Below are 55,663 nucleotides of genomic sequence, written 5' to 3' on the forward strand. Positions count from 1 at the left end.
GTCGCCTCCACGACGGCGCGCAGGGTGATCGCCTCCGCCGGCTTGCGCAGTCGGATGCCGCCGTTGCGGCCGCGCACCGTCTCGACGAAGCCGGCCTCGACGAGCGGTTGGAGGATCTTGAACAGGAACAGTTCCGAGACGGAATAGGCGAGCGCGATCTCGGCGACTCGACTGAGCTTCTCGCCGCGCATCGCGCAATACATCAGCATGCGGATGGCATGATTGGTCTGGCGCGTCAGCCGCATCACTCGTCTCCAGGATGCCGGAATCGACCGGCATCTCCACCTTAGAAAGATTCCAAGGAAATTGAAGGCGAAATTAAGTCGGCTATCGAGCGATTCCGCCGATCGGCCTCAGCCGGCGGCCTCCGGTTCGAAATTCATCGCCACGCCGTTGATGCAGTAGCGCAGGCCGGTCGGCGGGGGACCGTCCTCGAAGACATGGCCGAGATGGCTGCCGCAACGGCTGCAATGGACCTCGGTGCGCACCATGCCGTAGCTGCGATCGACGGAGACCTCGACCGAGCCGTCCACCGGATCGTTGAAGCTCGGCCAGCCGGTGCCGCTCTCGAACTTGCGACGCGACACGAAGAGGTCCTGGCCGCAGCCGGCGCAGGAGAAGGTGCCGTCCCGCTTCTCGTAGTTCAGGGCGCAGCTGCCCGGCCGTTCCGTGCCGTGCTGGCGCATGACCGCATATTGCTCCGGCGTCAGCAGCCGGCGCCATTCGTCGTCCGTATGGGTCACGGGAAACTTCGCGACATCCATGGTTTCACCTCATCGATCGTTTCGAACCATAGGTAGTCGCTCGGCCCCCGAATGCAAAAGCCCTCCGCCGGCGGGCGGCGGAGGGCGAAGGCGGAAGGACCGTCGATCAGCGCGCCGGCGGCGGGGGCGGCAGCGGCAGGGACTTCGCCTGGTCGAGCATCTTCGCCGCGATGTCGGCGCAGGCCTGCATCGGCTCGTCGTCGGCGCATTTCACGTCGAAGCGGAACGGACCGTTCTGGATGCGGAAATGGGCGGCCTTCGACGGCGGGGGCGGCGGCGGCATCATGCCGCGCGGGCCCATGCCGTGGCGCGGGCCCTTCGGCCCCGGACCGTGATCGCGCGGACCGCCGGGCGGCGGCGGGGGCGGCATGTCGGCCATGTCCTCATCGCCCGCAGGGCCCATCTGATCGTCGTCGCCGGCATCGGGCGCCGCCATGCGGGCGTCGTCCTTGGGAGCGGCGGCGGGAGGCGCCGGCGGCGGAGGCGGCGTCTGGCTCTGGGCGAGCGCGGCGCCGCCGAAGAGACAGAGGCTCATCGCGGAGGCGAGGAGAAGCTTCGTGTTCATACTCGATTTTCCTAGATTGGAGCCGGTAGGCGCTCAGTAAGCGCACTACGGGCCGAAAGGTTGCTCAAGTTTTGTGCGTCAACGCTGAGCAAGTTTGCGTCAGCGTTGGGCGAGTTCGGCCGGCCCGTGGGGATGCGGTCCCCTCGGCGGCTTCGGGGGCCCAAGATCGACCACCTTGCCGCTGGCCTCGACCAGCATCTCGGCGCGCAGCACGCCATGGTCGAAGCGGCCCTGCGCGGTGATCGTCTCGCCCTTGGCGGCAAGGCTGCGGCCCTCGCCTTCCGGCCCGGTCTCGACCAGCGCCCGGCCGGAGCCGTCGTCCACCACCAGCTTGTTGCCGAAGATCTCGGCGACCTGCCCCTTGATCGCTGCCGGGCTGTCGTTTTCCAGCGACGCGATGGCGGCGGGTTGCAGGACGAGTGTCGCATGGCGGTGCACGCCGATCAGCGCCGTGCTGGCCCCGCCGGCGACGAGGCCGAGAACGAGGGCGCCCGCCGTCGCGAGTCCGATCCGGCGCCGGCCCGTGGTCCCGAAGATGGAACGTCTCGGCCGTTCCGGCTCCGGTCGCGGCGCCGCCGGCTCGCCCGCTTCGTTGTCGATCACCATCACGGTTCCTCCTTTGCGGTTCGTGATGACGCCCTTGTCGCAGAGCCGCGTCCAATCCCGCCTGAACCGTGCCGTTCAGAATCGGTTCAGCCGCGTGGACTAGCGCTGCCCGCCCGTTATCTCCCCGTCTCTTCAGCCCGTCCGGAGGTTCCCGTTGAAGATCCTGCTCGTCGAGGACGATGCCTCGCTCGGCGCGAAGATCGCTGAGCAGTTGAAGCGCGAAAACTTCACCGTCGACCACGCGGCGAACGGCGAGGACGGGCAGCATCTCGGCGACACCGGGACTTATGACGCGGCGGTGCTCGATCTCGGCCTGCCGCTCGTGCCCGGCATCGAGGTGCTGCGGGCCTGGCGCAAGGCGGGGCGGACGCTGCCGGTGCTGATCCTCACCGCGCGCGACGGCTGGTCGGAAAAGGTCGAGGGCTTCAAGGCGGGCGCCGACGACTATCTGATGAAGCCGTTCCGGATCGAGGAACTTATCATGCGCCTGCGCGCCCTGGTGCGTCGCGCCAATGGCCATGCCGAGACCCGCATCGTCTGCGGCCCCCTCGCCTATGACGCGCAGCTCGGCAGTTTCGAACTCGACGGGTTGCCGCTGCGGCTCACCGGTCTCGAATGGCGCGTTCTGTCCTGCCTCGCGTTGCGCAAGGAGCATGTCGTCGCCCGCGCCGATCTCTTCGAACGCGTTTACGACGGCGATGCCGAAGTCGATTCCAATTCGGTCGAGGTCATCGTCGCGCGGTTGAGGCGCAAGATCGGCGCCGAACGGATCGAGACCGTGCGCGGCCACGGCTATCGGCTGACGGCCGGAACCCCATGAGACTGCCCCGACCGCAATCGCTGCGCGGCCGGCTGATGCTGATCGCCGCCGTCGCGACGCTCGTCGCGACGCTCCTGGCCGCCGTCGCCATGGGCCTCGCGCTGCAGGGCTTCGTCACCCGGCAGATCGACCAGCGACTCGACAGTCAGGCCGCCGCGATCCTCGGCGGGTTGGAGCGCGGCCCGGACGACAGCCTGCGCCTCGCCTATCCCGTGGACGGGCCGCCCTTCGACCGGCGCAATCCCGGCTGGTTCTGGCAGGTGGAGGCCGGCGGCGAGGCGCGGCTCCTGTCAGGCTCGCTGCTCGGCGCCGAGCCACTGCACCCTCTGCCCGACGAGGCCGAGCCGCCCCGCCGGCGGCCCCCCGGTCCGCCGCTCCGGTCCCGGCCCGTCGCGATCGCCGACGACGAGCGGCTTCATGCGCGCCGGCTCGCCGGCAATGTCGGCGGCCTGCCGGTCGAGATCGTCGTCACCGCCCCGCGTCAGGCGATCGCCGGCCCCATGGGCGAAGCCTTGACGCCGGTGCTTCTGTCCATGCTGGCGCTCGGCATCGGTCTCGTCGCCGCGATCTGGGTGCAGGTGCGCTACGGGCTGCGGCCGCTGGAGGCGCTCCGGCAGGACCTCGCCGCCGTGCGCGACGGCAGGGCCGAGGCCATTCCGGTGGATCAGCCGAGCGAGATCCGCCCGCTGGCGGCCGAGCTGAACGCGCTGCTGCGCGAGAACGAGGCCGGCCTGGAACGCGCCCGCCGTCACGTCGCCAATCTCGCCCATGGGCTGAAGACGCCGCTCGCCGATCTCGCTCTGTCGCTCGCGGCGGCGGAGCGCGACCCCGACGGCACGGCCCGGCATCTCGTGGAGGACATGGATCGGCGCGTGCGCCATCACCTCGCCCGTGCGCGGGCGGCGGCGCTCGGCGGCTCGGCCCGGGCCGCCGTGCCGCTGCGCGAACGCGCCGCCGATCTTCTATCCGTCCTGTCGCGCATCCATCGCGAGCGCGACCATGCCGTGTCGATCGAGATCGCGCCGGAGCTCCGCGTCGCCTGCGAGACGCAGGATCTCGACGAGATGCTCGGCAATCTTCTCGACAACGCCTTCAAATGGGCCCGTTCGCGGGTGTGCGTCGCCGCCGAGCCGGCGGGAAGCGAGCTGATCGTCCGGGTCGAGGACGACGGGGCGGGCCTCGCGGCGGACGAGGTGCCGGAAGCCCTGGTGCCTGGGCGGCGCCTCGACGAGATGCAGCCGGGCCATGGCTTCGGCCTGTCGATCACCCGCGAACTGGCCGAGCTCTATGGCGGCTCGCTGGCGATCACCCGATCCGGCCTCGGCGGCCTTTCGGCGACGCTGCGCCTGCCGGCCGCGCGCGGCTGATGCCCGTCAGCGCCGGAGCGCGACCGGCTCCGGCACCGCTTTCGCCCGGCGCCCAAGCAGCCCCTGCACGACGAAGACCAGGAGGGTCGCGACGCCGAGGCAGGCGGCCAGGAACAGCATCGGCGCCAGATCGCTGCCCGTCCAGTCGCGGATCGCCGGTACGACGGTCTGCGCGACGAAGCCGCCGAGATTGCCGACCGAATTGATCGCCGCGATGCCGGCCGCCGCCGTCGCGCCGGACAGGAAGGTCGGCGGGAGCGACCAGAAGACCGGCTGGCCGGCGAAGATCGCCGCGGCGGCGATGCAGAGACAGGAGAATTTCAGCGCCGCTCCGGGCACGATCGTGCTGGCGACCAGCATCGCCGCCGCGAGCAGGGCCGAGCCAGCGATGTGCCAGGTCGTCTCCCCCGTCTTCGCCGAATGGCGCGGCACCCACCAAAGGGCGAAGGCGACGACGATCCAGGGAATGATGTTGAGGAAGCCGTTCACCGTGTTCGAGACGCCGAAGCCCTTCACCACCGTCGGCAGCCAGTAGCTGAGGCCATAGGCGGCGAGCGGAAAGGCGACATAGAGCAGCGCCAGCAGCACCACCCGGCGATCGAGCAGCACCTTCAGGGGATTTTCGTGCGGCACGCCCGGCTGGCTCGCCCGCTCGCGCGCCAAAGTCTCGTCCAGCCAGCGCTTTTCCTCTTCCGGCAGCCAGGCGGCCTTCTGCGGCCGATCCGGCAGGATCAGAAACACGACGACGGCGAGAAGAAGAGCCGGAACGCCGGTCGCCAGGAACACCCATTCCCAGCCCCGGAACCCGAGCAGCCCGTCGAGATCGAGAAGCACGCCGCCGATCGCCGCCCCGACGGCATTGGCGATGGCGCTGGCGATCATGAACCAGCCGATCATCCGGCCGCGATGGCTCTGCGGAAACCAGAGCGTCAGCGCATAGAGCACGCCCGGAAAGAAGCCGGCCTCGGCGACGCCGAGCAGGAAGCGCAGGATGTAGAACATCACCGGCCCGCTGGTGAAGCCGAGGAGAATGGTGATGAGGCCCCAGGTCGCCATGATCCGGGTGAACCAGATGCGGCTGCCGACCTTTTCCAGGATGAGGTTCGAGGGCACCTCGAACAGGAAATAGCCGATGAAGAACAGGCCGGCGCCGAGGCCGAAGGCCGCCTCGCTCAGCCCGAGATCGCCCACCATCTGCAGCTTGGCGAAGGAGATGTTCTGACGATCGATATAGGCGATGAGATACATCAGCATCAGCAGCGGCATCAGCCTGAGGCTGATGCGCCGGATCGTGCGCTCGCCGATCGCGCCCTCGCTTGGCTCCATCGCGGTCCTCCCTCCCCGTCCCCATAGGCGTTTCCGCCTATCTGGCGCGGGCCGGGCCGCTTAGAAGGCGGCGAATTCCTCCGCCGTCGGATAGGATTTCTGCGTGCCGCGCTTCAGCGTCGATTGCGCGGCATAGCGGGCCGCGAGCTTCAACGAGGCCTCGACATTGCCGGTCGAGACGTAGAAATGCGCGAAGGAGCCGATGAAGGCGTCGCCGGCGCCCGTCGTATCCACCGGCTCCACCGGAAAGGCGCGGATCGGCACCGCCTTCTCGCCTTCGACCAGCAGCGCGCCCTTCGCGCCCATCGTGACGATCACGCAGCGCGTGCCGGCCGCGATCAGCTTGCGCGCCGCCGCCTCGCAGCTCGCTTCGTCCGTCACGGCCATGCCGGTGAGCAGCGCGAGTTCGGTCTCGTTCGGCACGAGGAAGGTCGCGTCGCGGATGCGCGCCGGGTCGAGATCGGCGGCGGCCGGCGCCGGGTTCAGCAGCACCTCGATGCCGTGGCGATGCCCGAACTCGATCGCGTGATAGACGACGTCCAGCGAGGTCTCGAGCTGAAGCAGAATCAGGCGGCAAGTGGCGAGCTCGGCTTCCGCCGCATCGACATCGGCGGGCGAGAGTTCGGCATTCGCGCCCTTCACGATGATGATGCGGTTCTCGCCGTTCGGCTCGACCATGATCGGCGCGACGCCGGAGGACATGTTCGCGACCCGCCCGACATGGCGGGTGTCGATGCCGTTCGCCTCGAAATTGCGGATCTGCTCCGCGCCGAAACTGTCGTCGCCGACCTTGGTGATCATCAGGACCGAAGCGCCGAGCCGCCCGGCCGCGACCGCCTGATTGGCCCCCTTGCCGCCGAAGCCGATCTCGAAGGACGGCGCCTCGATCGTCTCGCCCGCCTCCGGCACCCGCGTGACATAGGTCACGAGATCCATGTTGTTCGAGCCGATCACGGCGATGCGTGGCGTCATCTCATCTCCTCCGCGCGAACGGGTCGCGCCGGTACGATTTTCCATGATCGCGCCCGGCAGAACAAGGGTCGGGGCGCCTCAGCCGAGTAGGCCGCGCGCCTTCAGATTGCGCATCAGCGCGCGCCCGCCCATCCACCAGCCTTCGACGGCATCGGTCGGCCGGACGCAGTTCACGAGGGCGCCGAGCGCCGGCGTGGCGATGGTGACGACGTCGCCCGCCTTGTGGGTGAAGCCGCGCCCCGGCTCGTCGCGGTCCTGGATCGGCGCGAACATCGTGCCGAGAAACAGCGCGAGCCCGTCCGGATAGGCATGATGGGCGTTGATCGCCTGCGCCGCGAGATCGGCCGGATCGCGGCTGATCTCGGCCATGGAGGACCGGCCTTCCAGCCGGTAGCCTTCCGGCCCGTCGACGGTCAGCGACAGTTCCGCGCCGCGCACGTCGTCGAGCGAGAAGCGCTCGTCGAACAGGCGGATGAACGGGCCGATTGCCGCCGCGCCATTGTTGTCCTTCGCCTTGCCGAGGAGCAGCGCCGAGCGCCCTTCGACATCGCGCAGATTGACGTCGTTGCCGAGGCTGGCGCCGACGACCGTGCCCTCGGACGAGACGACGAGCACGATTTCCGGCTCGGGATTGTTCCAGGTGGAGGCGGGATGGACGCCGATATCGGCGCCGCAGCCGACCGCCGACAGCGGCTGGCCCTTGGTGAAGATCTCGGCATCGGGGCCGATGCCGACTTCCAGATACTGGCTCCAGGCCCCCGCCTCGATCAGCGCCGCCTTGAGGCGCGCCGCCTCTGGCGAGCCGGGCCGCAGGCGTCGCAGATCGTTGCCGATGAGGTCCTCGATCGTCCGGCGCACGCCTTTCGCGGCCTCGGCATCGCCGCGGATCTTCTCCTCGATCACGCGCTCCAGCATGGAGACGACGAAGGTGACGCCAGCCGCCTTCAGCGCCTGGAAATCCACCGGCGCGAGGAGATGCGGTCGGCCGGCGTCGCGCGCGTCCGGCGGCGTGTTGGCGAGGATAGGCGCGATCGGCCCGAGATCCCGGCCGGCGGCTTCGCGCAGCGCGGCGGCGGGATCGGTCGTCTCGCAGAGATCGGCGACGGTCGGAAAGGCGGCGCTGATGTCGCTGGCCCGCCCGCCCGAGACGCGCACCACCGCCGGACCGCCCGCATCCGGCAGAAAGACGCGGCCGACGAGACTGACGCCCTCCGCCTCCGCCAGCTGCCCCGTCGCCGCGAGTGCCGCCTCCACGGCCTGCCTCGTCCTGTCGCCCGCCATGCCAACCTCCCTGCCCTTGCCGAGCGAGGCAATAAGCCCGTCGCTGCGAAGCGCAACCGCCTCCGGCGTGTTTCCGGGCTCCCCTCATACGATTTTCGTGCTATTTCGCTTCGCGACGCCGGTTTAGCTCAGCGGTAGAGCAGCGGTTTTGTAAACCGAAGGTCGGGGGTTCAATCCCCTCAACCGGCACCGTCCACTCCTGCAACGATTCCAGCCGCTTAGCATCTCATGATGCGGCGCTTGGCAGCGCACTTCATGTCGCACCATGTTGCCGTCTGTTACCCTTGATTTCCAACGGTTTCCCGGCACACTCGGCTACTCCATGCGACATGGAATGCGACATGGAATGCGACATGGCCGACGGAACAGTGAAGTGGTTCAACACCGAGAAGGGCTATGGCTTCATCAAGCCCAACGACGGTAGCCCCGACGTCTTCGTGCATATCTCGGCCTTGCAGCAGGCCGGCCTTTCCAGCTTGGCGGACGGCCAAGCTATCTCCTACGACCTGATCGATGATAAGCGCCGGAACAAGACGTCGGCTGGCAATCTGCGGCTTGGATGACCGAGCGTTTCCGCGACCTCACGCCCCGCCAGATCCTCATGCTTGACCGGCTCGACGATGGCTGGGCGCACAAAGACAGCATCGGTCAGCCGATGCGCACCCTGTCGGATGCGATGCTGGCTACGGCGTTCGGGCTGATCGATCTCGACTTGGCAACGGTCTCGTTCGGATGGCACGGCATCGGCGGGGTGCGGCTGACCCAGGACGGGCGGCGGATGAGGGATAAGGGTTGAACGGATGTCCGATGACAATCGAAGGTTTCGGCACTCTCCAGAACGCGAAGCAGAGGAATTCAAGCGAGCGAACGATATCGAGGCCCGCATCATGGCGCGACAAAAACCCGGTCGCAAAGGATGTCCGTTTTGCGGACACCATGAAATGCAAACGATCGTCCGTCCTGCTATCCTCGATCAGCCTCAACAACCAATGCTGCTGACAGGCCCAACCCAGGGGTTTGGATGGCCTGTAACACTCCTCCAGTGCTCCAATTGCAGCCTCGTTCTTACGTTCATGGAAGACGAGAGGACGCTGGAAGACTGACATGGCAAGACAGAGTCCGCAGCTCGCAATCGACAACACAGGAGGAGCTCGAGGCGGCGGCCACTTGCCGCCTGCGGGCGGAGGAGGCAACTATGACGACATGGAGCCACGCGTAGCCAAACTCGAAAACGACATGACCGATATCAAGGTCTTGCTCGGAAAGATCGAGACACGGTTGGACAGCATTGATCGCAACATGGCTACAAAGTTGGATCTGTCCGAGAGCGAACGACGCATCAACGAGAGAATTGGGACAGTTGATGGTCGAGTCAGCAAACTCGAAGGTTCGCTTGAGAGCAAGCTTGGATACTGGCAGTTTGTGGGGACAGGCTTGGTCATGGCAAGCCTGACTGTCGGCGCCTTAGGATTGCTGATAAGGTGGTTCGGCGTTGCAGCGGGCACTTCGCCCTGACAGATCCGCTGCCTGACACGAATTGGCCCCGCTTCGGCGGGGGTTTCGTTTCTACAGCTACTCCACCTCAACGCGGATGTAGTCGCCGGTGTTGCCATAGCCCCAGATCTGAACGCGCACGAAGGCTCCTCCAGCGACAATTGCTGAGGCAGCCTCGCGCGACATACGGCCGGCGGCGAGCATTCCTTCCAGTATCGGGCGGTTCCCCTTGGACTCGAAGAACGAGTCGCTCATGTCGCCGCGTTGGCGGATGCCGTAGAGGTGAAAGTTCGCTCGATCCTGTCGGAGGACCTGGCCCGCCTTCGTCAGGCGCTCTCCATTAGAACTATAGAGGTCGTCGCGGCCAATGAACGCCGTGTACTCGTCGAGAAGCGCCGGGCGTCGGCTGTTCGGTGACATCACAACATCGGCCTGACCAAAGGCCGAAGTCGCGGTTGCGAGCATGACCGCGGAAGTCAGAATCAACTTGCTGAACATCGAAAGCCCCAGGCACTTACGGTCTACTATAGGTGATTCCGCGGAGCATAGCACGGTCATTGGACCGTCACTGCACCTCGACATTGGATAGCCTTCGAGTGTCCTTTCTGTTTCTGCCAGAGGACACAGTGGACGTCGACTGGGACGACGATTCCGTCTGACCTCGCGCGAGATCGTCAGACGAAGGCACATTCCCAGCACCCGAAATAGCTACCTGACTGCCGGTGCGCAGCGAGAACCCTCTTACGGAGAGCTGTACCTAAGGCTGCGTCTACGTCCGTTCCGTCAGCCAAAGCTCAGGGGAATTCTCGAAACGGCCGATACTGCCAAGATAGATGGCGATGTTGAAGCGTCGTTGGCCTTCTACGAGGATGAAGGGTGCAGGCAGTGAACGATCGCCTGATAGATCCCGCCGTGCTGCAGAAGGATGTCGCGCAGGTTCGCCCCGGCATGGGTATCACCCGGCCGCCGCCGACGCGAGGTCGGCACCACGACGCTCTCTGACTCGGCGACGATGGTCCGCAGGTTCTCCGGCATGGCCGGCGCCCGGCGGCGCGGCTTCGGAAGGACGAACCGGCCCGAGCGCCGCTCCCTGCATCCGTTTTCCGGCGGGACGGCATTCCAGACCTCGATGCGGCCGCCGATTCGAGAGAGCGCGCGGTTCGGCCCGATTCCTGTGCGCTCACTTTGATAGTGCTTGCCGTAAGGAAAGAAGCGAACCTATAAATTGATCGAGCCCCTTCCAGAGTTTCGATCTCCGGCTATTCGTAAGGCGATACAATGAATACACGCTTTCGGAGCATTTCGATCGTCCTTGCGTGTTTGATCGGCCTGGTCGTACTTGCGGTGCCTTTGCCGACGCGGGCGCAGAGCCTCGACAACGTGCTCGGCCTCATCCTGGAGGGCGCCCGCAACCAGGGCCATGGGACACGTCGTTATATCGACCCGCCGGTGCGCGAACGCCGCTATATCGATCCGCCGGTCCGGCGGGACGGCCCGGCCGCGCGGCGCGACGCGGCCGCGGCCGGCGAACCGGCGATGGATCTGCGGACGCGCCGCGGCGTCCAGGCGGCGATGCGGTCGCTCGGCCTCTATGACGGTCCGATCGACGGCGCGCTGGGGCGCGGCAGCCGGGAGGCGATCAAGCGCTATCAGGCGAGCGTCGGCGCGCCCGCGACGGGCTTCGTGACCGAGGGCCAGCTCGCCAGCCTGCAGGCGGGGGTGCCCAACGACGCCGTCGCCGACGATATGGATGGCCCGGCGGCGGAGGGGAAGGGCTTCGACGCGACCGGCGACGGAGCCTCCACCGCCGGCTGGGACGATGCGACATGGCCGGGCGCCGCCCCGCCAGGTGCCGGGCGCGCCGGGCCCGAAGATGCCGGCGACGCGACGACCATCGTCTACGATTTCGACGACAACCGAGTGCATCCGGTGACAGCGGGCGAGCCGTCGCTGATGCATGAGATCGTCCGCCGCATCGTCAAGCAGGCGCCGCAGGTGCTCGACGACAAGGACCTGTTGCGCTTCTGGCTGGACGGCTATCGCTACGCCAACTTTCGTCAGACCGAGATGGCCGCCCTGCTCGATCAGGTGTCGCGAGGCGACGAGTTCGAGAAGGGGGAGGCGCTCGAACGGTTCAAGACAATCCTCGCGGCCGAGGCGACGGATGCGCCGCTCACCGTCGTCCGCGTCCGCTATCTGCTGCTCGGCTCCTATGCCTTCGGAAAGGGCTATTTCCCGCTCGGCGAGACCGCTTCGCGATCGGCCGTCTCGGGTCTGGCGCCCGAGATGGAGGTCGTGTCCAGCGGCCGCCATGCAGCGCTGACCGTCGAGGCCGACGGCTGGTATCCGATCGACCGGCTGCCCTATGCCGAGGCCGAGGCGAAGAGCTTTGTGAAGGGACTGGAAGGCAACCGGCTGATCGCCGTCGCCATGCGTCTCAAGCTGACGGATTTCAGCGCGAGCGACGCGGAGAGCGGCGTCTTCATTCCGCCGATGCGCCGCCTGCCCAATGTCAAGGCCACGGCGGCCATCGAACGGCTCTCCGTCCACTATCCGAACCCGAAGCCCGGCGAGCGCATCGGCGCCCTGATCGCCGATCTGCCCGTGGCGAAAGACGCCGCCCCGGCCGCGCCTCGGCCGAGTTCGGCCTTGCAGAGCTGGACGCTGCTCGGCGTTCCGGCGGCCGACGGCGAGTTGCTTCTTCCCAATATGGGCTCCGATTATCGCGGTCAGTTCCGCGAGAGCGGAACCACGCCGGAGGCGAGTGCCGGCCTGATGCGGGCGCTGATGCTGCGCGGCCTCCGGCAGAACCCGAAGCTCGCCGAAGAGCCGGCGATGATCCACCTCTATTCCTGGTGCTTCCTCGAACCGGCGCAGTACAAGCAGCTCTTTCCGCACGGTCATCCAGGTTTCGGCCTCGCCGACACGCTCGACAGCATCTCGCCCGGCCAGATGGACGTCTTCGCGCGCCGCGAACTGGTAAACGGGTTCCGGGACACCTATCTGCCGCGGCTCGTCGCGATGGCGCCGGAACTGCCGGTGCGCTTCCGCTTCACCGTTCCCTTCCGCATGGGAACCTACGACTTCGACAAAGGCGCCTTCCCGCTCCGCCTCGAAGAGAGCTATGCCGAGACGAAGGATGCCGGCACCGGCGGCCCAGTCGTTCTCCTGCCCTCCGAAGGCGGCAGCGGCGCGGCCTCCTATGCAAGGGCGAAGGGCCGGCTCGCCTTCCGGACGGATCTCGCCGCCCTGCCGGACAAGGTGGCAATGGCGGAGAAGCCGGCGCGCGACTTCCTGGCCGCCGTGCGCCGGCAGGCCGGCGACCGGCAGCCGACGCTCTTCGCCGCGATCACCTTCGAGGCCGCCAGCGGCGACGTGCCGGCGGTGGCCAGCCCGATCGAATCCTATGTCAACTCCCTGGCGGAGGCTCAGAAGCTGCCCCAGGCCCTGCGCCACGGCTATGCCGACGCGCGCTTCTCCGGCAAGGTCGTCCGGCTGGCCCTCTATCTCGACCCGCAACTGCGGCGGCTGGTGCGGGAGATCGACCTCACCCCCTTGCGCCAGGCGGCGCCCAAGGCCCCGGCCCTGCCGGACGACGGCATCGACCCCGCGGACAGGGTCGGCGACCGCCAGCCTTTGAATCGCTGGAATCTCCTGGCGCTCGGCGCACGGCAGAGCGGCGCCGAGGCGGAGATCGAGTCGATCCTGCAGGACACGCGCGACTATCGGGAGGCCAACGAATTCGACCGGAACGGCGTCATGCAGACGCTGCGGGGCAAGCTCGGCGTCTCGCTGCCGCGACCGGGAAGGGATCTCTATCTTTCCGGCGTCGCGACCCTCGGCGAATATGACGAGACGCGGCAGGGCTTCGCGATCCGCGACTTCGCTCTCACGACGCGGGAAGATACGCGCGCGCCGATGCTCGACGCCCAGCGCTTCGATGTACGCATCGCCAATAACGGCTTCCTGCAATTCCTGCCGATGGCGCCCGACGCGGCGAGGAGGCTCGTCGCCGGCAGCGCGAACCGTGTCTTCCCCGCCCTCCTGAAGGTGCGGCCGGCGGAGGTCGCCACCCTGTCCCGGCCGAATGGCTCGCCGTCTCAGCTGCGCTTCGCGATGATCGCCGAGGAAATGCTGCTCGTCGATGTCAAGACCGAGCGGCGTGTGCTGGCGCGCCGCGCCACGGATGCGGATCGCGCTCTCGCGACCATCCCGTCGCTGGCGACGCCGGAGACGGTGCGGCTCGCCGTCTCGCCGCCGATCATGCCGCTGAACGACGAGACCATGGCGCTCGTCACCTTGCGTGAGACCGGGCGCGACCTCGACGACGCAACGCTTCGCTGGCTGTTCGCGGCCCGCATCGAGGCCGAGCGCCAGGGGTCGAACGATCCGGTGGAGCGGCTCGACCTTTCCCCCTACGGCCGCTTCTTCTCGGCGGCGACGGGCGAACTCGACGAGGCCGCGATCAACCGCCTTTTGCCGGTATTCAAGGCTTGGACCGTCCAGCGGATCGCTGCCCTGCCGAACCGCTTCCGTATGGTGTTCACGCGCTCGCAGGCGGCTTCGGTCAGCTTCACGACCGACATCGCCGGAATGTCGTCCGATTACGATCCGGTGCTCGAAACGCTCGGCATCACCCGGCAGGCGTTCCAGGCCGCCCAGACCGCAGCCTATGCAAAAGCCAATGGCGGCGAACCACCACGCTCGATCGGCGGCTCGGTCATCGCCCTGCGCGGCCCCTTTCGCAAGGATCGGACCGCCGCGCTGATGCCCCTGCCGGAGATCGCCGTGCCGGATGCCGCGCGCGCGCAGTTCTCCGGCTTCGTCCTCGATTTCGTCCTCCGCCGCGTCGAGAAGGGCGAGGTGCGGGACGGCGACGGCGCTCTTCTCGCCTTCGATGCCGCGCCGGATGAGGTGCGTTGGTACAAGGACCCGAAATCGGCCGGCAAGCCCTGGCCGCAGCTTGCGATCTCGAAGGTGGAGCCGGTGCCCGAACGCCAGCCCGTCCCGTCGGCCCGGCTGGACATCGTCGGCCTGACGCTGGGGCTGGCCCAGGACGAGGCGGAAAGGCTCATCGAGCAGCACATGACGGTGGGCCAGGTGCTGGAGATCAAAGGCGAGTCGCGGGGGCCGACCGATGTCGGCGAAGCGGCGCGTCTCTATATCAGCGCGGACGGGACGGATTTTATCAGCGTCCTCTATGGTCCGACGCTGCTGCCGGCCAAGGTCTACGGCATCGCCCGCACCCTCCACATGCCGGCGGGCTCGGTGGCGGAAGGGCCGCTCTGGAACGCTTTGACGAAGAAATACGGCGAGCCCTCCGTCGCCGGCCGGCACGAATGGGGCCGGAGCGCCGATCTCTCCAACTGCACGAGCGGCGGCGCGCCCGATTTTCTCGACTGGCGCCAGATGCCGCTCTTGAAAGGCCCGCCCATCCTCCAGACGATCGGCGGCGAGGAGCTTGGCTCTTCGCCGGAGACGATCCGGCAAGCGCTCATCGCCCGGCGCATCTACAGGCTCGCCTTCGATCTCGGCCTTCCCGCATCCACCGACTTCAATGCCTGCGGTCCGGTTCTGGCGGCTCGCGTCGACATGCTCGGCATCGCCAAGTTCGGCGGCGAGCCGGAACTTCCCGGCGGGGCGACGACGACCCTCTCAACGCGCCTGATTGACCATCTCGCGCATCGCCGCGCGATGGAGGAAGCGGCGAAGACGGCGGCGACGCAACCGCTTCCGACGGCCGACGTGAAGCTGTGAGGCCGTGCGCCGGCCGCCGGTCGTTCCCACCACCGGCGGCCTTGGCGACGATGCGACGGTCAGACGCCTATGAGCCGACACCGCTTCGGATCGGCGATGCGAGCGGGCCTCAGTCCTTACCGCGGAGCATCTTTGCCGGACGTCACCCCAAGCGAAAATGGCAAGCGGCGGGCGAGCGCCAGCCTGGGCAGTCAGCAGCGGCGCTGCTCGTCGGCGTGATCCACGTCCATGAGCGCGCCAATCGGCACCATCTTCCCGTCGGCGAGGTCGCGAACGATGTCGGCGATTTCCTTGCGCAGGATCTTCTCGACCTTGGCCGCGGTGGCGACCGCGACAGAGGGCGCGGCTTCGACATGAAGGGCGAGCGTCTTCGTCCGGACGGCTGAGAAGCGCTTGGTCATGCTGACCGCGATATCGGCGATGTCCAGCACGACGCCTTTCTTGCGGTCCTGCTGCACGTGGATCTTGAGCGTCTGATAGGTCGCCGTGGATCAAGAGCTGCAAGGCAGCAAGGCTGAAAGAGTCCACAATCGCGAGCTACGAGAGCCACGTTCGGTTGCACATCGTACAGTATCTTGGCGCGGTGAAGCTGTCCGCTCTCACCATGCCGCTCATCCGGGGTTTCGAGGATGAACTCCGGAAGGCTGGCCGATCGCAAGCCATGACGCGGCGAGTATTGGTCAGCCTCGGGACTCTCCTTGCCGACGCGCAGGAACGTGGCCTCACGGCCCGAAATGTCGTGCGCGATATCCGGGGTCGAAGGAAGGGCAAGGACGAACGCCAGGAGAAGCGCCATAAGGGCCGTCTGAAGGTTGGGGTGGACAATCCCTATCCGTGATAAGGTGAAAGCGATCGTAGGGGCTCTGGAGGGGCGCTGGCGCCCTCTCCTACTCACGGCGATATTCACCGGCCTGCGCGCCTCTGAGCGTCGCGGCCTGCGCTGGACCGATATCGACTTCGCCAAGCACGAGTTGAAGGTTCACCAGCGCGCAGATCGCTTCAAGGTCATCGGAGCACCGAAGTCCACGTCGGGCGAGCGCACGGTACCGATCCCGCCCATCGTCGTGAACGCGCTGAAGGAATGGAAGCTGGCTTGCCTTAAGGGTGAACTTGGCCTCGCCTCCCCGAACAGTGCCGGCAAGGTGGAGGAGCACGGCAACATCCTGAAGCGCGGACTCCAGCCGACGCTAATCCGGGCGGGCGTCACGATGGACAGCGGCGAGAAGGACGCGGACGGCAACCCGATGCTGGTGGCGAAATATCCGGGCCTGCACTCACTCCGGCACTTCTTCGCGTCCTGGTGCATCAACCGCAAGGAAGATGGCGGGCTCGGCCTGCCGCCGCAGACGGTCCAGGATCGCATGGGCCACTCGACGATCGCGCTCACGATGGACCGCTACAGCCACCTCTTTCCGAAGGGTGACGACCGCGACGAAATGGCTGCTGCCGAGGCCGCTCTGCTGGGCTGACGCGACATGGATGCGACATGGGACGCTGAAACGCCTATGCGGCAGGGTATGGCATTCTATTTGTAAACCGAAGGTCGGGGTTCAGTCCCCCTCAACCGGCACCGTCCAAGTCTTGCTCGGTCGTCGAATTCCGGTTCTTTCGGCGACGCAGCGGAATCGATCCCTGAGCGTGTTCGGATCGCATGGGTTGCACGGCCGTGCGATCCCTTTGTCCAGCCATCAAACAAACCGCGTCTCGAAGCTATTCACCCGGGAAGCGCGGTTGTCGAATCGGCGTGACCTCCGCTGATATGCCGTAGCGGAATGTCCCGCCATTCGAGATGAGAAATCCCCGATGATCCGTCGCGCCCTAGCACTTGTCGCCGCAGGCCTCCTGGTTTCGGCCTGCAACACCACGTCCGGAACTTCTTCCGGAGCCACGGCGGCGACCGCCGCGCCGAGCGCCCAGTCGGCTTTCGTCGGCGATTGGTCCGGCAAGTTCGCGACCGGCAATTCGGTGCGCGTGACGATCTCGGGGAGCGGCTCGCCGACCTATTACTACAACGGCCGGATGAACGCCGTTTCCAGCTTCAAGGTCAGTGGCGATACCATGTCGTTCCGCGTCGGTCGCGGCACGGGTCTGGTGACGCTCAAGGCGCCGGCCGGAGGCAAGATGGCCTATATCTATCAGGAAGGCGGCGAGACCCATCCGCTGACGCTTTCGAAGAGCTGAACCCGTCGGCATGCGGCGCGGTCGCGCCGCGCATGCCATCCCGGCGACCGGCGGCTGCGGGGCGGCAACGGCGGGTTGTCCCGGCCGGGCCCCGATGGCGTTGCCGCGACCGCGTGGGTCGAGGCGCGGCCATCGGCCGTTCAGGCCGGTTCGGGATAGAGCCGGTCGAGCGCCAGCATGGAGACATAGGGCGAGAAGCCGTCCTGCCGTTCGAGCGCATAGAGGTCGCGCACGGTGGCGGTGTCGCCCATGTCCCAATAGTCGAGCGTCGCGAGACGCAGCGCCGGATGGACAGCGCGGGCGGCGCGCAGGCGCTCGGCCTGCCAGGTCCAGTCGCTCTCGCTCATCCGCTCGTAGCGCCGGTCGCGAAAGCTCCAGCGGGCGGCCATCGCCTCGGCGAGAAGGATGTCGATCTCCCCGGCCACCTCCGGCAGGAGCGCATAGCCCCGGTTCAGCATCAGAAGCACTGACGGAAAGCGCCGGCGGATGTCGCGGACGAGCGAGATCGCGGCGGCGACCATGCCGGCGGCGCCGATCGGGTCGGCGCGCTCCATGGCCTCGGCATTGTCGAGCGTGTCGAAGAAGAGGCCGTCATAGCCGAGGTCGAGCAGGGCCGGGACGAGGCGATCGAGTACCATCGCCGTCCAGCGCGGATCGCGCAGGTCGATGTAGCGGGCGTCCGGCCAATGCACGTTGCGGATGCCGAGGAGGCCGAGGCGCCGCAGGTCCTCGGCATAGGGCCGTTGGTCGGCGACCTCGCCGAGGCTGAGATAGGCGAGGACCCGGCGCCCCTCGCCTCGCAGCCGCGTCAGATCGTGCCCGTGATCGGCCTCGAGGACGAGAAGATCGAAGCGCGGGGCAAGATCCGGGTCCGGCGCCGGCCCGTAGTCCACCGCCCAGCGGAGCATGGCAGGCAGCGCCGGCCGGACCGTCGCCGCTTTGGCGCCGGCCCGGCCGAAGACGGCGCCGAGGCCGAGCGCTGCGGTGAATCGGCGTCGCGTGATGCTCACACTCCTCGAACTCCGGCACATCGGATGGCGGGCGCCCGGTCCGGACGCCCGACCTGCGCTCCGCTCAGAGAACGAAGTCGGAGGCGGTGAGCACATGATGGCCCTGCAGGGCGATCTGGAATTCCGGCAGGGTGACGAGACCCGTATTGCCGGCGATCACCGTATATTCCACGCCCTTCACCGTCTCGTAATGATAGTTGAGCTGGGCCGGGCCGGTGATCGCCTGTCCGGCCGTCGCGAGGAAGGTGAAGGCCTGATCGCCCTTCGTGTAGATATTGGCGTCGATCGCCGAGACGTCGATCCGATCGACGCCGTGCACGAAATCGGTGATCACGTCGCGGGTCGAGGCGGTGATACCGCTGTCGAGCGTGCTGGTGAAGACGAAGGTGTCGCGCCCGGCGCCGCCGGTCATCGTGTCGGCGCCGGTGCCGCCGTTGAGGATGTCGTCGCCGGCAAGGCCGTTCAGCACATCCTTGCCACCGAGGCCGGTGATCGTGTCCTGCTCGTTCGTGCCGGTCAGGACGTCGTTGGTGCCCTTGCCGGTCAGCGTTATGCCCTTCACGTCGCCGACGGTGATCGCCAGGGCCTGGCTGCCCTGCGCGCCGCGCGAATCGACGGCGCCGACGATCACATCGTAGACATTGTCCTTGCCGGCATCGAGCGGCGTCTCGTAGTCCGGCGCGGCGCGGAAGGCGACGGCGCCGGTCTTCGCGTCGATCGAGAACAGGGCGGCATCGGCGCCGCCGAGGATCTTGTAGACGAAGCTGTCGCCGGCCCCGGCATTCGCGTCGCTCGCGTGCAGCGTGGTGACGGCCGTCTGGTTCTCCAGGATCTTCAGCGCGACGCGCGCGCCGCCGCCATTGCTGTCGATCACCGGAGCGACATTGGCGGAATAGCTGATCTTGACGTCGTGCCGGCCGATCGCACCGAGATCGAGCGTCGCGAGCTCGCCCTGTTTCGAGGCGACCGTCGCGCCGGTGACCGAGACCCAATCGGTGCCCTCGGCCCGCAGGTCGACCACCACCTTGCCCTCGCCCTGGGCGGAGAAGGACAGGTTGCTGCCGTCGCCCGAAACCGAAAGCAGTTCCGCCCGCATCGGCAGCGCGGTGATATGGGTGACGTCGTCGGCCTTGGCGCCGAGCGTGATCGTATAGGAGCCGCCCGCGCTCGGCAGGAAGACGCTGTTGTCGTCGAAGGCATACCAGTTGCCGACATTCTTCACGACCTTAGCGCCCTGCCCGCCGACATCCAGCGTGAAGGTGCCGATGCCGGAGCCGCTCACCGTGGCGGTGATCACGTCGCCGCTGACCGTCGAGGTGACATTGGCCTTGGAGAAGGCCTGGATGCGATGCGCGAGATCGGCCACGGTGACGAATTCCGCCCCGCTCGCCGCCGCCCGGGCGATCCAGGTCTCGAACATCTCCTTGGTGTAGGGCGAGGCGACGCCCTGATCGAGCGACCAGGTGGTCGGGCCGTAGTCGTGCCAGGGCCAGACGACGATGGGCGTCTGGCCCTTGGCGGTCAGCGCCTGCCATTCCTGGTCCCAGATCGCGGCGGCCTCGGCCGGCGTATGCTTCTGGAACTCGACCAGCGTGAAATCGAAGGACGTGTTTGGGGCGATATAGGGCTTGTCGGCCTGGGCGGGCGTCAGGAAGCCCATGGCGTTCGGATAGCCGGCGCCGACGCCGGAATAGCCGCCGGTGAGATAGGAGACGTATTTCAGGATCTCGGTCGAGGTCGGCAGCTTTTCCGGTGCGCCCGGCACGGCCGCGCCGTCGATGGTGAAGGGGCGGCCGAGATAGGCCGACATCTGCTTCTCGATCTCTGCCTTGCTCTGCCCGAACTCGAAGGCGATCTGCTCGGTCGTCAGGAGATTGGTGTTCTCGGGATGGGTATAGCTATGCGTGCCGATCTCGTTGCCGGCGGCCAGCAGATGGGCGAAGTACTTGTAGGAGACGGACCAGTCCGTCGCCATGCCGTTCGCCGCGTCGTTGCCGACATTGACGTAATAGCTGCCGACGAAGCCGTATTTCGCCTTCCAGGCGTCTAGGATCGGCAGCAGCCTGTCATAGATGCCGGCGCTGCCGTCCTCGGGCTTCACCTCGTCCTTGAACTGACTCTGATCCATGTCGGTGCGCGAGGCGACGATCGAGCGTTCGCGCGTCATGTGCAGGCCGACCGAGATGCCGGAGCCATGCACGCTGTGGTCGATCGCCTGCCAGAGGACATTGCTGTCCGACATCTTGGCCGGAGTGGAGAAGAGGATGTTGTGGCCGTCCGGCCCGCCCGTCTGCACCGCATTGTAGGTGACGCCGTCCACGATCTGCGTCGCCACCACCTTGCCGCTGCCCGACAGGCTGGCGAAGGCGTTCCAGCCGACATTGGCATAGTGGCGGACGAGCTCGCCATCGGCGAAGTTCTTCAGGACGTCGTGATTGGCATCGTTGGCGATGAAGTCGATGCTCTTGCCGGTGCCGCCGCCGACGCGCGTCGCATCGAAGAGCAGCTTCATGCGCGCGTAGGAGTCGCCCGGCAGCGCCGCGCCCTTCTCGTCGTTCGTCATGAACTCGCCGCCCGAGATCAGGCTGACGCCATATTGCTTGGTCACCTGTTCCAGCGTGTTGGCGATCTTGGTGACGAGGCTGGCCTCGACATTGCGGAAGGACGGGAAGACGATCGCCTTGTACTGAGCGAGCTTGGCGACATCCGTCAGATCCTTCTCGCTGATCACGTCGAAGGGCACGCCCGCCTGCATCGCCTGGTTCTGCGCGGCCATGAAGAGCTGCGAATAGGCGGTCTTGTCGAAATAGTTGTTGGCGGTCGATTCCGAATAGAGGATCGCGACTCGCGTCGGCTGGTCGGTCGGCAGTGTCGGCGCGTCGAAGACCGTATAGGGCGTCGCCGAGTAGCTGCCGGGCAGGAAGACGGAATCGTTCACGTCGTAGAGCGTGTCGATCGCCTGCGGATGGCCGATATCCGCCTTGTCCACCTTGAACTCGACCGTCATGTGATCGGCGCTGAAGGCGGCCGTCAGCCCGGACTTCACCAGGGTCTCGCCGACCCCGCCCTTGTAGAGATTGACCGTGCCGTCGGCGAGGAAGTTGACGTTGTATTCCGCGCCACCGGCGAAGCCGAAGATCTTGTAGCCTGTCGTCGCGTCGCGATCGGTATTCAGCCAGGCGGTCGTGTTGGCGCCGATCGCGAGCGGCGCGTGGATCGCGAAGACGAAGCTGTCGCCCTGGGCGCGCCCATAGACCGAATAGCCGGTGACATCACCGCGATCGATGCGATTCGCTTCCTTCCAGTCCGACAGATTGCCGTCGATGTTGATCAGCGGAAGTGCCGATGCCGAAGCATTGGACATGACAGACTCCTACCCGAATGTCGCAAGTCGAAAGTGCTTAACAAACCGTTAGGCACGCATGAATGAAGTCTTGACGAAAATCAACGGATGCAACGCGATAAAAATCTGACGCGAATATCATCGTTAATATTCGGCTTTTGTCTTGATTTTTAAATACGTTATCGTTGTGGGCCAAGGCGCTCCAGCGCCGGTTCCAGCACTTACACGAGGATCGAATCGAACGATCGGCATGCTGATCGCGCCGGAAGGCAGCGAACCGGAAATACTTGGCGCTTCAGGGCGTTGTCAGATCGGCGGCCGTAAGGGCACCGGCGGCCGAGGCCGGGACGAGGCGCACCACGTCGCCGGGGCGCAGCAGCGTCGCCGAATCACCTTTGAAGGTGCGCACGCCCTCCGCCGACATGCGGACGATCTCGACCGGATAGGCCGCCGGATCGTCGCGCGCCGGATCGCCGCCGAGCACGAGAGCGAGGCCGGAGGCGCTGGCCGCCACCTGGCGCAGCCGGGCGATCTCGCTGGTCAGGCGCAGCAGTTCCTGCGCGGCTTCGGCCCGGGCGCCGAGCTCGACGCGCTCCATCCGGGCCTTGAGCTCCGTCAGGCCGCGCTCGCCGTCGCGAAACTCGGCGCGCAGCTGCGTGCGTTCCTGTTCGAGGCTGGCGATCTCGGCGCTGCGCGCCGCGATGATGCCGGTCTTGCTGAGGCGGGGGTCCGGCTCCGTCGCCTTGGCGATGGCGGCGCGACGCTCACCGATGTCGCGCTCCGTTCCCACGATCGCCGCTCCGAGATCGTCCTGCTTGGCGCGGGCACTGGCGAGCGCGTCGGCGAGCTTCTCCCGCTCGTGCCGCCGCAGGGTCCGCGCGTCGCCCTCCGCGAGGGTCTCGGCGCGCAGAAGGTCCGCCGCGCCGGCCGCGCCGACGAGGCGCACGAGTTCGGCCGGCGCCACGGCATCGCCGCCGAAGCGGACGGCTTCCAGCCGCGCGCGGCGGGCGAGAAGCTGGGCGAGTTCCTGCGCCGCCGTCTGCGAGCGCTCTTCCTCGCGTCCGACTTCCGCCAGCGGCGCGGCGGCGGCCGATCGGCGCTCCATGCCGCCCGCCAGCGCGATCGCCTTCAGCGCCAGCATGCCATCGGCATAGGGATAGGCGCCGGGCGTGCGCACCGGCCCGAGCACATAGACCGGCTGGCGCTCGACGATGGCGACATGAGCATCGCCTGCCCGATCCATGGCGTCCTCATAGGCCTTGCGGATATCGGCCTCCACCGCCTGCGGCTCGCGCCCCTCCGCCGCGATGCGGCCGAGACGCGGGATGTTCAGCATCCCGTCGGCGCCGATGTCGTAGTCGGCCGTGAGGTCGGCGCGTTGATAGAATCCGCCGCTCGGCGCGTCCGCATCCTCGCCGGCCGGCATTTCCAGGGCCTCGAAGAAGGTGATGCGCAATCGGTCGCCGATCGCATAGGCGCCGGGCGCGACGGCGGGCGCCGCGAGCCCCTGCCGTTCGGTCTGTTGCGGGGCCGGGCTGCCGGCGGCGAGCGCCGCGAAGCCGCTCGCGAGGAGGAGGGCCGCCGCGAGCGCGGCGGTGCTGCGTCTTCTCATGTCGGAGCCTTTCCTGATCGGGGGAGATGATGCGCCAGTCCGGCGAGCCGTGCCCGCAGCGCGGCGAGGACCGGCGGCCAGCGCGACGGCGCGCGGACGGCGGCGGGCTTCGGCCGCCGCGCCCCGTCGAGCGCGCGTTCGAAGGTGTGGAGGGTGACGCGTTCCAGCGCGTCGTGCAGCAGCGCGACGGCGAGGACGGCGGCGACGGCCGCCGCCGCGAGCGCGCCGAAGCCGTAATAGATCTCGCCGAGACGCAAGGTGACGACCGCGCCGGCCGCGTTCGCCGCGAGAAACGAGACCTGCGCGAGAAGGAAGCGCTTCTCCTGCCCGAGCAGCAGCAGAAGGGTCGTCGCGGCGAAGAAGACGGTGGTGAAGAAGGCGCCGAGCGCGCCGTAGCGTAGAAGCGCCACCTGCTGGAAGAGAAGGCCGGCCGGCGCGACGAGCGCCGGTGCGAGCATGACGACGATGGCCGAGACGAGGGCCTGGACGAGAATGAGGCGCAGCAGCAGGCGGTTCGTCGCCTCGGTCAGCGCCCGGCGCTCGGCCTCGATCCGCGCCAGCGTGCCGTGGCCCTCGATGGTTTCGAGAAAGCGGCGCATGGCGGCGAAGACGCCGGTATCGACTGCTCCGACGAAGAGCACGAGGCCGGGCAGCATGGTCAGGCGGGCGACGAACATCGCGCTGTCGTAGAAGGGCGCCGTCGGCAGGCCGCTCGCCGAGACATGGCCGGCGGGACCGAGCCAGAAGATCCAGGAATCGATCCAGAGCGCCACGACGGATGCCAGGGCGCCGAGGACCACCGCCCTGCGGGCGGCGAAGGTGCCGAGAAGGAGGCGGAGCGGCGCGGCAAGGCTCGTCATGGGCGCGGGAAAGGTCGCGAGGATCCGTGCCGTGAGGAGCAGTCCCGCCAGCCAGAGACCGGCGGCGAAGGCAAGCGCCTGGACGTCCGCCCCGAGCCCGTGCTCCGCGGCGAGAAGGGTCGCGGCGACCGAGAGGCCGAGCCCGGCGACGAAGGCGCGCGTGATCGCGCCGAGTTCGCGGATGGCGTTGCCGAAGGCGGCGGCCGGCCAGACGCCGGCGGTCGCGGCCGTCGCCGCGCAGCCGGCGAGCAGCCCCTCGCCGCGCCAGCCGAAGACGAGACCGAGGACGACGAAGGCCAGCGCGGCGCCCGCGAGCGTCGCGACGAGCTGCGTCGCGAGATAGACGGCGCGGATGCGGCCCGGCCGGCCGAGATAGAGATCGTCGGCGCAAAGCCGCAGGCCGGCCGTCACCACCGGCCCGGTGGCGAGCAGCGACAGGCAGAAGACATGGATGATCAAGCTCTGCAGGTCGTAGGCCGCCGCCTTCGAGGCCGGCAGATAGGCCTGGACGAGCTTCAGCGCGAGAATGGTCAGCAGCCACGGCCCGGCGGCGACGAAGGCGCCATGCCCGGCCGAGGCGACCGGCCGCAACAGCCCCTCCTCCCGCGCCATCCTGCGAAGCTCGAATCCGATGCCGGCCATGGGTCAGGCCGCCTTCGGCACGAGCGTGCCGTCGTAGAGCCGGCGATAGCGGTCGGCCGATTGCTGCGAGGCGTAGTCGCGGTGCACGCGGCGCCGGAGATTGGCGCCCAGCCGCTCGCGCAAGCCCGCGTCCGTCAGGAGCCGGGCGACCGCCTCGCCGATCTCGTCGGCGGCGAGGATGTTCGTCACATAGCCGCCGCGCTCGGACTCCGGATCCTCGTCCGGCGAGCCCTCGATCATCTCGCGGCAGGCGCCGACATCGGTGGTGACGCAGGGGCGTCCGGCCGCCCCGGCTTCGAGCACGGTCAACGGCTGCGCCTCGCTGAGGCTGGTCAGCACCACGACATGGGTGGAGGCGAGAAGCTGGCGCACGTCGACGCGGCCGAGGAACTTCACCGTGTCGCCGAGGCCGAGACGCTGCACCAGCTCCCGGCATTCCGCCGCATAGGCGGGGTCCTCGTCCTCCGGCCCGGCGACGAGCACCTGCGCGTCCGGCACGGCGCGGCGGACATGGGCCGCCGCCTCGATATAGGTCTTGATGTCCTTGATCGGCACGACGCGGCCGACCAAAGCCGCCGTCGGCGGCGCCTCGGGCGGTGCCGGCGGAATGGTGCCGAAGCGGTCGAGCTCGATGCCGTTCGGAATGACGACGAGCCGCGCTTCCGCCGCGCCGAGCGCCCGCTGCATCGGCTGGTTCTCGCCGAACAGGGTCGTGATGCCGTCGCAGGCGGCGTAGCAGCAGCGGGCATAGCTTTCGAAGGCCATGATCCAGAGATCGCGCAGGTCGGTGCGCCGGCCGGCGATGGCGAGGCCCTGGTCGACCGTGTCGACCATCCAATCCGCCATCAGGATCTCGATGCGCCGCTCGTTGGTATAGATGCCGTGCTCGGTGATCAGCACCCGTTCCGCGCCCTCGATCGCGGCGCGCGCGGCGAAAAGGCCGGCATAGCCGGTGGAGATCGTGTGATAGGTCCGCGCCGCCGGCAGCGGCGCCTTCAGGACGGCGAAGAGCCCGCCCATCAGCGCCTGCCAGGCCCAGAAGAAATCCTTGAACGAGCCATGTGGCATGATCTGCCGATAGGCCTCGCGGCAGACGGCGAAGGCATGGTCGCCGCGATCGAGGACGGCGAGCGGGATCGGCTGGCGCTCGTCGTTGACGAGCCGCAGGATCGCCGCCAGCGTCGCGAGCTCCCCCCGCCGCACGAATTCGACGAGAAGCGTCGCGAGGCGCTCCGGCGCCGGATAGCGGCGGGCGCGCCAGCGGGCGGCGGCCGGCGGCGCGTCGCCCATCACGATCTCTTGGAAGCGCACGAGATTGGGGCCGAACTTGTAGCGCGCCGTCCGCCCCTCGCCGGGCGTCACCAGCGAGACCGCGCCGAAGCGGGTTTCGGGGATCGAGCGGATCAGCCAGTCGATCCAGGTCGAGACGCCGCCCGCGACATGCGGATAGCAGCCCTCGACGATGAGGCAGACATCGGCGCTTTCGCCGGGAATGCGGTCGAAGGCGGGAATGCCGCTCATCGCGCGCCCTCCGCTTCGCCCGCCTTGGCCGCGTCGAGTTCGCGCAGCCTTGCGACGGCGGCGGCGGCGGAGGCGCGCACCGCCACGTCGCGGCTGCGCAGCGCCGTCTGCATCACGGCCTCGGGCGCGGGCCTGCCCTGCTTCACGAGAAGGCCGAGCACGGTCTGCCGATCGTCGACGCTGCGCCCCGCCATGACGGCGGCGAAATTCGCCGGGGGCGAGCCGGGGCGATAGGCCCGGCCCTCGACGATGTCGCGATAAAGGATCTCGGCCGGATCGGCCTCGATCCGACCGGAGAGCTGCCGATACCAGTTCCCCCGCGCTTCGGCGTCGTCCGGCGCGGCGCGATCGGCGAGGCAGATCACGAGCGAGGCGAGACAGCCGAAGGGGCCGAGCACCAGGAGCCCGAGGCCGAGAATGAGCGCCGTGCCGCGATCGCCCGTCACCCGCGCGGGCAGCGCGACCAGAGCCGCGCCGAGCGCCAGATGAAGCGCCAGGAACGCTCCGGCGCCGAGGATGCCGGAGCCGAGGGCGGCGAGGAGCAGCGCGTCGAGCCCGCTCGCCGCCAGGGCGACGAGCGCCAGCGCAACGACGGGCGGCCGCGACCGGACCTCGGACGCCATGGCGATCTCGGGCGTCATTCGGCCGGGCCCGCGACGAGATAGGCGGGCCGACCGTCCTTCGCCCGGCCGACGACGAGCTGCGGACCAGTCTCGGAGTTGGCGGCGGACAGCGTGCCGATGCGGATCTCGATCGGTTCGGCGTGGGACAGGCGGAGGCCGGTCGCCGACCGCCGCGATTCGTTCGCCGCCAATGGCCCGTCCTGCGGCGCCGCGAAGGCGATCTCCTGTTCCAGAAGATCGATCTGGTCGCGCAGGCTGCGCGCATAGTCGGCGATCACCGCCCGCTGCTTTTCGGCCCGCTCGGTGCGCTCGGCGAGTTCGATCCGCAGCGCGGCCTGTCGGTCGCGATAGGCGCCGATGGCGAGCGACGCGGCGAGCCAGAGCACCGGCTCCTTCCAGAAGCGCAGGGCGGCGACATAGGTATCGACATCCGCCGGCGACAGGCTCGGCTCGAAGACCCAGAGCATCACGGCGCCGAGGATCGAGGCACTGACGGCCGGCACCGTGCCGTGCAGCACCGCCATGGCGAGCACCGGAATCCAGATCGCGCTCGGCGAGAACCGGAGCAGCGCCGCGTCGGGCGGGAGGAGGAGTTCGATCGCGAGGAGGCCGGCGAAGAGCACCGCGAGTTCGACGGCCCAGGCGGCCGGGGCGAGCGCCCGGCGGACGGCGCCGACCGGCACGGCATCGCTTCGGGTCACGGATTCGACGCTCATGACTTCGCTTCCTCGTCGGGATCGGCAGCGCGGATCAAAGATGGATGTTTCGGCGGGTCGGAAGGCCGTGGGGTCCGCCGCATCTCGGTGCCGGTCTTCGCTTCGACCGGATCGAGGGCTTCGAAGGCTGCCTGCCGCGCCGCGGGCTCGTCCTCGTCCTCGCCGGCCTGCAGGAGAAAGCGCCGCGCGGCCGCCGGGTCGTGCTCCAACCGCGCGAGGCGCGCCGCGAAAAGCGGCTCCTCGCGAAGGATCGACGGCGTCAGCCAGGGGCGGACCGGCGCGATGACGCCATAGCCGCGCCGCTCGAACAGGGCGGCGGCCAGCGCCGCCGCGCGCTGCGGCGACGCGGCGCTTCCCGAGGCGAGACGGCGGACCTCCGCCACCGCGCAGCCGAGGTGGTTCGTGGCAAGGGCGAGATCGGCATAGAGCCGCATGGCCTTGCGCAGGCCTCGGCGGTCGGCGTCGCCGAGCCCGGCCTCGAGGAGGCGCGTAGCGAGGTCGAAGCGTCCCCTTTCGCCCAGCATCCAGGCGATGGCGGACGCATCGCCGCCGTCGGGCCGGGGCGCCGTGGCGAGCCGCAGCGCCTCGGCATCGGCCCCGGCCAGCGCCAGCGCCAGCACGAACTGCGCCTGTTCGCCGACGCTAAGACCGTCCGCCACGCGATCCACCCCGATCACCGCCGCCTTCGCCGCCTGCCCGCTCGCGACGAGCGCGCGCATGTAGAGCGACAGGGCCTCGCCCTCCGCCTCGATCGAGGTTTCCGGCGATCCTTCCAGCATCCGGGCGGCCTCGGCATCCTGGCCGTCCGCCGAAAGAAGATGGGCGGCCCGCAATCGGAGGGCCGGCGACAGCGCGGAGGCCGGCGCGGTGAGGAGCACGCGCCGTTCGTCGGCGAAGCGTCCGTCCAGGCGATAGAGCCGGGCGAGCGTCTCGAAATCGCTGCCGGTGCCGTCGATCGCCGTCAGGCGCTCCAGCATGTCCCGTTGACGCGGGAAGTTGCGGCTGTCGCCGAAGAAGGCGGCGGCCTTGCGCAGCATGGCGGTATCGTCCGGCCGCTCCCGCAGGAAGTCGAGCAGCCGGGCTTCCGCGCGCGCGGGATCGCCCTCGCTCCGATCGAGCTCGAACAGACGCGCCAGCACCGGCGGCTCCGCGCCCCCCGCATTCGACGCCGCCTCGCCGAGCGCCGCCGCGCTCGCCACGCGCCCGTCGCGCGCCAGCATCGTCAGACGCTCCGCCGTGCCGGGCACGAGCAGCAGGCCGGCGCCGAGCGACAGAAGGGCGAGGCCGGCGATCACGAGACGCGGCGACGGCCTCATTGCACGGCCTCCGTGGCGTCGCGGCGCGTGATCGCGATCTCCAGCGGCGAACGCGCGTCCGCCGAAAGCGACACCGAAGCCACGCCATCGGCATCGGCGAGCATCTCCGCTTGCGCCACGACACGGCCGTCGCGGCGCGCGGTGACATGCCAGGCGCCGGCAGGCATGCCCGCCCAGAGGAAGTCGCCTTGGCCGAACCCTTCCGCCGTGAAGGCCAAGCGGTCCCGACCCCGCACCAGGCGGCTGATCTGCCAGCGGCTTTCCGTCAGCGCCGCGTTCGCAAGATCGGCGGGCTCCTGCGGCATGCTCCGATCCCTCAGCGCCAGCGTCGCGACCGGCACGTCGGGATCGAGAGAGACGTAGAGCCGGTCGCCGACGCGGTTCGAGCCGAGAACACCGTGGCTGCGCGGGAGATCGACGGTCTGGTCCGGCAGGGCATCGAAGCGGAGCGTGCGCAACGCGCCGCGATGCTCGATCCGCCATGTCGCGACATCGAGCGCGACGATCCGGGTCGTGAAGAAGCCCTCGACCATCGCGGCATAGAGCGAGCTGCGGATCGGCGCGAGCGGCGCGGTCTCCGCCCAGGACAGAAGCTCCTTCACGGCGCCGAGCGAGGCGGCGCGCGAGGCCGAATAGGCATGGAAGCCGAGGCCGACGCCCTTCAGCCGGCGCGGCTCCTCGGTGCGCCGGAAGAAATCGGCGAGACGCCTATAGGCGCCGAACTGGTCCGTCCAGGATTTCGTATAGCTGTTCTCGCTGCCGGCCAGCGCATAGACCTGCCGCTCGGCCCCGACTTTCCGCGCCAGCGGCGCAACATCGGCGACGGACGACCGGCTCGGGTCGAAGCGCATTTCGCCGCCGCTCAGATTGCCGATGCCGGCCTCGCGCGTCGCCCGGATCGCCGCTTCGCCGGGCAGCGCGTCGCCGCTCCAGAGATAGAGCGCCGGCGCCTTACCGGGAGGCGCGAGCGTCGCGGTCTCCCGCAAGGCGCCGGCGATTTCCGAATCGAGGTCGAAGGCGGTTTGCAAATAGGCGCGGGGCAGATCCCGCCCATCGGCGACGAGACGGTTGCGGGACCCCGAGCCGGTGACCGCCGCGCCGATCCGGCCGAAGACGCCCCGCGAAGCGCCATCCGCCGCCGCGACGAGCCGCAATTCCTCCGCCCGGTCGTAATGATCGAAGAAGCTCCAGCGCAGCGGCCGGGTCGCGGTGGCGCTGGCAACCTCCACCTGCGGCAGGGCGAACAGCGCCCGCGCCGCGTCCCGTGCCCGCTTGCCGCCGCCGAGCCCGTCTTCCAAATCTCCGAGCGTCACGCCGACCGTGATCGGCAGATCGGGAAAGGCCGCCACGAGTTCCCTTGTGGCAACTTCGGCGGCGATCGGCCGTCCGGCCTCGTCCGCGCCGATGGCGGAACCATCGTTCCAGCCATCGCCCGCCATCTGCGCGACATAGATGCGCCGGCCGGAAACGGTCGTCACGTCCGGGATCGGAAAGCGCGGCACGCCGAGCGCGCGGTGGACGAACTCGAAAGGATCGACAATCCAGCGGGTTTCCCGAAGAACGGGATCGACGCTCGCCAGAACGCCGCTCGCGGCATAGGCGCCGCGCGGACCGGTGGCGAGAACGGTGCTGCGCACCCTTCGGCCGAGAAGCTCCGTCTCGTATTCGAGCGCCACCTCGGCCCCGCCGCCCCGCCGCCGCGTCACCAACGGATGGCCGGGCGCGATCGGATTGACCTCGCTCTCGAAGCCGACCAGCCGCCGGTCCAGGGTAACGATCCGCGACGGCGCGTCGGCGCCGACATAATCCGAGGTCAGGCGCAGGCCGAGTCCATCGAGAACCGGAGCCAGCGAGCGGCGATTCGCCTCCGTCAGCGGCCCGCCGAATTGGCCGAGGACGAGAATGCGCGGCACCGTTCGCGCCTGCCGGCCGAGCCAGGCGAGATAGCGCGAGGAGTCGCGGACATCGTAGGTCAGCATCGTCAGGATCGCGGCGGTGCCCTCCAGCCGGTCCGGCTGCGGCAGACCCGTCGCGAGATCATGGTATTCCACGACATAGCCAAGATGATCGAGGATCGATTCCGCAAGGGCATGAACCTGCGTATCTGTCGGCGTCGGCTCGACGGCCCCGTCATAGAGCGCGAGAATCCGGCGCGGCACGACCGCCTCGACGCCCTGCGCGCCCGCCGACAGGGTGATCGATAGCTGCGCAAGCACAAAGAAGAGGCAGCCGGCGACGACCCGCATTCACGCACCCCGATGGAATTTTGGGCAGGCTTTACCCAAAATTAACCGCACTGCCTATGCGCATCGACTCAGATTTTCTTAGAACTTGAATATAGTTAGCGATTTCTCGTGTTTTTCCTTTATGTTGCGGGATGTTCTATACGTTAACCCTCGATTGCAAAGAGCGACCCAAGGTTGACGTAGCGTCCGCCAAGCCGCCCGGAAGCGCTCCACCGACCGGCCGAATCGGCCGAACGCCACCCGCCGCCTCGCTCGGGACGCGAAGGCGCAGCCTCGGGCACGGCGGAAGCGCGGCTCCTCGCCCTCCGCCGATTGATCACATCCGGCGAGCAGCTATAATCCGGGGCGTGCCGGCGGACCGGATGCCCTCCCTCGATGCTTGAGGGATCCCGCCAATCCGGCACGTCGAACCCTGCCCTTCCGCGTCGGCGCAGGGGCCAAGCCGCGCCGGAGCCGATGCAGCGATCCCTGTCTTCGATTTGCTTCGTGGCGAGCGATGCGCCCGCCGCCCGCGAGGCACGCCAGCGCCTCGTCGCCCTTTATGGCAATGTCGAGCCGGCCGAGGCCGACGTGGTCGTCGCGCTCGGCGGCGACGGCTTCATGCTTCAGACGCTGCACCGCTTCATGGATACCGGCATCCCGATCTACGGGATGAACCAGGGCACGATCGGCTTCCTGATGAACGAGTTCCGCGAGGCCGACCTGCCGCAGCGCCTCGCGGCGGCCTCGGAACATTTCATCCGGCCGCTGGAAATGGTCGCCACCGATCGCGACGGCAACGAGCATCGCGCGCCGGCGATCAACGAGGTGTCGATCTTCCGCCAGTCCTATCAGGCGGCGCGGCTGCGCATCATGATCGACGGGCGGGTGCGGCTGGAGGAACTCGTCTGCGACGGGATCATGGTCGCGACCCCGACCGGCTCCACCGCCTATAATCTTTCGGCCCAGGGCCCGATCATCCCGATGGACGCGCCGCTCCTCGCGCTGACCCCGGTCAGCGCCTTCCGCCCGCGCCGCTGGCATGGCGCTCTCCTGTCGAGCCGGCAGGTGGTCGAGATCGAGACGCTGGAGGTCGAGAAGCGGCCGGTCAATGCCGTCGCCGACCATGTCGAGGTGAAGTCGGTGATCCGCATCGTGGTGCGCGAATCGACGACGCTGTCCGCCCAGATCCTGTTCGACGGCGACCATTCCTGGGACGAACGGATCATCAACGAGCAGTTCCGCTTCTGATCCGATGCCTCCGGCTCAGGCGGCGAGCAGCCGCCCGGCCCGCAGCCGCATGCCCTCGCGCGCCGCTTCGCGCTGAATGCGCCTGAGGAGCGCCAGCGCCTTCTCGTCCTCGGCCGAGCGGGGCTTGGCGCCGAAGCCCTGGATCACATAGGCGAGCACGAAGTCCGGCGCCTCTTCCGGCCCGAGTTCGACCCGGCCCGTCGCGATGCCCTTCCAGCAGCGGAGGGCAAGGCGGATGATCTCGCCGACCGAGGGCGAGAGGCCCGAACGCGTCGCGAGCGTCTGGAACGCCGCCTCGCGGCATTCGACCAGAACCGCGCGGACACGCTGTTCGGACAGGTTCGACAAAGCGGCGAGTGCGGCCGCGACGAGATCGACATTGCCGAGACAGGCGGCGCGGATGAGAAAGGCCGGGGAGATCTGGCCGCTGCTCTGAAGATGCGCGACGAGACGCGGCATTTCCGCCGGCTCGACCGTTTCGGCGAGCCCCGCCGTCGCCCGCTCGCTCGCTTCGAAGACCAGGGCGGCCGTCCGCTCGCCGAGCACCGCCTGGACGAGCGGCGCCGATTGCAGCGCGTCCGCCGCCTCCAGAATCAGCATCTGGCGGCTGTCCACCGGCAGACGGCCGGCGGTGAGCAGCGCGCGGATCTCGGGATCGCGGCCGAAGCGATGGGCGAGCCGGCGCAGCACGCCGTCGCCGAGGTCGAGCGCATCGTTGCGAAGAAGGGCGATCACGGCGGCGCGGCACCCCTCGGCCGCGATCGCCTCGGCCACGGTGACGGCCAGATCGGGGCGATCGGCGATCGCCGCCTGCAAGGCTTCGCCCGCGCTCGCCAGCGCGTCGGCGAGATCCCCGTCGCCGAGGGCGGGCGCCGCGGCGACGAAGAGCGCCACCTCCTGACAGTCGAAGAGAAAGGCGCGCAGCAGCGCGGGCGGCGCGGCGCGATGACGTCCCATCACCGCCGCGACGGCGGCCCGCACCTTCGGCGAGGGATCGTCGAGCACCAGATGCAGGAAGGCCTCGACCGCCCGCCGGTCGCCCTGCGGCACATGGCCGTCGAGATAGGCCCGCGCCAGCATGGCGAAGCCTTCGGCCCGCTGGCGGGTGCCGGCATTGTCGCACCAGTCGACGAAGCGTTGCAGGGTCATGGCGGCCAAGGGCGAAGACGCGTGGATTCGGAAACCCGATCTTGGCCGCCATCGGTTAAGGATGGCTTTACGATCTTTCTTCGGACGGCCTTAACTGCGGTGCATCCGCGCCATCGGCGCGTTTCGGCCGCCGCATCTGGAAGACCTCTGCCGTCACCGCATAATCGAGATAGCCGAGACGCGACAGCGGCCGGGCAAGCGCCATGTCGATCATCCCGTCGCGCAGGATCTCTTCAGCGATATGGATGCCGACGACCTCGCCGATAACCATCACCGCATCGGACGGCCGGCCGTCGAGACCCGTCGGCGTGAAATGGCCGGTGACCTTGCATTCCAGCGCGGCGGGACTTTCGAGGACGCGCGGCGCCGCGACGAGCCGCGCGGGCGCTTCGGTCAGGCCGGCGATGGCGAATTCGCTCGTGCCGCGGGGGGCTGGGGCGGAACTGCGGTTCACCGCCTCGGCGAGCGCTTCCGTCGCGAGATTGACGACGAATTCCCCGCTGTCGAGCGCGAAGCTCGCGCTGTCCTTCATGCCGGAGGAAGAGAACATCACGAGCTTCGGCGAGTCGGCGATCGCGTTGAAGAAGCTGTAGGGCGCGAGATTGACGGCGCCGGCGCGGCTGCGGGTCGAGATCCAGCCGATCGGGCGCGGCGCGACGATCGCCTTGAACGGATCGTGCGGCAGCCCGTGCCGGTTCGTGTCGGTCGTATAGAACATCAAGCGCCGGGCGCCACGGCTTCGGAGACGATGTCGCTAAGTTCCGGGCGCACGCGATCGGCCGGCGGCTCGCCAAGATAGCGCCCGATATGCACGAAGCCCGCGACCTTCTCCTCCGGCGCGATGCCGAGAATCGCCTTCGCCTCCTCGTCATAGGCCACCCATTCCGTCACCCAATTGGCGGCGAAGCCGTGGGCATGGGCGGCGTGGACGAGATTCATCGTCGCCGCGCCGGCGGAAAGGACCTGCTCCCATTCCGGGATCTTCACATGGGGGCCGGCGCGGGAGACGACGCCGACGACGAGAGGCGAGCGGCTGAAGCGCTTCTCCTCCAGATCGCGGCGCACCTCGCCGAGCGGGCCTTCGCGGCGCTCGGCCAGCTCCCGCAAGGCCGTGCCGAGCCGCGCGGCCGTCTCGCCGCGATAAAGGATGAAGCGCCAGGGGGCGAGCTTGCCGTGATCGGGCACGCGCGCGGCGGTGGTCAGCATCTGCCGCAGGGTCTCGTCGTCGGGCGCCGGGCCTTCCAGCGCCGGAATGGCCACCGAGCGGCGGGTGGCGAGATAGCGGGCGATCGTTTCGCTCACGGCGGGACTCCTTGCCTGATGCGATGTGAGCTAGCCACAGTCGGGCGCGATTCCAATGGCTAAGCCGCGTTTCCCTCACGAATGCCACAAAGACGCGGTGACGCGGGATCGGCTCTTGCCGAGACAGATGGTTTCATAGTCCAAACGAGCGGATGGTCCCTTCGCAACCCTTTTCCCCGCGACGCCGGCTGTCGCTCGCACTCCTCGCCGCGATCCTCGCCGCCGGGGCGTCGCCGGCCGGCGCACAGGACGCGTCCGGCAAGGGCGGGCTGTTCGGCTTCGGCAGCATTGGCGGTGCCGGTCCGGGCGGCGAGCGCGAATCCGGCGCCTATGTCTCGCCTTCGGCGATCCCCGACGGTCCCTCCTCCGATCTCGGCGTGACCCTGCCGCGCCCGCTCCAGAAGCTGGAGCCCATCGCCCTGCCCGATCCGCAGCAGCGCGGGCCGCTGGGCCCGGCGGGTCTCGGCCTGCCGAACCTTCCGGCCTATGCGCCGCAGAACCTCCCCTCCCTGTCGCCGATGCGGGCGAAGGTGCTGCATCTGGAAGCCAAGCTCGCCGAGGACGGAGGGAACGTGCCCAGCGGTCTCGTCTGGCGCCTCTTCGCGCCGGTGCCGGGCGCGGACGGCAAGCTGCCGCTGATCGCCACGGCCAAGGGCGGCGGCGCCGATTTCGCCGTTCCCGCCGGCTCCTATCTCCTGCATGTCGGCTTCGGCCATGCCGGCGTCACGCGGCGCGTCGATTTCAACGGCGAGCCGAAGCGCGAGCAGGTCGTGCTCTCGGCCGGCGGCCTGAAGCTGCACGCGATGGTCGGCGGCGACAAGCCGATCGCCCCGGACAAGCTGAATTTCAGCATCTATTCCGACGAGGCCGACGAGCGTGACCGGCGTCTCATCGCCGACGACGTTGCGGCGGGCGCGACGGTGGCGCTGAATGCCGGCGCCTATCGCATCGTCTCCAAATATGGCGACGACAATGCCGAGGTTGGCGGCGAGGTGAAGGTCGAGGCCGGCAAGATCACCGACGTGACGCTGCAGCATCGCGCGGCGGAACTGACGATGAAGCTGGTGCGCGAAAAGGGCGGCGAGGCGATCGCCGACACCGCCTGGCAGGTGATGGATGCCAATGGCGCGCTGATCCGCGAAAGCGTCGGGGCATTCCCCTCGATGGTGCTGGCGGAAGGCGAATATCTCGTCGTCGCGAAGAATCGCGACAAGACCTATCAGCGCGACTTCACCGTCACCGCCGGGCTCGACGCCGACGTCGAGTTGAAGACCAGCGACGTCCTGCCGCAACAGGATTCGACCGAAGGCTCGGGCGACTGAGATCCGGTCGCAGCCCTCCCGGCGGATCGGAGCCGATCCGCCGGGAGGGTTCGATCATTCGGCCGCGACGCGCACCGGCTCGCCGGACGGCGCCGGCCGGGAGCGCTTCACGTCGGGCGGCACGGCTTCCTCCGACAGGAGCAGCAGCGCCGTTTCCAGCGACATCGCCTCCTGGTCGCGCGAGCCGAGGCGGCGCACGTTCACGCCCTTCTCCTCCGCCTCGCGCTTGCCGCAGACGAGGATGACCGGCACCTTGGCCAGCGAGTGCTCGCGGACCTTGTAGTTGATCTTCTCGTTGCGCAGATCCGCCTCGGCCCGAAGGCCCAGCGCCCGCAGCTTCGCCACGACCTCGCTCGCATAGGCATCGGCCTCCGAGGTGATGGTCGCGACCACCACCTGACTCGGCGCCAGCCAGAGCGGGAAATGGCCGGCGAAGTTCTCGATCAGGATGCCGAGGAAGCGCTCCATCGAGCCGCAGATGGCGCGATGGATCATCACCGGCGGGCGCTTCTCGGAATTCGAGTCGATGTAGAAGGCGCCGAACCGCTCCGGCAGGTTGAAGTCAACCTGTGTCGTGCCGCATTGCCATTCACGGCCGATCGCGTCCTTCAACGTATACTCGAACTTCGGCCCGTAAAACGCGCCCTCGCCTTCATTGATGCCGGTCTTGATGCGGCCACCCGATTCCGCCTCGATCCGCTGGAGCACGTCCTTCATCACGCTCTCGGCGCGGTCCCACATCTCGTCCGTGCCGACGCGCTTCTCCGGCCGGGTCGAGAGCTTGACCATGATCTCCTCGAAGCCGAAGTCGCGATAGACCGAGAGGATCAGATCGTTGATCTTCAGGCACTCGGCTTCCATCTGCTCGTCGGTGCAGAAGATATGCGCGTCGTCCTGCGTGAAGCCGCGCACGCGCATCAACCCATGCATTGCGCCCGAGGCCTCGTAGCGGTGCACAAGGCCGAATTCGGCATAGCGGATCGGAAGTTCGCGATAGGACTTCAAGCCGTGCTTGAAGATCATCACATGGCCGGGGCAGTTCATCGGCTTCAGGGCGAAGACGCGTTTGTCCTCCGCCTCGTCGCCGGCCGACTGCACCTGGAACATGTTCTCGCGATACCAGCCCCAATGGCCGGAAGTCTCCCAGAGCGACTTGTCGAGGACCTGCGGCGCGTTCACCTCGTCATAGTCCTCGCGCAGGCGCCGGCGCATATAGGCGGTGAGGTCCTGGAACAGCGACCAGCCCTTCGGATGCCAGAAGACGACGCCCGGACCTTCCTCCTGGAAGTGGAAGAGATCCATCTCGCGGCCGAGCCGGCGATGGTCGCGCTTCTCCGCCTCCTCCAGCATGGTGAGATAGGTCTTCAGCTCCTCGGCGCTGGCCCAGGCGGTGCCGTAGATGCGCGTCAGCATCGGATTGTTGGAATCGCCGCGCCAATAGGCGCCCGCGACCTTCATCAGCTTGAAGTTCTCGCCGATCTGGCCGGTCGAGGCCATGTGCGGCCCCCGGCAGAGATCGAACCAGTCGCCCTGGAAATAGATCTTCACGTCCTGATCGGCCGGAATGGCGTCGATCAGCTCGACCTTATAGCTCTCGCCCTTCTCGGCGAAGACGGCCTTCGCCTTGTCGCGGCTCCAGACCTCCTTGCGGAACGGCGCGTTGCGCCGCACGATCTCCACCATCTTCTTCTCGATGGCCGGCAGGTCCTCGGAGGTGAAGGGCGTGTCGCGGGCGAAATCGTAATAGAAACCGTTCTCGATGACCGGGCCGATCGTCACCTGCGTGCCCGGCCAGAGCTCCTGCACCGCCTCGGCCATGACATGGGCGGCATCGTGCCGGATGAGGCCGAGCGCGCGCGGATCGTCCCGCGTCACGATCTCCATCGCGCCGCCCTGGCCGACGGGCTCGGCGAGGTCGCGCAAGTCCCCGTCCAGCGCATAGGCGATGGCCTTCTTGGCCAGCGACTTGGAGATGCCGGTCGCGATCTCCAGGCCCGTGGTGGTCGGTTCGAACTGCCGGACGGAGCCGTCGGGGAAACGAAGGTCGATCATGTCATTCCTTTCCGCTCACCCCCGCCTACGGATGCGGGTAAGCTCTTTCGATCGAAGGCGCGGCCCGTTCCGGCGCGCGCGGGCGTTTTATCATTCGGGAACCTTGCGGCAAGCCCGCAACGGCGAAAGCCGGCCACGCGGGGCGCGACCGGCTTTCATGGAACGGGATATGGATGGCCCGCGTCAGATGCCGGGGCTGGCGACCGGCGTTTCCAGTTCGGTCACCGGCGCGTCGGCCACATGCTTCCTGATCGACTCGATGGCCCGGTGCGCACCGGCCTTCGAGGAATAGCCCTCGGTGGCGAAAACGATCTCGCTATTGTACTTGAAGCGGACGCGATACTCGCCCTTCTTGTCCTTCACAACCTCGAATTTATGCGCCATCTCCGGCATCTCCGACTGTTGATCAGTTGGATTTGGCATGAATTACCGCTTCGTCAACCAGCTAACGGGTCGATTTGTGCTTGGTGCAGCAGGGTTGCGGCACCGGATCGAGACCCGCCGTGCCGAAGGGGCCGCAACGGGCGACGCGCTTCGCGGCCAGCCAGCCCCCCTTTGGCAGGCCATGGCGGGCGATCGCTTCATAGGCGTATTCCGAACAGGTCGGCAGATGCCGGCAGTGACCGCCGACGAAGCCGGAGAAGGTCAGCTGATAGGCGCGGACGAAGGCGAGGCCGAGAAGCCGCCCCGGCGTCTTGCGAAACGGTCCATCATAGTTGCGGGAGGCCATGGGATCTTCCGCCTCAGGCCGCCTCGTCGGTCGCGTTCGTGCCGCCGAGCTGGTCGAGCGCCGCCACCACGGCGTCGAAGGTGAGCATGGTGGAAGCGTGCCGCGCCTTGTAATCGCGCACCGGCTCCAGATATTTGAGATCCGCGAAGCGACCGTCCGGCGGCGCGCCGCCCTCCTTCAGCATCGCCTGCATGGTCTGGCGCAGCATCCGCAGTTCCGCCGGTGTCGAGCCGACGATATTCTCCGCCATGATCGCGGAGGAGGCCTGGCCGAGGGCGCAGGCGCGCACCTCGTGGGCGAAGTCCGCGACCGCGCCGTCCCGGAGCGTCAGATAGACGGTGACGGTCGAGCCGCAGAGCTTGGAATGGGCGGTCGCCGTGGCGTCCGGCGTCTCGAGACGCCCGATGCGTCCGATATTGCCGGCATGCCGCAGGATCTCGGCATTGTAGATATCGTCGATCATTCGCGCCTCGGTCTCGCCGACATCCCCCGTCTTCAAAGGCGAACGTCCCGCGTCTATATAGGACCGCGCGTGCGGGCCTGGAAGAACGAGAAGCGCGCCGGCCCGGAGTCCGTAGCGATGGATGCGATCATCAAGAAATTTCCCGAAGCGCGGAGCGAGGCGCCAGGCGAGCGGCCGACCCGCGAAGAGGCCGAGGCCGCCGTCGAGCTCCTGATCCGCTGGGCCGGTGACGATCCGGCGCGCGAGGGTCTGCGCGAGACGCCGGCGCGCGTCGCCAAGGCCTATGAGGAGCTGTTCGGCGGCTATCGCCAGGATGCGGCCGCGGCGCTCGGCCGCGTCTTCGAGGAGGTCGGCGGCTATGACGACGTCGTCCTCGTGCGCAATATCGACTTCCATTCGCATTGCGAGCACCACATGGTGCCGATCATCGGCAAGGCGCATGTCGCCTATCTCCCGGCCGGCCCGGTGCTCGGCCTGTCGAAGATCTCGCGCGTGGTCGACATCTTCGCCCGCCGGCTCCAGACGCAGGAGAAGATGACCGTGCAGATCGCCTCCGCCATCGAGGAGGCGCTGCAGCCGCGCGGCGTCGCCGTGGTGCTGGAAGCGGAACATCTCTGCATGGCGATGCGCGGCGTGCGCACCAAGGGCTCCACCACCATCACCACCGCCTTCCACGGCATCTTCGCTAAGGACCGGCAGGAGCGCGACCGCGTGCTGTCGATGATGCGGCTGTCCGCTTGAGCGCCTTTCCGCCGCCGGGCGCCAAGGCCGAACTGGAAGAAGGCGCGACGCTCACCCCGCGCTTCGACCGCGACGGGCTGGTGACGGCCGTCGTCACCGATGCCGGCAGCGGCCATCTGCTGATGGTCGCGCATATGAATGCCGAGGCCCTGCGTCTTACGCTCGACACGGGCATCGCCCATTACTGGAGCCGCTCGCGCCACGCGCTGTGGAAGAAGGGCGAGACTTCGGGCGCGCTCCAGACCGTGCGGGAGATGCGCGTCGATTGCGACCAGGACGCCCTCTGGCTCCGGGTCGAGGTCGCGCGGCCGGAAGACACCTGCCATACGGGGCGGTCATCATGCTTCTACCGGATCGTCAGAACGGACGGGGACCGTCACGCTCTTGAAACGCTGGAGATTGCGAAGCTCGCTTAGGAAAAACGCAAGGCGTCCGTTCCATATTAGGGCGATGTGGCGACGTGGCTTGCCCCCCGAACATCGTGCGGCGACCGCCGTGGCGGACCAGCGGCTGGAAGAGCCGCCGCCGCTGCCGGCGAAGGTGGACGACCGTCCCGCCGCCGAGAAGCGCGCCTTTCCTCTACCCTCTCCGATGCCGCGTCCGCGCCAGGGCATCGCTCTGGCGCTCGGCGGCGGCGCGGCGCGCGGCTGGGCGCATATCGGCGTTCTGAAGGCCCTCTCCGACCACCGGATCGGCATCTCCATGATCGCCGGCACCTCCATCGGCGCCCTGGTCGGCGGCTGCTATCTGGCCGGGCGCCTGGCGGAGCTCGAGGATTTCGCCCGCTCGCTGACGCGGCGCGGCCTCATCCGCTTCCTCGACATCCGCTTCGGCACCGCCGGCCTTCTCGGCGGCATGCGGCTCAACCGCCGGCTGGTCGAGCAGATGGACGGCCTGCAGATCGAGCATCTCGGCCGGCCGCTCGTCTGCGTCGCGACGGAAGCGCGCAGCGGCCACGAGGTCTGGCTGGATTCCGGCTCGCTGATCCTCGCCATGCGCGCCTCCTACGCGCTGCCGGGCGTGTTCGAGCCGGTGCTCTGCGGCCATCGCCATCTCGTCGACGGCGCGCTCGTCAATCCCGTGCCCGTCTCGGTCTGCCGGGCCTATGAGCAGCCGCTCGTCGTGGCGGTGAACCTGCATTACGATCTCTTCGGCCGCGCGGCGGTGGTGCGGATGCATGCGACCGAATCCTCGGCTGGCGCCGAGCCGGAGACCGGCGCGCCGCCCGAGGCGACCGACGAGGCAGCGCTCCAGGCGGCCCGGCGGCGGGAGAAGATCGGCATCACGCAATCCATGGCCGATGCCTTCAACATCATTCAGGACCGCATCTCCCGCTCGCGCCTCGCCGGTGATCCGCCGGACCTCTCGTTGCAGCCGCGCGTGCGCAATATCGGCCTCGCCGAATTCTATCGCGCCGACGAGGCCATCGCGCTCGGCTACGAGGAGACCGTCCGGCGCCTGCCGGAGATCGAGCGCGTGGCGGAGGGCTTCAGCCTCGGCTGAGCGCGACGCTCAGCCGGCCGCCGCGATATAGGTGCGCATGTCCTCGGCCTCCCTTACCACCTCCTCGATGCGGCGCTTCACCACGTCGCCGATCGAGACGATGCCGACGAGACGGCCGCCCTCGACTACCGGCAGATGACGGAACCGGCCGCGCGTCATGATCCCCATGATCTCGTCGATGCCGGCGCTCTCGTCGCAGGTCGTGACCTTCTTCGTCATGATGCCCTCGACCGGCTCTTCCAGCGCCGAGATGCCCTGGATGCCGACGGCGCGCACGATGTCGCGCTCGGACAGGATACCCGCGATCGCGCCGCTCTCGGTGGTGAGCAGCACCGCGCCGATGCGCCGGCGGGCGAGTTCTCCCGCCGCCTCGCCGAGCGTGATGCCGGGATGCAGGGTGAAGACCTCCCGGCCCTTCTGCTCCAGAATGCTTCTGACGTTCATGCCTTCCTCCTCTTCTTGGAGGCGGCCGGGCCGGGCCGGCGCGAGACCCGCGCCGAAACGTCGCAAGCCGCCTCGAAGGGAATGGTATCCCTCCTTCGGCGGACAGCAAGGGCGGGCCGGCGGCTTATCGCGCTCGCTGGTCGAAGAGCGCGAAGCCGAGAAAGCCGAAGATGAAGCCGCCGAGATGGGCTTCCCAGGCGATCGTCGCGCCGCCCGCGAGATAGCTGCCGAAGCTGGACGCCGTCGCGAGATTGGTGACGAAGAAGACGATGATGAAGATGAGGATGGTGCGATCGGCGAGCGCCTGACCGATCGACAGGCGCGGCGCGGCGGCCGGCGCGACGGCGGAACGCCCGAGCGAGCCGAAGGCGAAGCGGCAGGCGCCGCCCATCAGGGCCGAGACGACGCCGGAAGCGCCGACCACCGGCTCCAAGAGGGTCGGGTTGACGAGGTCGAAAAGTCCGGCGCCCGCCAGGGCGCCGACGACCGAGAAGAGCGTATAGCGCAGCGCACCGAGCCGCCGCGCCACGGGCGTGCCGAAGGCGACGAGCCAGATCGTGTTCAGCCCGAGATGCATCCAGTCGCCATGCAGCAGCGCATGGGTGAGCGGCGACCAGAGCCCCGCCCCGGCGCTGCGCCCGAAGCCCGCGACGCAATCGGTGACGTAGCAGCCCGGAATGAAGGCGAAATCGAGCACGACATTCGCGTCGGCGATGTCGCCGAGAACGAAGACCCGCAAAGCGTGCACGGCCGCGAGGAGCAGGATCGTCGCGAGCACGATGCCCGGAATATTGAAGATCGGCGGGTTGGTCGAATCCCGCCGCGTCTCGGGAAGAGGCGCTTCGTCGATCGTCAAGGGCTCGGCTCCTCGCAGGGTCCGCGGCTTCGTTGCCGCGAGACAACTAGGGCGGAAGCGGCCCGCTCCGCAATCGGGATCCCCTCCCGTTGCTCCGGCCTCCGGTTTTCGCGGCCGCAGAGAACAAACCGTTAAGACTTCCGCCCTTAGGCTGGCGGGAAGCGGCTTCTCGTCTTCGGTGGTTCGGTTCCTCGCATGTCAGCGCTCGCAGCCCCGCCGCTCGGCGATTTTCAGGAGCGCCGGCATTATCACCGCATCCCGCTCAGCCTGCTCGGCCGTTTCATGCTGGAGGACCGCAGCGAATATCCCTGCCGGCTGAAGGACATGTCGCCGGGCGACGTCGCGCTCCTCACGCCGGCCAGGGCGCGTCTCGGCGAGCATGTGATCCTCTATGTCGATCAGCTCGGCCGCTTCGAGGGCAAGGTGAAGCGCCTCTTTGCCGGCGGTTTCGCGCTCGCCGTGGAGATGACGGAGCGCAAGCGCGAGAAGCTGGCCGCTCAGTTGACCTGGCTCGCCAATCGCAGCGAGCTCAACCTGCCGGAAGACCGCCGCCACGAGCGCCTGCAACCGCACAATCCGGTGGTGCAGATGGTGCTGGAGGACGGGCGGAAATATCAGGTGCGGATCATCGACCTGTCGCTGTCGGGCGCGGCGCTCCAGGCGGAGGTGCGTCCGGCCGTCGGCTCGCGCATCCTCCTCGGCCATACGCAAAGCCGCGTCGTCCGCCTCCTCGAAGAGGGCTTCGCCGTCGAATTCGTCGTCGCCAAGTCGCTCGACAATCTTTCGGAGCTCTGAGAACGAGGCGCCCCTACGAATTCCCGAGCCGAAAAAGCTGGTGAATAGCGGGCCTTTACCCTGTTGTTAGGCCTTTCTCCGCGCCTACTTGCGACAATGCCCTCCAGGCACGATTGTAGAAGCTGCCGCTAGGGCACGTCTCCATCTTGCTGAGACATGACGCATTGGCACGGTGGATGATGTCCCGAGTAGATCCCCTTCCGTCGCGGTCGCCCGATCCGGCAGAGGATTCACCCGTCGAGAGAGATCTCGCCGCGCGGCCGGAAGGCGCGCGCGCGGTCTTCCTTCAAGATTGGTGGCAGGCGGCGGCCAGCGAGGGACGACCGTTCTTCGATGTCGAGGCGAAGCTCGGCGGCCGCCGCGCCGGCTGGCTGCGCTATGTTGTCCATCGCAACAAGATCGGCGCGCGGCTCGGCATCGCCCCCTTCTGGACCCATCTCGGCGGTCCCGTCCTCGCGGACGGTCTCTCGCCCGAGGACCAGCGCAAGGCGGTGGCGGAGATCGCCCGGCAGTTGCCGCGCACCGTGAGCTTCCGCTTCATGTGCGACCCGAGCACGCCCTATGCCGGCCTGGTGCGGGAGGAGTTCGAGAAAGTCGGCTTCGAATGCGAGCAGCATCCGAACTATCTGCAATATCCGGACGATGTCGGCGTGCTCGAACGGATGAAGGGCCGCCATCGCACGCAGATCAAGGCGGCGATGAAGAAGACGGATGTCGAGGACGGCAGCCCGGACGAGTTCATCGCCTTCTACGAGCGCAATCTCGAGACCCGCGCCCATTCGCCCCTGCCGATCGCCCATCGCCTGCTGCGCGCCGGCGTCGCGGCCGGTCAGGTGCGGATCTTCTTCGCCTGCAACCGCGCGGGCGCTGAGGGGCTGGACCGGATCGACGCGGCGATCGCCTGCGCCTGGGACGGCCAGCGCTATTACTACTGGCTGTCCCGCCGGCGCAGCGAGCGCGCCGAGACGCCGCATCTGCCGCCTCCCAATCGCGAGGCGACGAAGATCCTCGTCCTCGCCGCCATCGACCATGCGCGCGAACTCGGCCTCGTCTTCGACGCCGACAGTCCGGAGACGATCGGGGGCCGCACGCTGTTTTCCGTGCTCTTCGGCTTCCAGCGCATCGAATATCGCGACGTCCTCGTCCGCCGCACGGCACTGACGCGGCTCTATGACAGCGCGATCCCCTCGCTGAAGCGGCTGATCAAGACCGTGCATCCGAATTCGACGCTCTACACGCCGGATATCGAGCGGCCGCGCTGAGGCCGCGTCGAACGCGCCCGGGCCGAAGATCCCGGCAACCGTCGGGCCTCACTCCTTTTTTCGACCCGCTTTCCTCGGACGGACGCCGCGTCGGTTCCGTTCGCACCCGGTTTTCCACCGTCCATCCCGCCGTTAGGGTTAACAAATGATAGACGATCGTGGCGGCGGCGTGATGTGGTAAACAATGTCTTAACGAGATCGCTCGATTAAGACGAAATTCCGATGATGTCTTTCACAGTATTCTTCATCATCGAATCGAGCAATTCCTCTAAAATTGCTCAATTCAACTTCGCGCAGAAGTAAATCGCTCCTGTCATCCTGATAAGAACACGGGAGCGGCGACTATGAAGACCATTCTGTCCGGCATTCTCGGCGTCGTCGCGCTGTTCGCCAGCCTGTCCGGCGCCGAAGCCGAGGGACGGCCGATGCCGATCCTCGGCGCCACCTCGCAGCCGGTCGGCCATTACGACTTCTGCCGCCGCTATCCGGCGGAATGCGATCGCAACGAGACGGTCGCGCTGGTCAAGCTGACCCGCGCCGCCTGGTCGGACATCGTCGACGTGAATTCGGCGGTCAATCGCAGCATCTTCCCGCGCACCGACCAAGAGGTCTACGGCGTTCCCGAATATTGGGAATATCCGAAGACGGAGGGCGACTGCGAGGATTACGCGCTGCTCAAGCAGTACATGCTGGAAAAGGCCGGCTATCCCCGCTCGGCCCTCCTTATCACCGTGGTCCGCCAGCAGAACGGCGACGGCCATGCGGTTCTGACGGTGCGCACCGACAAGGGCGACTACATCCTCGACAATCTCGAGGACCGGGTGCTCGACTGGAAGGACACGAACCTGAAGTTTCTGAAGCGTCAGTCCGAGCGCAATTCCGGCAAGTGGAACGGCATCGGCGACGACCGCGACCTCCTGGTCGGCAGCGTCCGCTGAGAGGACGGCCGGCGGCCCTCGGGCCGCCGGAATCGCGGAGGACGGTCCTTCAGTCGAGATCGACGTCGAGGATCGTCATCGTCACGTGATACGAGGTCTCGCCCTCGTCCGTGTCCTTCGACACCGTGCCGACGAATTCCTCGCCGACATAGACTTCCGCCGAATCGTTCTTCCTCGGCAGGGCCTTCACCTTAATGGGCGAACCCTTGAAGAGGTTCTTGAGGTAGGCTTCGACCTTGCGGATCTCGTCTGGCTTCACGGTATGCTCCTCGAATGGAGACCGGTAGCTAGCGGCCGGCCGCCCGGGCTGCAATCACTCATCGCGTTCGAAGAGCTGATTCATGGCGCGCGCCGGCTCGCCGCCGCAATTGGCGACCGAGCCGATGACGCGCGCCGGGATGCCGGCGACGGTCGAAAGCGGCGGCACCGACTTCAGCACCACGGAGCCCGCCGCGACCTTCGAGCAATGGCCGACGCGGATGTTGCCGAGCACCTTCGCGCCGGCGCCGATCAGGACGCCACTCTCGATCTTCGGGTGCCGGTCGCCGATTTCCTTGCCCGTGCCGCCGAGCGTCACGTCCTGGAGGATCGACACGTCGTCGCCGATTTCCGCCGTCTCGCCGACGACGAGGCCCGTCGCATGGTCGAGGAAGATGCCGCGCCCGAGCTTGGCGGCGGGATTGATGTCCGTCTGGAACACGCTGGACGAGCGCGCCTGGAGATAGAGCGCGAAATCGCGCCGCCCGGCATGGAGCAGGGCATGGGCCAGGCGATGGGTCTGGATGGCGTGGAAGCCCTTGAAATAGAGGATCGGCTCCAGATAACGCTCGCAGGCGGGATCGCGGTCGTAGACCGCCTGGAGATCGGCGCGCAGCGAGGCGGCCCAGACCGGGTCGCCCGCCAGCATGGCCTCGAAAGCTTGCGCGATCAGCGCGGCCGGCACGTCGGCATGGTCGAGCCGCTGGGCGATGCGATAGATCACCGCCGCTTCCAGGCTCCCATGGTTCAGGACCGTCGCGTAGAAGAAGCTGGCAAGGCCCGGCTCGCATTCGCTGGCCTTCATCGCCTCCTCGCGAACCGTCGCCCAGATCGGGTCGACCGCGGCGAGGCGGTCCAGGGACTGCCGGTTCGTTGCGCTCATCATCGTCTCCTTCGCGCGGGGTGGTTTGAGCGACGGAAGGTCATTCGTGGTCGTCTAGATAGGCCGTTGCGGCGCCTCCAGCAATCGCCGTCCGCGCCCAAGGCGCCAAAGACCTTAGGTCCGCGCCAGCGCGCGTTCGAGAAAGCGCAGCACGGCCGCCTTGAAGGTCCGGTCGCCGACCGCCAGCATATGGTCCCGCCCCGCGATCTCGAAGGCCTCGGCATCGGGCATCAGCGCGGCGAGCGCCTCGGCCGAACCGGCGATGTCGTCCTTCGTCCCGACGCCGATCAGGACGGGCTGGCGGATCTCGCCGACTTCCGTCGCCGTCAGTTCGGCGCGCGAGGTGCGGATGCAGGCGGCCAGCGCCTCGCGGTCGCTCTGCGTGCGGTCGGCGAAGGCGCGGAACATGCGCCCCCGTTCATGCGTCACGACCTCCAGCGAGGGGGCGAGCAGCGCCTCGGCGATCGGGTCCCAGTCGCCGACGCCCTTGACGAGGCCGATCCCGAGCCCGCCGAGGACGAGCGCCGGAAAGCGCGCCGGCGTCTCGTGCGCGGCAAAGGCCGAGACCCGTGCGCCCATGGAATAGCCGAAGAGCGCCGCCTCGCCGACCTCGCGCGCCGCCATCAGCGCGCGGATGTCGCCCGCCATCCGCTGCGGGGTATAGGCGGCGGCCTCGCGCGGCTTGTCGCTCGCGCCATGGCCGCGATGATCGAAGGCGAGGACCCGGTAGCCCGCGCCGGTCAGCGTCTCGACCCAGCCCGGCTCCACCCAGTTGACGCGCATGGAGGAGGCGAAGCCATGGACGAGCAGCACGGCGGGCGCGCCCCGTTCGCCGGCATCCAGGAAGGCGAGCCGCAGGCCGTCATTGGAGAAGAAATCCATTCGTCGTTCCGTTTCCCGCGCCCCGCTTCGACGCGCGACGCATCTGTTCATCCGCCGCCCGCGCGGCTAAGGAATGGTCACGCGACCGAAAGCCGGAGCTTCCCATGGCCGACCACATCATTCCGCATTTCCAAAACGACGGCGGCTACGACGTCATCGAGATCGGCGTGACGGAATTCATGTGCACCGGCGCCTCGACGCCCTTCGATCACCCGCATGTCTATCTCGATATGGGGGACGAAGGCGAGAAGGTGTGCGGCTATTGCTCCACCCTCTATCGCTACAATCCGGCGCTGAAGGCCACCGAGACCAAGCCGGCCGGCTGTCTCTTCGTCGAACGCGCCGCCTGAGTCCCGCCGAACGCTTCGCATGCGCGCGTCGCGGCCGATTCTCGTCGTCGGAGCGGGCATCGCCGGCCTGACCGCCGCCCTCGCTTTGGCGCGACGCCGGCTCGAGGTCCGCCTCGTCGAGCGGGCCGGGCAGCTGGAGGAAGTCGGCGCCGGCCTGCAACTCTCCCCGAATGCGCTGCGCGTGCTCGACCGGCTGGATGTCCTGCCGGCGGTGCGGCGCGCGGCCGTCGCGGCCGAGGCGGTGACGCTCCTCGATCTTCCGAGCGGGCGGACGATCGCCCGCGTGCCGGTGACGAGCCGCGACGGCACGGCCTATCTTTCCCTGATGCGCGCCGATCTTCAGGCGGCGCTTCTGGCCGCCGTTCTCGACACGCCGGAGATCCGGCTCGATCTCGGCCATGAATTGCGGGCTCTCCGCAAGGACGGCGGCGAGACGGTGGTGACGCTCGGCCGAAACGGGACCGGAGACGAGGACATCGCCGCCGACGCGATCGTCGCGGCGGATGGCGTCCGCTCCACGCTCGGCCGTCTCGCCGGCAAGCCGGCCGAAGTTCCGACCGGCCATGCCGCCTGGCGGATGATGGTGGAGACTGCCGGGGCACCGGCGCCGTCCGGCATCCGGGCTTGGCTCGGGCAGGACATGCATGCCGTCGCCTATCCCGTCGCCGGCGGGCGCCGCAGCAATCTCGTGATCATCCGCCGCAGCGAGGATGACGGCATCGTGCCGCCGGATGCGCGGCTCGCGCCGGCGCTGCGCGACCTCGTCGAGCGGGGCGAGTTGCACGGGGTCTGGCCGCTCGCCTCGGCGGAACGGCTGCACGAGGCGAGCGACCCGGCGGGGCTCGTCTTCATCGGCGATGCCGCCCATGCGATGCCGCCCTATGCCGCGCAGGGCGCGGCGCTGGCGATCGAGGACGGCTTCGTCCTCGCCCACCATCTCGCGGAAGCTGCGGACACGGCCGAAGCGATCCGACGCTTCGCCGCCGATCGCGAGGCGCGCTGGCGGAAGGTGCGCCAAAGGGTCGCCTTCCACAGACGCGTCTATCACCTCGCGCCGCCCCTCGCCTATGCCCGCGATCTGGCGCTGCGGCTGCGCTCGCCGGCGGCTCTGGCCGCCGATCTCGCCTGGCTCTACGACTGGCGCCCGCCCAGTCATTGAGCAAATAACCGCCAGCCGCGACCGATTCGGCCACGACTCCGCCTTTCTGGAGGGCAAGTCTTGCCTATCTCGCATGCAGTCTCGCTGCGGCGAGCCGGGATGAGCAAGGGACTGCTTTCCTTCTGCAAGGTGGACAATGCCGAATTTGAAAACGCCGGGACGCATGCTGCTGACGGCCGCGCTGGCCGCATCGACCATGCTCAGCGGATCGCCCGCCGCCTTCGCCGAAAGGCTGGCGACGATCGAGATGGCGCAGGCCGATCCCGGCGAGGCGCCGGGCGAAGTGCCGCGCAAGCCGAAGCGCGAAGGCCAGCCGGAGAACGGCGGCGGCCAGGGCCGCCAGAACGAGCCACGCCGCCAGGGCAACGAGGCGCCGGGCGCGGGCGGCGAGGCGCCGGCCCGTCACGGCAATGCGCGGCCCGAGGCCGGAGGGGAGGAGCCGCAGGCGCCAAGGCCCAATCGCCAGCGGGCGCAGGCCGAACAGCCCGAAGCGCCGCCGCGCGAGCCGCAGCGGGCCGCCGCGCCCGCCGAAGCGCCACCGCCGAAGCGCGCCGCGCCGCAGCCGGAAGGCGAGCCCGAAGCCCCCGCCCCGGCCCGCAACAAGCCGCGCCCGGCCGAGCCGAGCGAAGCCGCGCCGCCGAAGCCGGCCCGGCAGGCCGCCCCGGACGCCGCAGCCGAACCGGCGGCACCGCCGAAGGCCGAGACTCGCCAGCATCGGAACAACGAGGCTGCGCCGAAGCCGGAAGCGGCCGCGCCGAAGCCGCCCGCCGAGACGGCAGAGCCGGCCGAGGCCCCGGCCGAAGTACCCGCGAAGCGCAAGGCCGCGCCCGCCGAGGCGCCGCCCGTCAAGGCGGAGCAGCGCGCGGCGCCGGCCGCCGAGCCGGCCGCGCCCGCCGCCAAGGCGCCGCCCGCCGAGCCCGCGACGCAAGCGGCGCCGGCCAAGCCGAATGCCGCGCAGCGCAAGCCGGGGGCGGAAGCGCCGGCCGAGGCTGCGCCCGGCCAGCCGGCGGGCGCCGAGCCCGGCGCAGCCGCGCCGCGTCCGCCCGCCGAACCGGCGCCGCAGGCTCCCGCCGGAAATGCCGCGAGGCGCACCGCGCCCGAGGCGGCCCCGGCTCGTGGCGAGGCGACCGGCAATCGCGCGGCCCCGGCGCCCGATGGCGCCGTTCCGGGCGCCGCCCCTGCCCCGGCGGCACCGAATGCGGTGCAACAGGCCGCGCCCGTCGCGCCGCCGGCCCCGCCCGCCGGCGCAGCGCAGCCGAATGGCGTCCCGGCACCGGCACAGCAAGGCGCCGCGCCGCAGGCGGCGCCCGCCCCCGGCGCGGCGGAAGCCCGCCCCGCCCCGCCTCCGCCCCAGGACCTGCGGCCGCAGCCAGTGCCTGCCAATGTCCAGAACGCCCCGGTCGAGCCCGGGCGCATCAACCAGAGCGACGCGCGGGTACAGACCTTGCAGCAGCCGGTCGCGGTCCAACCGATCACCCGCGAGCAGGGCCAGCGGATCGACGCGCAACCGCGCTACGACCTGCCGCCCGAAGCCAAGGTGGTGCGCCGCGACGGCGACCGGCAGATCTTGTCGCTCGGCGCTGCGGCGATCGCCGGCGCCGTGGCCGGCGCCGCGGCGGGCTATTTCGTCCGCTCCGACGATACCGAACGCCTCCAGGTCGATTCGAACGATCGCTATGTCGAGCGCCTGCCGGGCGAGCGCACGCGCGAGACGATCGTGCGCTCGAACGGCGTGCAGGTGGTGACGATCACCGATCGCTACGGCGATGTCGTCCAGCGCTCGCGCATCATGCCGGACGGCCGCGAGGTCGTGCTGTTCTACGATCCCTATGCCGATGGCGGGCCGCGCCGCGACACCTATCTGGACGATCCGGGCCGCGACCTGCCGCCGCTGCGGGTCGATATTCCCGAGGATCGCTACATCGTCGATATCGACCGGCCGGACGAGCGCGTCTATTACGACACGCTCGTCGCGCCGCCCGTGGAAACGGTGGAGCGCATCTATTCGGTGGACGAGGTGCGGCGGTCCGAGCGCATCCGCGAGAAGGTGCGGCGGATCGATCTGGCGACGATCAACTTCGCCTTCGGTTCGGCCGACATCGCCCAGGATCAGGTCGACAAGCTCCAGGCGTTGGCCGACGCGATCAAGAAGATCGTCGGGACCGATCCCGGCGAGACCTTCCTGGTGGAAGGCCATACCGACGCGGTCGGCTCGGCCGAGGCCAATCTGGTCCTGTCGGATCGCCGCGCCGAATCGGTCGCGAAGGCCCTGTCGCAATATTTCGACATCCCGGCCGAGAATCTCGTGACCCAGGGCTATGGCGAGCAGGAGCTGAAGGTGAACACGCAATCGGCCAATGCCGAGAACCGGCGCGTCACGGTGCGCCGCATCACCGCGCTGGTGAAGCCGGTGGCGACCTCGGCCCGATAGGACGAAGGCGGCCGGCGGCGCTTCGCCGCCGGCCGCTCCCTCAGTGCAGGATCTGACTGAGGAAGAGCTTGGTGCGCTCGTGCTGGGGATTGCGGAAGAAGGTTTCCGGCTCGTTCTGTTCGACGATCTGCCCGGCATCCATGAAGATCACCCGGTCGGCGACCTGCCGGGCGAAGGCCATCTCGTGCGTCACGCAGATCATCGTCATGCCCTCGTTGGCGAGGCCGACCATGACGTCCAGCACTTCCTTGATCATTTCGGGGTCCAGCGCCGAGGTCGGCTCGTCGAACAACATGACCTTCGGGTTCATGCAGAGCGAGCGGGCGATGGCGACGCGCTGCTGCTGGCCGCCCGATAGCTGGCCGGGATACTTGTTCGCCTGTTCGGGAATGCGCACCCGCTTGAGGAAGTGCATCGCCACCTCCTCGGCCTCCTTCTTCGGCATCTTGCGCACCCAGATCGGCGCCAGCGTGCAGTTCTCGAGGATGGTGAGATGGGGAAAGAGGTTGAAGTGCTGGAACACCATGCCGACCTCGCGCCGCACCTCGTCGATCTTCTTCAGATCGTTGGTGAGCTCGATGCCGTCGACGACGATCTGCCCCTTCTGATGCTCCTCCAGGCGGTTGACGCAGCGGATCATGGTCGACTTGCCGGAGCCGGACGGCCCGCAGACGACGATGCGCTCGCCGCGCCGCACCCGCAGGTTCACGTCGCGCAGCACATGGAACTCGCCGTACCATTTGTTGACGTTGACGAGTTCCACCGCGATCTCCGAGGAGATCGTGCGGGGCGCCCTGGCGGCACCGGCCGCGGCTGTCGCGGCTTCGACATTGGTTTCGAGCGACATTGGCGGCTCCTTAGCGTTTATGGCCCGTGTCGAGCCGTCGCTCCATGAAGATGGAGTAGCGGGACATGGAGAAACAGAAGACCCAGTAGAGCAAGGCGGCGAAGACGAGGCCGGAGGCCGCCGTCTGTTCCGTCAGCCAGGTCGGGTCGGAAAAGCCGCGCCGCACCGTGCCGAGGAAGTCGGCGAGGCCGATGATCGACACGAGGCTCGTGTCCTTGAACAGCCCGATGAAGGTGTTGACGATGCCGGGAATGACGAGCTTGAGCGCCTGCGGCAGGATGATCATCCGCATCTTCTGCCAATAGCGCAGGCCGAGCGAATCCGCCCCTTCGTACTGGCCCTTCGGGATCGCCTGAAGGCCGCCGCGAATGACCTCCGCCATATAGGCGGCCGAAAAGAGCGAGATGCCGACAAGCGCGCGCAACAGCTGGTCGATCGTCACGCCGCTCGGCAGGAACAGCGGCAGCATGAACTGCGCCATGAACAGCACGGTGATCAGCGGCACGCCGCGCCAGAACTCGATGAAGATGATGCAGAGCAGCTTCACCGCCGGCATCTTCGAGCGACGCCCGAGCGCCAGCAGGATTCCGAGCGGGAAGGAGGCGGCGATGCCGGTCAGCGCGACGACCAGCGTCAGCATCAGCCCGCCCCAGAAGTTGGTGCGCACAGGCTCCAGCCCGAGATCGGCGGTGAGGAAGGCGAGAAGGCCGAGAAGGATGACCAGCGGCAGGAGCAGCGACGCCGTGCCGCCGCGCAGTTCGGGATTGCGCAGGCTGGCGGCGACGGTCAGGCCAATGGCGAGAAGCGAGGCGAGGAAGCCGACGAGGCTCGCCGTGTCGAAGCGCTGGTTGAGGACGATCACCCGATCGAAATTGCCCGCATAGGACACGATCCAGGTGACAAGGGCGACGAGCGTCAGGAGGCTCGCCGCCCGGATCAGCGGATCGTGCCAGCGAAAGCCGATATGGCCGCTGGCGACGAAGAGCGTCGCCCCGGCCGCCACGGCGAAGAACAGGACGAGGGCCGTGCCGCCGATCTCGAAACGGCCGCCGGTGAGAAGCACCAGCGCGACGAAGGGAAACACGGCGAAGAGGAGAACCGCGTTCAGCCGCTTCATCGGCACGCGCGGAATCGCCAGCCCCAGGCCGAGAACGGCGAGCAGCACCACCGTCAGGTCGATCCGCCAGCGCTCGTCGACCGGATATTGCCCATACATGAACTGCGCGAAGCGGGCCCGCACGAAGGCCCAGCAGGCGCCGGCCTCCTGGCCCTCGGCCGGCAGGCAGGCCGTGCGGTCCTCGCCGACGAAGACGGCGCGGATCAGCGCCCAGTCGACGACATGCCAGAGGATGAAGAGGATCAGGAGCGAGGCGACGATCGTCAGCGCCGCGTCGAAGGGCGTCGCGAAGAGATTGCGGCGGGCGAGCGCCGCGAGCCCGCGCTCGCGGGCCGGCGGCGGCTGCGGCAGCTTCGGCTGATCGGCGACGTAACCGGCGACCTGTTCTTCCATCACCGTGTCCTTCAGCGCTCCTTCAACGCCATGCGGGCGTTGAAGGCGTTCATGCCGATCGACGTCAGGAGGCTGATGCCGAGATAGACGCACATCCAGATCGCGACGACCTCCACCGACTGGCCGGACTGGTTGAGGACGGTCGAGCCGATCGCGACGAGTTCCGCGTAGCCGACGGCGAGGCCGAGCGAGGAATTCTTGGTGAGGTTCAGATATTGGCTGGTCAGCGGCGGGATGATGACCCGGAAGGCCTGCGGCACGATCACGAGGCGCAGGAGCTGGCCGCGACGCAGGCCGAGCGCGGCGGCCGCCTCGGTCTGGCCGCGCGACACCGACATGATGCCGGCGCGCACGATCTCGGCGATGAAGGCGCCGGTATAGATCGAGAGGGCGAGAAACATCGCCAGGAATTCCGGCTTGATCTGGAAACCGCCGACGAGGTTGAAGCGCGTCGCCGCCGGCAGTTCCAGCGTCGCCGGCAGGCCGGTGGCGAGAAAGGTGAGAAGCGGCAGGCCGACGACGAGGCCGAGCGCCGGCCAGAGCAGCGGCCGCCGCTCGCCGGTGGCCATCTGACGGCGCCGGTTGAGGCGTGCCAGGACGAAGACGGCGACGATGCCGACGACGAGCGCGGCGAGCGTCGCCCAGGCGCCGGGCTGGAACAGGATCGCCGGCGTCTGCAACCCGCGATTCGTCAGATAGACGCCGATCGGCGAGGGCTGGAGATTGCGCGGCGCGGCGAGGACGGAGAGCACGCCGTTATACCAGAAGATGATGACGAGCAGCGGCGGGATGTTGCGGAAGATCTCGACATAGACCGTCGACAGGCCGCGGATGAGGAAGTTCTGCGACAGACGGCCGATGCCCACCAGGAAGCCGAGGATCGTCGCCATGACGATGCCGCTCACCGCGATGATCAGCGTGTTGACGATGCCGACGACGATCGCGTGGCCATAGCTCGAATCCGGCGTGAACTCGATCGGCTTCTGCGAGATGTCGAAGCCGGCGCGGGTGTTGAGGAAGTTGAAGCCGGACGCGATCTTGGCGGCCCGCAGGTTCTCGACCGTGTTGTGCACGATCCACCAGCCGAAGGCGGCGAGCGCCGCGACCAGCAGCACCTGGATGACCACGCCGCGCACGTCCGGATTCGTCAGCCAGGAGGTGCCGGAGCGCCCTTGTCGCAGCGGTTGGATATCGACCGTCATCTCGGGGGCGCTCCTCTGGCGGCGTCCGTCGGATAGAAATCGGACCCTGCCGACAAACCAAACAGCCGGGGATCGGCGCGGCGCCGATCCCCAGGCCGCGCGATCAGCGGATCGGCGGAGCGTATTGCAGGCCGCCCTTGGTCCAAAGGGCATTCTGGCCGCGGGCGATGCCGAGAGGCGTGGCCGAGCCGACATTGCGCTCGAAGATCTCGCCGTAATTGCCGACCGCCGACACGATCTTCACGACCCAGTCGTTGGAGAGCCCCATATCCTGGCCGAAGGTGGAGCCGGCGCCGAGCATGCGCTGGATCTCCGGGTTTGGCGACTTCGTC

Annotated in this window: 53 protein-coding genes, 1 tRNA gene and 1 pseudogene (2 of these 55 running past the window's edge); 20 read left to right on the forward strand and 35 right to left on the reverse strand. The window is 68.3% G+C overall.

The annotated features are described in order from the left end of the window. The 4 genes from rirA to IEY14_RS03120 all read right to left on the reverse strand — a co-directional run. A protein-coding gene (gene rirA, locus IEY14_RS03105; protein ID WP_188906734.1) for an iron-responsive transcriptional regulator RirA crosses the window boundary here: on the reverse strand, positions 1-245 show its 5' portion. Its footprint begins 220 nt before the window's first position; only the first 245 of its 465 coding nucleotides appear in the window; the start codon lies at positions 243-245; the stop codon falls past the left edge of the window. Positions 246-353: 108 nt separating this feature from the next. Next, on the reverse strand, positions 354-764 hold the full coding sequence (msrB, locus tag IEY14_RS03110; protein WP_188906735.1) for a peptide-methionine (R)-S-oxide reductase MsrB: 411 nt from the start codon (positions 762-764) through the stop codon (positions 354-356). A gap of 106 nt (positions 765-870) precedes the next feature. Continuing rightward, on the reverse strand, positions 871-1,329 hold the full coding sequence (locus tag IEY14_RS03115) for a hypothetical protein (protein WP_244639350.1): 459 nt from the start codon (positions 1,327-1,329) through the stop codon (positions 871-873). A gap of 99 nt (positions 1,330-1,428) precedes the next feature. Beyond that, on the reverse strand, positions 1,429-1,935 hold the full coding sequence (locus IEY14_RS03120; RefSeq protein WP_188906736.1) for a hypothetical protein: 507 nt from the start codon (positions 1,933-1,935) through the stop codon (positions 1,429-1,431). A gap of 154 nt (positions 1,936-2,089) precedes the next feature. Here IEY14_RS03120 and IEY14_RS03125 point away from each other — a divergent pair, with 154 nt between their 5' ends. Both IEY14_RS03125 and IEY14_RS03130 read left to right on the forward strand, forming a co-directional pair. Then, entirely contained in the window at positions 2,090-2,755 is a 666-nt protein-coding gene (locus tag IEY14_RS03125) for a response regulator (protein WP_188906737.1), read from the forward strand. Then, a complete protein-coding gene (locus IEY14_RS03130; RefSeq protein ID WP_188906738.1) occupies positions 2,752-4,122 on the forward strand; it encodes a sensor histidine kinase in 1,371 nt (456 codons plus the stop codon). Before IEY14_RS03125 ends, IEY14_RS03130 begins: the two co-directional genes overlap by 4 nt. Positions 4,123-4,128: 6 nt before the next feature. Here IEY14_RS03130 and IEY14_RS03135 read toward each other — a convergent pair whose 3' ends face one another. From IEY14_RS03135 to IEY14_RS03145, 3 genes are all read right to left on the reverse strand, one after another. Beyond that, positions 4,129-5,448: an MFS transporter gene (locus tag IEY14_RS03135; protein WP_188906739.1), complete on the reverse strand. Its 1,320-nt coding sequence runs from the start codon at positions 5,446-5,448 to the stop codon at positions 4,129-4,131. A gap of 60 nt (positions 5,449-5,508) precedes the next feature. Continuing rightward, entirely contained in the window at positions 5,509-6,420 is a 912-nt protein-coding gene (gene rbsK, locus IEY14_RS03140; RefSeq protein WP_188906740.1) for a ribokinase, read from the reverse strand. A 78-nt stretch (positions 6,421-6,498) separates the two neighbouring features. Beyond that, entirely contained in the window at positions 6,499-7,701 is a 1,203-nt protein-coding gene (locus IEY14_RS03145; protein ID WP_188906741.1) for a fumarylacetoacetate hydrolase family protein, read from the reverse strand. Between the two features lie 117 nt (positions 7,702-7,818). Between IEY14_RS03145 and IEY14_RS03150 the strand changes: the two genes are divergently transcribed. The 4 genes from IEY14_RS03150 (at position 7,819) to IEY14_RS03165 (ending at position 9,216) form a co-directional block, all read left to right on the forward strand. Continuing rightward, positions 7,819-7,890: transfer RNA gene (locus IEY14_RS03150), tRNA-Thr, on the forward strand. Between the two features lie 164 nt (positions 7,891-8,054). Next, the gene (locus IEY14_RS03155; RefSeq protein ID WP_188906742.1) at positions 8,055-8,264 is read left to right on the forward strand and encodes a cold-shock protein; all 210 of its coding nucleotides are present in this window, start codon (positions 8,055-8,057) and stop codon (positions 8,262-8,264) included. Continuing rightward, complete coding sequence (locus IEY14_RS03160) at positions 8,261-8,497, forward strand: hypothetical protein (protein WP_188906743.1); 237 nt, start codon at positions 8,261-8,263, stop codon at positions 8,495-8,497. The genes IEY14_RS03155 and IEY14_RS03160 overlap by 4 nt, the downstream gene beginning before the upstream one ends. A gap of 308 nt (positions 8,498-8,805) precedes the next feature. Next, complete coding sequence (locus IEY14_RS03165; RefSeq protein WP_188906744.1) at positions 8,806-9,216, forward strand: hypothetical protein; 411 nt, start codon at positions 8,806-8,808, stop codon at positions 9,214-9,216. A 57-nt stretch (positions 9,217-9,273) separates the two neighbouring features. On the opposite strand, the gene IEY14_RS03170 is transcribed toward IEY14_RS03165, so the two are convergent. Both IEY14_RS03170 and IEY14_RS03175 read right to left on the reverse strand, forming a co-directional pair. After that, on the reverse strand, positions 9,274-9,693 hold the full coding sequence (locus IEY14_RS03170) for a hypothetical protein (RefSeq protein ID WP_244639276.1): 420 nt from the start codon (positions 9,691-9,693) through the stop codon (positions 9,274-9,276). A gap of 363 nt (positions 9,694-10,056) precedes the next feature. Continuing rightward, positions 10,057-10,230 carry a hypothetical protein gene (locus IEY14_RS03175; protein WP_188906745.1) on the reverse strand — a complete coding sequence of 58 codons (174 nt, stop codon included), beginning with the start codon at positions 10,228-10,230 and terminating at the stop codon, positions 10,057-10,059. 285 nt (positions 10,231-10,515) lie between these two features. On the opposite strand from IEY14_RS03175, the gene IEY14_RS03180 reads away from it, so the two are divergent. After that, positions 10,516-14,952 (forward strand): peptidoglycan-binding protein, encoded by a 4,437-nt coding sequence (locus IEY14_RS03180; protein WP_188906746.1) that lies wholly within the window; start codon positions 10,516-10,518, stop codon positions 14,950-14,952. A 191-nt stretch (positions 14,953-15,143) separates the two neighbouring features. Here the strand turns inward: IEY14_RS03180 and IEY14_RS03185 are convergent, their stop codons facing one another. Continuing rightward, a complete protein-coding gene (locus IEY14_RS03185) occupies positions 15,144-15,410 on the reverse strand; it encodes a hypothetical protein (RefSeq protein WP_188906747.1) in 267 nt (88 codons plus the stop codon). 29 nt (positions 15,411-15,439) lie between these two features. Here IEY14_RS03185 and IEY14_RS26370 point away from each other — a divergent pair. After that, positions 15,440-16,421: pseudogene (locus IEY14_RS26370) on the forward strand (tyrosine-type recombinase/integrase); the annotation flags it as partial. 334 nt (positions 16,422-16,755) lie between these two features. After that, positions 16,756-17,133 (forward strand): hypothetical protein, encoded by a 378-nt coding sequence (locus IEY14_RS03195; protein WP_188906748.1) that lies wholly within the window; start codon positions 16,756-16,758, stop codon positions 17,131-17,133. 140 nt (positions 17,134-17,273) lie between these two features. Here IEY14_RS03195 and IEY14_RS03200 read toward each other — a convergent pair whose 3' ends face one another. The 9 genes from IEY14_RS03200 to IEY14_RS03240 all read right to left on the reverse strand — a co-directional run bounded on the left by IEY14_RS03200 (position 17,274) and on the right by IEY14_RS03240 (position 31,022). Further along, a complete protein-coding gene (locus IEY14_RS03200) occupies positions 17,274-18,143 on the reverse strand; it encodes a glycoside hydrolase family 191 protein (RefSeq protein ID WP_210318261.1) in 870 nt (289 codons plus the stop codon). Between the two features lie 64 nt (positions 18,144-18,207). After that, entirely contained in the window at positions 18,208-21,507 is a 3,300-nt protein-coding gene (locus tag IEY14_RS03205; protein WP_188906750.1) for a M10 family metallopeptidase C-terminal domain-containing protein, read from the reverse strand. Positions 21,508-21,781: 274 nt separating this feature from the next. Continuing rightward, a complete protein-coding gene (locus tag IEY14_RS03210; RefSeq protein WP_188906751.1) occupies positions 21,782-23,098 on the reverse strand; it encodes a polysaccharide biosynthesis/export family protein in 1,317 nt (438 codons plus the stop codon). Next, positions 23,095-24,600, reverse strand: a complete 1,506-nt coding sequence (gene pelG / locus IEY14_RS03215) for an exopolysaccharide Pel transporter PelG (protein WP_188906752.1) — start codon at positions 24,598-24,600, stop codon at positions 23,095-23,097. Before pelG ends, IEY14_RS03210 begins: the two co-directional genes overlap by 4 nt. A 3-nt stretch (positions 24,601-24,603) precedes the next feature. Then, on the reverse strand, positions 24,604-26,121 hold the full coding sequence (gene pelF / locus IEY14_RS03220) for a GT4 family glycosyltransferase PelF (RefSeq protein ID WP_188906753.1): 1,518 nt from the start codon (positions 26,119-26,121) through the stop codon (positions 24,604-24,606). Next, entirely contained in the window at positions 26,118-26,744 is a 627-nt protein-coding gene (locus IEY14_RS03225; protein ID WP_188906754.1) for a hypothetical protein, read from the reverse strand. Before IEY14_RS03225 ends, pelF begins: the two co-directional genes overlap by 4 nt. Positions 26,745-26,758: 14 nt before the next feature. After that, positions 26,759-27,460 (reverse strand): hypothetical protein, encoded by a 702-nt coding sequence (locus IEY14_RS03230; protein WP_188906755.1) that lies wholly within the window; start codon positions 27,458-27,460, stop codon positions 26,759-26,761. Further along, positions 27,457-28,776 carry a tetratricopeptide repeat protein gene (locus IEY14_RS03235; protein ID WP_188906756.1) on the reverse strand — a complete coding sequence of 440 codons (1,320 nt, stop codon included), beginning with the start codon at positions 28,774-28,776 and terminating at the stop codon, positions 27,457-27,459. Before IEY14_RS03235 ends, IEY14_RS03230 begins: the two co-directional genes overlap by 4 nt. After that, complete coding sequence (locus tag IEY14_RS03240; RefSeq protein WP_188906757.1) at positions 28,773-31,022, reverse strand: polysaccharide deacetylase family protein; 2,250 nt, start codon at positions 31,020-31,022, stop codon at positions 28,773-28,775. The genes IEY14_RS03235 and IEY14_RS03240 overlap by 4 nt, the downstream gene beginning before the upstream one ends. A 456-nt stretch (positions 31,023-31,478) precedes the next feature. Between IEY14_RS03240 and IEY14_RS03245 the strand changes: the two genes are divergently transcribed. Then, positions 31,479-32,252 carry an NAD kinase gene (locus IEY14_RS03245; protein WP_188906758.1) on the forward strand — a complete coding sequence of 258 codons (774 nt, stop codon included), beginning with the start codon at positions 31,479-31,481 and terminating at the stop codon, positions 32,250-32,252. A 15-nt stretch (positions 32,253-32,267) separates the two neighbouring features. On the opposite strand, the gene IEY14_RS03250 is transcribed toward IEY14_RS03245, so the two are convergent. The 3 genes from IEY14_RS03250 to IEY14_RS03260 form a co-directional block, all read right to left on the reverse strand. Further along, positions 32,268-33,401, reverse strand: a complete 1,134-nt coding sequence (locus IEY14_RS03250) for a DUF2336 domain-containing protein (RefSeq protein ID WP_244639334.1) — start codon at positions 33,399-33,401, stop codon at positions 32,268-32,270. A 67-nt stretch (positions 33,402-33,468) separates the two neighbouring features. Continuing rightward, the gene (locus tag IEY14_RS03255) at positions 33,469-34,119 is read right to left on the reverse strand and encodes a flavin reductase family protein (RefSeq protein WP_188906760.1); all 651 of its coding nucleotides are present in this window, start codon (positions 34,117-34,119) and stop codon (positions 33,469-33,471) included. Then, entirely contained in the window at positions 34,119-34,703 is a 585-nt protein-coding gene (locus IEY14_RS03260) for a nitroreductase family protein (protein WP_244639277.1), read from the reverse strand. Before IEY14_RS03260 ends, IEY14_RS03255 begins: the two co-directional genes overlap by 1 nt. Positions 34,704-34,855: 152 nt before the next feature. Here IEY14_RS03260 and IEY14_RS03265 point away from each other — a divergent pair, with 152 nt between their 5' ends. Then, the gene (locus tag IEY14_RS03265) at positions 34,856-36,025 is read left to right on the forward strand and encodes an RgsD C-terminal domain-containing protein (RefSeq protein ID WP_244639278.1); all 1,170 of its coding nucleotides are present in this window, start codon (positions 34,856-34,858) and stop codon (positions 36,023-36,025) included. A 54-nt stretch (positions 36,026-36,079) separates the two neighbouring features. Here the strand turns inward: IEY14_RS03265 and thrS are convergent, their stop codons facing one another. From thrS to IEY14_RS03285, 4 genes are all read right to left on the reverse strand, one after another. After that, the gene (gene thrS, locus IEY14_RS03270) at positions 36,080-38,077 is read right to left on the reverse strand and encodes a threonine--tRNA ligase (RefSeq protein WP_188906761.1); all 1,998 of its coding nucleotides are present in this window, start codon (positions 38,075-38,077) and stop codon (positions 36,080-36,082) included. Between the two features lie 183 nt (positions 38,078-38,260). After that, positions 38,261-38,461 (reverse strand): YegP family protein, encoded by a 201-nt coding sequence (locus IEY14_RS03275; protein ID WP_188906762.1) that lies wholly within the window; start codon positions 38,459-38,461, stop codon positions 38,261-38,263. Positions 38,462-38,522: 61 nt separating this feature from the next. Continuing rightward, positions 38,523-38,807: a membrane protein insertion efficiency factor YidD gene (gene yidD, locus IEY14_RS03280; RefSeq protein WP_188906763.1), complete on the reverse strand. Its 285-nt coding sequence runs from the start codon at positions 38,805-38,807 to the stop codon at positions 38,523-38,525. A gap of 13 nt (positions 38,808-38,820) precedes the next feature. Continuing rightward, a complete protein-coding gene (locus tag IEY14_RS03285) occupies positions 38,821-39,270 on the reverse strand; it encodes an iron-sulfur cluster assembly scaffold protein (protein ID WP_188906764.1) in 450 nt (149 codons plus the stop codon). Positions 39,271-39,387: 117 nt separating this feature from the next. On the opposite strand from IEY14_RS03285, the gene folE reads away from it, so the two are divergent. The 3 genes from folE (at position 39,388) to IEY14_RS03300 (ending at position 41,514) form a co-directional block, all read left to right on the forward strand. Continuing rightward, positions 39,388-40,011, forward strand: coding sequence for a GTP cyclohydrolase I FolE (gene folE / locus IEY14_RS03290; RefSeq protein WP_188906765.1), 624 nt, complete (start codon positions 39,388-39,390; stop codon positions 40,009-40,011). After that, on the forward strand, positions 40,008-40,427 hold the full coding sequence (hisI, locus tag IEY14_RS03295; RefSeq protein ID WP_188906766.1) for a phosphoribosyl-AMP cyclohydrolase: 420 nt from the start codon (positions 40,008-40,010) through the stop codon (positions 40,425-40,427). The genes folE and hisI overlap by 4 nt, the downstream gene beginning before the upstream one ends. Before the next feature lie 175 nt (positions 40,428-40,602). After that, complete coding sequence (locus IEY14_RS03300) at positions 40,603-41,514, forward strand: patatin-like phospholipase family protein (protein WP_244639336.1); 912 nt, start codon at positions 40,603-40,605, stop codon at positions 41,512-41,514. A 9-nt stretch (positions 41,515-41,523) separates the two neighbouring features. Here IEY14_RS03300 and IEY14_RS03305 read toward each other — a convergent pair whose 3' ends face one another. Both IEY14_RS03305 and IEY14_RS03310 read right to left on the reverse strand, forming a co-directional pair. Further along, on the reverse strand, positions 41,524-41,958 hold the full coding sequence (locus IEY14_RS03305) for a CBS domain-containing protein (protein WP_188906768.1): 435 nt from the start codon (positions 41,956-41,958) through the stop codon (positions 41,524-41,526). 124 nt (positions 41,959-42,082) lie between these two features. Next, on the reverse strand, positions 42,083-42,814 hold the full coding sequence (locus IEY14_RS03310) for a rhomboid family intramembrane serine protease (protein ID WP_188906769.1): 732 nt from the start codon (positions 42,812-42,814) through the stop codon (positions 42,083-42,085). Positions 42,815-43,009: 195 nt separating this feature from the next. On the opposite strand from IEY14_RS03310, the gene IEY14_RS03315 reads away from it, so the two are divergent. The 3 genes from IEY14_RS03315 to IEY14_RS03325 all read left to right on the forward strand — a co-directional run bounded on the left by IEY14_RS03315 (position 43,010) and on the right by IEY14_RS03325 (position 45,809). Continuing rightward, positions 43,010-43,609 carry a PilZ domain-containing protein gene (locus tag IEY14_RS03315; protein WP_188906770.1) on the forward strand — a complete coding sequence of 200 codons (600 nt, stop codon included), beginning with the start codon at positions 43,010-43,012 and terminating at the stop codon, positions 43,607-43,609. A 176-nt stretch (positions 43,610-43,785) separates the two neighbouring features. Continuing rightward, complete coding sequence (locus IEY14_RS03320) at positions 43,786-44,871, forward strand: GNAT family protein (protein WP_188906771.1); 1,086 nt, start codon at positions 43,786-43,788, stop codon at positions 44,869-44,871. 344 nt (positions 44,872-45,215) lie between these two features. Continuing rightward, positions 45,216-45,809 carry a transglutaminase-like cysteine peptidase gene (locus tag IEY14_RS03325; protein WP_188906772.1) on the forward strand — a complete coding sequence of 198 codons (594 nt, stop codon included), beginning with the start codon at positions 45,216-45,218 and terminating at the stop codon, positions 45,807-45,809. A 49-nt stretch (positions 45,810-45,858) separates the two neighbouring features. Here IEY14_RS03325 and IEY14_RS03330 read toward each other — a convergent pair whose 3' ends face one another. From IEY14_RS03330 to IEY14_RS03340, 3 genes are all read right to left on the reverse strand, one after another. After that, the gene (locus IEY14_RS03330) at positions 45,859-46,068 is read right to left on the reverse strand and encodes a DUF3126 family protein (RefSeq protein ID WP_188906773.1); all 210 of its coding nucleotides are present in this window, start codon (positions 46,066-46,068) and stop codon (positions 45,859-45,861) included. Positions 46,069-46,122: 54 nt separating this feature from the next. Further along, on the reverse strand, positions 46,123-46,953 hold the full coding sequence (gene cysE, locus IEY14_RS03335; protein ID WP_188906774.1) for a serine O-acetyltransferase: 831 nt from the start codon (positions 46,951-46,953) through the stop codon (positions 46,123-46,125). 111 nt (positions 46,954-47,064) lie between these two features. Further along, a complete protein-coding gene (locus tag IEY14_RS03340; protein ID WP_188906775.1) occupies positions 47,065-47,832 on the reverse strand; it encodes an alpha/beta fold hydrolase in 768 nt (255 codons plus the stop codon). Between the two features lie 104 nt (positions 47,833-47,936). Here IEY14_RS03340 and IEY14_RS03345 point away from each other — a divergent pair, with 104 nt between their 5' ends. From IEY14_RS03345 to IEY14_RS03355, 3 genes are all read left to right on the forward strand, one after another. Then, on the forward strand, positions 47,937-48,182 hold the full coding sequence (locus IEY14_RS03345) for a zinc-finger domain-containing protein (protein ID WP_188906776.1): 246 nt from the start codon (positions 47,937-47,939) through the stop codon (positions 48,180-48,182). A 19-nt stretch (positions 48,183-48,201) separates the two neighbouring features. Next, the gene (locus IEY14_RS03350; RefSeq protein ID WP_188906777.1) at positions 48,202-49,341 is read left to right on the forward strand and encodes an FAD-dependent monooxygenase; all 1,140 of its coding nucleotides are present in this window, start codon (positions 48,202-48,204) and stop codon (positions 49,339-49,341) included. Between the two features lie 163 nt (positions 49,342-49,504). After that, positions 49,505-51,772 (forward strand): OmpA family protein, encoded by a 2,268-nt coding sequence (locus tag IEY14_RS03355; RefSeq protein WP_244639279.1) that lies wholly within the window; start codon positions 49,505-49,507, stop codon positions 51,770-51,772. Between the two features lie 40 nt (positions 51,773-51,812). On the opposite strand, the gene IEY14_RS03360 is transcribed toward IEY14_RS03355, so the two are convergent. From IEY14_RS03360 to IEY14_RS03375, 4 genes are all read right to left on the reverse strand, one after another. Further along, on the reverse strand, positions 51,813-52,619 hold the full coding sequence (locus IEY14_RS03360) for an amino acid ABC transporter ATP-binding protein (protein ID WP_244639280.1): 807 nt from the start codon (positions 52,617-52,619) through the stop codon (positions 51,813-51,815). Between the two features lie 10 nt (positions 52,620-52,629). Continuing rightward, a complete protein-coding gene (locus IEY14_RS03365) occupies positions 52,630-54,129 on the reverse strand; it encodes an amino acid ABC transporter permease (protein WP_188906778.1) in 1,500 nt (499 codons plus the stop codon). Between the two features lie 11 nt (positions 54,130-54,140). Then, positions 54,141-55,331, reverse strand: coding sequence for an amino acid ABC transporter permease (locus tag IEY14_RS03370; protein WP_188906779.1), 1,191 nt, complete (start codon positions 55,329-55,331; stop codon positions 54,141-54,143). Between the two features lie 103 nt (positions 55,332-55,434). Beyond that, positions 55,435-55,663 carry the final stretch of an amino acid ABC transporter substrate-binding protein gene (locus tag IEY14_RS03375; RefSeq protein ID WP_188906780.1) on the reverse strand. The gene runs 791 nt beyond the window's last position, so the window shows 229 of its 1,020 coding nt (coding positions 792-1,020); its start codon lies beyond the right edge, outside the window — the gene reads right to left on this strand; the stop codon is at positions 55,435-55,437.

The organism is Aureimonas endophytica (assembly GCF_014642635.1).
Lineage (GTDB): Bacteria > Pseudomonadota > Alphaproteobacteria > Rhizobiales > Rhizobiaceae > Plantimonas > Plantimonas endophytica.

Excerpts from the sequence above, each read along its gene's own strand:
- IEY14_RS03360 (WP_244639280.1), bottom strand. The coding sequence starts at position 52,619 with ATGTCGCTCGAAACCAATGTCGAAGCCGCGACAGCCGCGGCCGGTGCC.
- IEY14_RS03205 (WP_188906750.1), bottom strand. The coding sequence starts at position 21,507 with ATGTCCAATGCTTCGGCATCGGCACTTCCGCTGATCAACATCGACGGC.
- IEY14_RS03120 (WP_188906736.1), bottom strand. The coding sequence starts at position 1,935 with ATGGTGATCGACAACGAAGCGGGCGAGCCGGCGGCGCCGCGACCGGAG.
- IEY14_RS03255 (WP_188906760.1), bottom strand. The coding sequence starts at position 34,119 with ATGTTCTATACGACCGACACGAACCGGCACGGGCTGCCGCACGATCCG.
- IEY14_RS03160 (WP_188906743.1), top strand. The coding sequence starts at position 8,261 with ATGACCGAGCGTTTCCGCGACCTCACGCCCCGCCAGATCCTCATGCTT.
- IEY14_RS03345 (WP_188906776.1), top strand. The coding sequence starts at position 47,937 with ATGGCCGACCACATCATTCCGCATTTCCAAAACGACGGCGGCTACGAC.
- IEY14_RS03300 (WP_244639336.1), top strand. The coding sequence starts at position 40,603 with ATGCCGCGTCCGCGCCAGGGCATCGCTCTGGCGCTCGGCGGCGGCGCG.
- IEY14_RS03340 (WP_188906775.1), bottom strand. The coding sequence starts at position 47,832 with ATGGATTTCTTCTCCAATGACGGCCTGCGGCTCGCCTTCCTGGATGCC.
- IEY14_RS03175 (WP_188906745.1), bottom strand. The coding sequence starts at position 10,230 with ATGCCGGAGAACCTGCGGACCATCGTCGCCGAGTCAGAGAGCGTCGTG.
- IEY14_RS03195 (WP_188906748.1), top strand. The coding sequence starts at position 16,756 with ATGATCCGTCGCGCCCTAGCACTTGTCGCCGCAGGCCTCCTGGTTTCG.
- pelF (WP_188906753.1), bottom strand. The coding sequence starts at position 26,121 with ATGAGCGGCATTCCCGCCTTCGACCGCATTCCCGGCGAAAGCGCCGAT.
- IEY14_RS03315 (WP_188906770.1), top strand. The coding sequence starts at position 43,010 with ATGTCAGCGCTCGCAGCCCCGCCGCTCGGCGATTTTCAGGAGCGCCGG.
- IEY14_RS03225 (WP_188906754.1), bottom strand. The coding sequence starts at position 26,744 with ATGGCGTCCGAGGTCCGGTCGCGGCCGCCCGTCGTTGCGCTGGCGCTC.
- IEY14_RS03250 (WP_244639334.1), bottom strand. The coding sequence starts at position 33,401 with ATGACCCTGCAACGCTTCGTCGACTGGTGCGACAATGCCGGCACCCGC.
- folE (WP_188906765.1), top strand. The coding sequence starts at position 39,388 with ATGGATGCGATCATCAAGAAATTTCCCGAAGCGCGGAGCGAGGCGCCA.
- rbsK (WP_188906740.1), bottom strand. The coding sequence starts at position 6,420 with ATGACGCCACGCATCGCCGTGATCGGCTCGAACAACATGGATCTCGTG.
- yidD (WP_188906763.1), bottom strand. The coding sequence starts at position 38,807 with ATGGCCTCCCGCAACTATGATGGACCGTTTCGCAAGACGCCGGGGCGG.
- IEY14_RS03285 (WP_188906764.1), bottom strand. The coding sequence starts at position 39,270 with ATGATCGACGATATCTACAATGCCGAGATCCTGCGGCATGCCGGCAAT.
- cysE (WP_188906774.1), bottom strand. The coding sequence starts at position 46,953 with ATGATGAGCGCAACGAACCGGCAGTCCCTGGACCGCCTCGCCGCGGTC.
- IEY14_RS03370 (WP_188906779.1), bottom strand. The coding sequence starts at position 55,331 with ATGACGGTCGATATCCAACCGCTGCGACAAGGGCGCTCCGGCACCTCC.
- IEY14_RS03265 (WP_244639278.1), top strand. The coding sequence starts at position 34,856 with ATGGTCCCTTCGCAACCCTTTTCCCCGCGACGCCGGCTGTCGCTCGCA.
- IEY14_RS03240 (WP_188906757.1), bottom strand. The coding sequence starts at position 31,022 with ATGCGGGTCGTCGCCGGCTGCCTCTTCTTTGTGCTTGCGCAGCTATCG.
- IEY14_RS03145 (WP_188906741.1), bottom strand. The coding sequence starts at position 7,701 with ATGGCGGGCGACAGGACGAGGCAGGCCGTGGAGGCGGCACTCGCGGCG.
- IEY14_RS03305 (WP_188906768.1), bottom strand. The coding sequence starts at position 41,958 with ATGAACGTCAGAAGCATTCTGGAGCAGAAGGGCCGGGAGGTCTTCACC.
- IEY14_RS03350 (WP_188906777.1), top strand. The coding sequence starts at position 48,202 with ATGCGCGCGTCGCGGCCGATTCTCGTCGTCGGAGCGGGCATCGCCGGC.
- IEY14_RS03155 (WP_188906742.1), top strand. The coding sequence starts at position 8,055 with ATGGCCGACGGAACAGTGAAGTGGTTCAACACCGAGAAGGGCTATGGC.
- IEY14_RS03320 (WP_188906771.1), top strand. The coding sequence starts at position 43,786 with ATGATGTCCCGAGTAGATCCCCTTCCGTCGCGGTCGCCCGATCCGGCA.
- IEY14_RS03165 (WP_188906744.1), top strand. The coding sequence starts at position 8,806 with ATGGCAAGACAGAGTCCGCAGCTCGCAATCGACAACACAGGAGGAGCT.
- IEY14_RS03355 (WP_244639279.1), top strand. The coding sequence starts at position 49,505 with ATGCTGCTGACGGCCGCGCTGGCCGCATCGACCATGCTCAGCGGATCG.
- IEY14_RS03170 (WP_244639276.1), bottom strand. The coding sequence starts at position 9,693 with ATGTTCAGCAAGTTGATTCTGACTTCCGCGGTCATGCTCGCAACCGCG.
- IEY14_RS03235 (WP_188906756.1), bottom strand. The coding sequence starts at position 28,776 with ATGAGGCCGTCGCCGCGTCTCGTGATCGCCGGCCTCGCCCTTCTGTCG.
- IEY14_RS03230 (WP_188906755.1), bottom strand. The coding sequence starts at position 27,460 with ATGAGCGTCGAATCCGTGACCCGAAGCGATGCCGTGCCGGTCGGCGCC.
- IEY14_RS03115 (WP_244639350.1), bottom strand. The coding sequence starts at position 1,329 with ATGAACACGAAGCTTCTCCTCGCCTCCGCGATGAGCCTCTGTCTCTTC.
- IEY14_RS03325 (WP_188906772.1), top strand. The coding sequence starts at position 45,216 with ATGAAGACCATTCTGTCCGGCATTCTCGGCGTCGTCGCGCTGTTCGCC.
- msrB (WP_188906735.1), bottom strand. The coding sequence starts at position 764 with ATGGATGTCGCGAAGTTTCCCGTGACCCATACGGACGACGAATGGCGC.
- IEY14_RS03210 (WP_188906751.1), bottom strand. The coding sequence starts at position 23,098 with ATGAGAAGACGCAGCACCGCCGCGCTCGCGGCGGCCCTCCTCCTCGCG.
- thrS (WP_188906761.1), bottom strand. The coding sequence starts at position 38,077 with ATGATCGACCTTCGTTTCCCCGACGGCTCCGTCCGGCAGTTCGAACCG.
- IEY14_RS03275 (WP_188906762.1), bottom strand. The coding sequence starts at position 38,461 with ATGGCGCATAAATTCGAGGTTGTGAAGGACAAGAAGGGCGAGTATCGC.
- pelG (WP_188906752.1), bottom strand. The coding sequence starts at position 24,600 with ATGGCCGGCATCGGATTCGAGCTTCGCAGGATGGCGCGGGAGGAGGGG.
- IEY14_RS03365 (WP_188906778.1), bottom strand. The coding sequence starts at position 54,129 with ATGGAAGAACAGGTCGCCGGTTACGTCGCCGATCAGCCGAAGCTGCCG.
- IEY14_RS03130 (WP_188906738.1), top strand. The coding sequence starts at position 2,752 with ATGAGACTGCCCCGACCGCAATCGCTGCGCGGCCGGCTGATGCTGATC.
- IEY14_RS03135 (WP_188906739.1), bottom strand. The coding sequence starts at position 5,448 with ATGGAGCCAAGCGAGGGCGCGATCGGCGAGCGCACGATCCGGCGCATC.
- IEY14_RS03245 (WP_188906758.1), top strand. The coding sequence starts at position 31,479 with ATGCAGCGATCCCTGTCTTCGATTTGCTTCGTGGCGAGCGATGCGCCC.